The organism is Streptomyces sp. NPDC089799 (genome assembly GCF_040684755.1).
GTDB lineage: Bacteria > Actinomycetota > Actinomycetes > Streptomycetales > Streptomycetaceae > Streptomyces.
The window spans coordinates 1-57671 of the sequence record NZ_JBFBGR010000033.1 but is presented as its reverse complement, the minus strand read 5'-3'; the positions used below and the strand labels follow the sequence as shown (position 1 = coordinate 57671).

At 73.1% G+C, this 57671-nt stretch carries 45 protein-coding genes, 1 pseudogene and 1 riboswitch; of the genes and pseudogenes, 27 read left to right on the top strand and 19 right to left on the bottom strand.

The features are described 5' to 3' along the window. Window positions 1–10: 10 nt before the first annotated feature. Both AB0O36_RS29100 and AB0O36_RS29095 read left to right on the top strand, forming a co-directional pair. Window positions 11–784, top strand: a complete 774-nt coding sequence (locus AB0O36_RS29100) for a cobalt-precorrin-6A reductase (RefSeq protein WP_365115364.1) — start codon at window positions 11–13, stop codon at window positions 782–784. Between the two features lie 48 nt (window positions 785–832). Further along, window positions 833–1576 carry a hypothetical protein gene (locus AB0O36_RS29095; RefSeq protein WP_365115322.1) on the top strand — a complete coding sequence of 248 codons (744 nt, stop codon included), beginning with the start codon at window positions 833–835 and terminating at the stop codon, window positions 1574–1576. 203 nt (window positions 1577–1779) lie between these two features. On the opposite strand, the gene AB0O36_RS29090 is transcribed toward AB0O36_RS29095, so the two are convergent. The 3 genes from AB0O36_RS29090 to AB0O36_RS29080 are packed head-to-tail and all read right to left on the bottom strand — an operon-like array spanning window position 1780 to window position 5368. Continuing rightward, window positions 1780–3318 (bottom strand): precorrin-2 C(20)-methyltransferase, encoded by a 1539-nt coding sequence (locus AB0O36_RS29090; protein ID WP_365115321.1) that lies wholly within the window; start codon window positions 3316–3318, stop codon window positions 1780–1782. Next, window positions 3315–3962, bottom strand: a complete 648-nt coding sequence (locus tag AB0O36_RS29085) for a precorrin-8X methylmutase (protein WP_365115320.1) — start codon at window positions 3960–3962, stop codon at window positions 3315–3317. Before AB0O36_RS29085 ends, AB0O36_RS29090 begins: the two co-directional genes overlap by 4 nt. Continuing rightward, the gene (locus AB0O36_RS29080) at window positions 3959–5368 is read right to left on the bottom strand and encodes a cobalamin biosynthesis protein CobG (protein WP_365115319.1); all 1410 of its coding nucleotides are present in this window, start codon (window positions 5366–5368) and stop codon (window positions 3959–3961) included. Before AB0O36_RS29080 ends, AB0O36_RS29085 begins: the two co-directional genes overlap by 4 nt. Before the next feature lie 911 nt (window positions 5369–6279). Beyond that, window positions 6280–6354: riboswitch (cobalamin riboswitch) on the top strand. Between the two features lie 52 nt (window positions 6355–6406). Between AB0O36_RS29080 and cobN the strand changes: the two genes are divergently transcribed. Further along, window positions 6407–10054 (top strand): cobaltochelatase subunit CobN, encoded by a 3648-nt coding sequence (cobN, locus tag AB0O36_RS29075; RefSeq protein ID WP_365115318.1) that lies wholly within the window; start codon window positions 6407–6409, stop codon window positions 10052–10054. Between the two features lie 494 nt (window positions 10055–10548). Here the strand turns inward: cobN and nadE are convergent, their stop codons facing one another. Both nadE and AB0O36_RS29065 read right to left on the bottom strand, forming a co-directional pair. Next, window positions 10549–11379: an ammonia-dependent NAD(+) synthetase gene (nadE, locus tag AB0O36_RS29070; RefSeq protein ID WP_365115317.1), complete on the bottom strand. Its 831-nt coding sequence runs from the start codon at window positions 11377–11379 to the stop codon at window positions 10549–10551. Between the two features lie 146 nt (window positions 11380–11525). Next, window positions 11526–12716 (bottom strand): MFS transporter, encoded by a 1191-nt coding sequence (locus AB0O36_RS29065; protein WP_365115315.1) that lies wholly within the window; start codon window positions 12714–12716, stop codon window positions 11526–11528. 183 nt (window positions 12717–12899) lie between these two features. On the opposite strand from AB0O36_RS29065, the gene AB0O36_RS29060 reads away from it, so the two are divergent. Both AB0O36_RS29060 and AB0O36_RS29055 read left to right on the top strand, forming a co-directional pair. Continuing rightward, on the top strand, window positions 12900–15140 hold the full coding sequence (locus AB0O36_RS29060; RefSeq protein WP_365115313.1) for a terpene synthase family protein: 2241 nt from the start codon (window positions 12900–12902) through the stop codon (window positions 15138–15140). Window positions 15141–15243: 103 nt separating this feature from the next. After that, the gene (locus AB0O36_RS29055; protein ID WP_365115312.1) at window positions 15244–16686 is read left to right on the top strand and encodes a S28 family serine protease; all 1443 of its coding nucleotides are present in this window, start codon (window positions 15244–15246) and stop codon (window positions 16684–16686) included. 1 nt (window position 16687) lies between these two features. Here the strand turns inward: AB0O36_RS29055 and AB0O36_RS29050 are convergent, their stop codons facing one another. From AB0O36_RS29050 to AB0O36_RS29025, 6 genes and pseudogenes are all read right to left on the bottom strand, one after another. After that, window positions 16688–17965, bottom strand: coding sequence for a YncE family protein (locus AB0O36_RS29050; RefSeq protein WP_365115311.1), 1278 nt, complete (start codon window positions 17963–17965; stop codon window positions 16688–16690). Between the two features lie 130 nt (window positions 17966–18095). After that, window positions 18096–19256 carry an XdhC/CoxI family protein gene (locus tag AB0O36_RS29045; RefSeq protein ID WP_365115310.1) on the bottom strand — a complete coding sequence of 387 codons (1161 nt, stop codon included), beginning with the start codon at window positions 19254–19256 and terminating at the stop codon, window positions 18096–18098. A gap of 67 nt (window positions 19257–19323) precedes the next feature. After that, window positions 19324–20787: an NCS2 family permease gene (locus AB0O36_RS29040; protein ID WP_365115309.1), complete on the bottom strand. Its 1464-nt coding sequence runs from the start codon at window positions 20785–20787 to the stop codon at window positions 19324–19326. Window positions 20788–21060: 273 nt separating this feature from the next. After that, window positions 21061–23463: a molybdopterin cofactor-binding domain-containing protein gene (locus AB0O36_RS29035; protein WP_365115307.1), complete on the bottom strand. Its 2403-nt coding sequence runs from the start codon at window positions 23461–23463 to the stop codon at window positions 21061–21063. A gap of 2 nt (window positions 23464–23465) precedes the next feature. After that, window positions 23466–24065 carry a (2Fe-2S)-binding protein gene (locus tag AB0O36_RS29030; protein WP_365115362.1) on the bottom strand — a complete coding sequence of 200 codons (600 nt, stop codon included), beginning with the start codon at window positions 24063–24065 and terminating at the stop codon, window positions 23466–23468. A gap of 47 nt (window positions 24066–24112) precedes the next feature. Beyond that, a pseudogene (locus AB0O36_RS29025) lies at window positions 24113–24281 on the bottom strand (xanthine dehydrogenase family protein subunit M); the annotation flags it as partial. A gap of 261 nt (window positions 24282–24542) precedes the next feature. Here AB0O36_RS29025 and AB0O36_RS29020 point away from each other — a divergent pair. After that, the gene (locus AB0O36_RS29020) at window positions 24543–26222 is read left to right on the top strand and encodes a PucR family transcriptional regulator ligand-binding domain-containing protein (protein WP_365115305.1); all 1680 of its coding nucleotides are present in this window, start codon (window positions 24543–24545) and stop codon (window positions 26220–26222) included. Between the two features lie 178 nt (window positions 26223–26400). After that, complete coding sequence (locus tag AB0O36_RS29015; RefSeq protein WP_365115303.1) at window positions 26401–27177, top strand: hypothetical protein; 777 nt, start codon at window positions 26401–26403, stop codon at window positions 27175–27177. A 144-nt stretch (window positions 27178–27321) separates the two neighbouring features. Here the strand turns inward: AB0O36_RS29015 and AB0O36_RS29010 are convergent, their stop codons facing one another. Then, window positions 27322–27990 carry a GntR family transcriptional regulator gene (locus tag AB0O36_RS29010; protein WP_365115301.1) on the bottom strand — a complete coding sequence of 223 codons (669 nt, stop codon included), beginning with the start codon at window positions 27988–27990 and terminating at the stop codon, window positions 27322–27324. Window positions 27991–28550: 560 nt separating this feature from the next. Between AB0O36_RS29010 and AB0O36_RS29005 the strand changes: the two genes are divergently transcribed. Further along, on the top strand, window positions 28551–29603 hold the full coding sequence (locus tag AB0O36_RS29005; RefSeq protein ID WP_365115299.1) for a DUF2637 domain-containing protein: 1053 nt from the start codon (window positions 28551–28553) through the stop codon (window positions 29601–29603). Here the strand turns inward: AB0O36_RS29005 and AB0O36_RS29000 are convergent. The 3 genes from AB0O36_RS29000 to AB0O36_RS28990 form a co-directional block, all read right to left on the bottom strand. After that, the gene (locus AB0O36_RS29000) at window positions 29600–29971 is read right to left on the bottom strand and encodes an ATP-binding protein (RefSeq protein ID WP_365115297.1); all 372 of its coding nucleotides are present in this window, start codon (window positions 29969–29971) and stop codon (window positions 29600–29602) included. The genes AB0O36_RS29005 and AB0O36_RS29000 overlap by 4 nt on opposite strands. 631 nt (window positions 29972–30602) lie before the next feature. Beyond that, window positions 30603–31715, bottom strand: a complete 1113-nt coding sequence (locus tag AB0O36_RS28995) for an ABC transporter substrate-binding protein (RefSeq protein ID WP_365115296.1) — start codon at window positions 31713–31715, stop codon at window positions 30603–30605. A 159-nt stretch (window positions 31716–31874) separates the two neighbouring features. After that, window positions 31875–32753, bottom strand: coding sequence for a protein phosphatase 2C domain-containing protein (locus AB0O36_RS28990; RefSeq protein WP_365115294.1), 879 nt, complete (start codon window positions 32751–32753; stop codon window positions 31875–31877). 1754 nt (window positions 32754–34507) lie between these two features. On the opposite strand from AB0O36_RS28990, the gene AB0O36_RS28985 reads away from it, so the two are divergent. The 3 genes from AB0O36_RS28985 to AB0O36_RS28975 all read left to right on the top strand — a co-directional run bounded on the left by AB0O36_RS28985 (window position 34508) and on the right by AB0O36_RS28975 (window position 37824). Further along, window positions 34508–35491: a helix-turn-helix domain-containing protein gene (locus AB0O36_RS28985; protein WP_365115361.1), complete on the top strand. Its 984-nt coding sequence runs from the start codon at window positions 34508–34510 to the stop codon at window positions 35489–35491. Between the two features lie 399 nt (window positions 35492–35890). Then, a complete protein-coding gene (locus AB0O36_RS28980) occupies window positions 35891–36289 on the top strand; it encodes a PPOX class F420-dependent oxidoreductase (protein ID WP_365115292.1) in 399 nt (132 codons plus the stop codon). A gap of 140 nt (window positions 36290–36429) precedes the next feature. Beyond that, window positions 36430–37824 (top strand): DUF2252 domain-containing protein, encoded by a 1395-nt coding sequence (locus AB0O36_RS28975; RefSeq protein WP_365115290.1) that lies wholly within the window; start codon window positions 36430–36432, stop codon window positions 37822–37824. Window positions 37825–37903: 79 nt separating this feature from the next. On the opposite strand, the gene rsgA is transcribed toward AB0O36_RS28975, so the two are convergent. Beyond that, window positions 37904–39052 (bottom strand): ribosome small subunit-dependent GTPase A, encoded by a 1149-nt coding sequence (rsgA, locus tag AB0O36_RS28970; RefSeq protein ID WP_365115288.1) that lies wholly within the window; start codon window positions 39050–39052, stop codon window positions 37904–37906. Window positions 39053–39638: 586 nt separating this feature from the next. Here rsgA and AB0O36_RS28965 point away from each other — a divergent pair. The 5 genes from AB0O36_RS28965 (at window position 39639) to AB0O36_RS28945 (ending at window position 43956) form a co-directional block, all read left to right on the top strand. Then, window positions 39639–42080, top strand: coding sequence for a nitrate- and nitrite sensing domain-containing protein (locus AB0O36_RS28965; protein WP_365115287.1), 2442 nt, complete (start codon window positions 39639–39641; stop codon window positions 42078–42080). Next, complete coding sequence (locus AB0O36_RS28960) at window positions 42077–42502, top strand: roadblock/LC7 domain-containing protein (protein WP_365115285.1); 426 nt, start codon at window positions 42077–42079, stop codon at window positions 42500–42502. Before AB0O36_RS28965 ends, AB0O36_RS28960 begins: the two co-directional genes overlap by 4 nt. After that, window positions 42499–42840, top strand: a complete 342-nt coding sequence (locus tag AB0O36_RS28955; RefSeq protein WP_365115284.1) for a DUF742 domain-containing protein — start codon at window positions 42499–42501, stop codon at window positions 42838–42840. Before AB0O36_RS28960 ends, AB0O36_RS28955 begins: the two co-directional genes overlap by 4 nt. After that, window positions 42824–43426 (top strand): ATP/GTP-binding protein, encoded by a 603-nt coding sequence (locus AB0O36_RS28950; protein WP_365115282.1) that lies wholly within the window; start codon window positions 42824–42826, stop codon window positions 43424–43426. Before AB0O36_RS28955 ends, AB0O36_RS28950 begins: the two co-directional genes overlap by 17 nt. A 125-nt stretch (window positions 43427–43551) precedes the next feature. Continuing rightward, window positions 43552–43956, top strand: coding sequence for a VOC family protein (locus AB0O36_RS28945; RefSeq protein WP_365115280.1), 405 nt, complete (start codon window positions 43552–43554; stop codon window positions 43954–43956). On the opposite strand, the gene AB0O36_RS28940 is transcribed toward AB0O36_RS28945, so the two are convergent. The 3 genes from AB0O36_RS28940 to AB0O36_RS28930 all read right to left on the bottom strand — a co-directional run bounded on the left by AB0O36_RS28940 (window position 43884) and on the right by AB0O36_RS28930 (window position 47114). Continuing rightward, window positions 43884–44615, bottom strand: coding sequence for a helix-turn-helix domain-containing protein (locus AB0O36_RS28940; protein ID WP_365115279.1), 732 nt, complete (start codon window positions 44613–44615; stop codon window positions 43884–43886). The two genes, AB0O36_RS28945 and AB0O36_RS28940, sit on opposite strands and share 73 nt — an antisense overlap. A gap of 53 nt (window positions 44616–44668) precedes the next feature. Continuing rightward, the gene (locus AB0O36_RS28935) at window positions 44669–45958 is read right to left on the bottom strand and encodes a glycosyltransferase (RefSeq protein WP_365115277.1); all 1290 of its coding nucleotides are present in this window, start codon (window positions 45956–45958) and stop codon (window positions 44669–44671) included. A gap of 112 nt (window positions 45959–46070) precedes the next feature. Next, a complete protein-coding gene (locus tag AB0O36_RS28930) occupies window positions 46071–47114 on the bottom strand; it encodes a YihY/virulence factor BrkB family protein (RefSeq protein ID WP_365115275.1) in 1044 nt (347 codons plus the stop codon). 173 nt (window positions 47115–47287) lie between these two features. Between AB0O36_RS28930 and AB0O36_RS28925 the strand changes: the two genes are divergently transcribed. From AB0O36_RS28925 to AB0O36_RS28875, 11 genes are all read left to right on the top strand, one after another. Beyond that, complete coding sequence (locus AB0O36_RS28925) at window positions 47288–48934, top strand: acyl-CoA dehydrogenase family protein (RefSeq protein ID WP_365115273.1); 1647 nt, start codon at window positions 47288–47290, stop codon at window positions 48932–48934. Window positions 48935–49294: 360 nt separating this feature from the next. Further along, window positions 49295–50560: a GAF domain-containing protein gene (locus tag AB0O36_RS28920; protein ID WP_365115272.1), complete on the top strand. Its 1266-nt coding sequence runs from the start codon at window positions 49295–49297 to the stop codon at window positions 50558–50560. Between the two features lie 4 nt (window positions 50561–50564). Continuing rightward, window positions 50565–51137, top strand: a complete 573-nt coding sequence (locus tag AB0O36_RS28915; RefSeq protein ID WP_365115270.1) for a GNAT family N-acetyltransferase — start codon at window positions 50565–50567, stop codon at window positions 51135–51137. Window positions 51138–51309: 172 nt separating this feature from the next. Next, entirely contained in the window at window positions 51310–51441 is a 132-nt protein-coding gene (locus AB0O36_RS28910) for a putative leader peptide (protein ID WP_365115268.1), read from the top strand. Window positions 51442–51626: 185 nt separating this feature from the next. Continuing rightward, complete coding sequence (locus AB0O36_RS28905) at window positions 51627–53330, top strand: nitrite/sulfite reductase (RefSeq protein WP_365115267.1); 1704 nt, start codon at window positions 51627–51629, stop codon at window positions 53328–53330. Next, window positions 53327–53506, top strand: a complete 180-nt coding sequence (locus AB0O36_RS28900) for a hypothetical protein (RefSeq protein WP_365115266.1) — start codon at window positions 53327–53329, stop codon at window positions 53504–53506. Before AB0O36_RS28905 ends, AB0O36_RS28900 begins: the two co-directional genes overlap by 4 nt. Then, a complete protein-coding gene (locus AB0O36_RS28895; protein WP_365115264.1) occupies window positions 53503–54213 on the top strand; it encodes a phosphoadenylyl-sulfate reductase in 711 nt (236 codons plus the stop codon). Before AB0O36_RS28900 ends, AB0O36_RS28895 begins: the two co-directional genes overlap by 4 nt. A 68-nt stretch (window positions 54214–54281) precedes the next feature. Further along, entirely contained in the window at window positions 54282–54827 is a 546-nt protein-coding gene (gene cysC / locus AB0O36_RS28890; RefSeq protein WP_365115262.1) for an adenylyl-sulfate kinase, read from the top strand. Continuing rightward, window positions 54824–55768: a sulfate adenylyltransferase subunit CysD gene (cysD, locus tag AB0O36_RS28885; protein WP_365115261.1), complete on the top strand. Its 945-nt coding sequence runs from the start codon at window positions 54824–54826 to the stop codon at window positions 55766–55768. The genes cysC and cysD overlap by 4 nt, the downstream gene beginning before the upstream one ends. 2 nt (window positions 55769–55770) lie before the next feature. After that, entirely contained in the window at window positions 55771–57102 is a 1332-nt protein-coding gene (locus tag AB0O36_RS28880; RefSeq protein ID WP_365115260.1) for a GTP-binding protein, read from the top strand. 216 nt (window positions 57103–57318) lie between these two features. Beyond that, window positions 57319–57671: ABC transporter substrate-binding protein (locus tag AB0O36_RS28875; protein ID WP_365115259.1), on the top strand; the 353-nt coding region annotated here is incomplete at its 3' end.

Below are 57671 nucleotides of genomic sequence, written 5' to 3'. Positions count from 1 at the left end.
ACGGTCTGGACTGCCTCACGTCCTGATCCTGGGCGGTACGACCGAAGCCCGCGGCCTGGCGGAAGCGCTCGCCGGGGCGGGTACCGACCTTCCGTCCTCGGCGGCCCGTCCGCCCCACCGCGTCACGACCTCGCTGGCGGGCCGTGTGCAGAACCCGGTCCTGCCGCCCGGCGAGACCCGCATCGGCGGCTTCGGCGGGCCCCGGGGCCTCGCCGACTGGGTGCGCGACCACGGGGTGACCCACCTGGTCGACGCCACCCACCCGTTCGCGGAACGCATGAGCTTCCACGCAGCCGAAGCGTCCGTCGTGGCGGGCGTTCCGTTGCTGGCCCTGCGCCGCCCGGCCTGGCAGCCGGTCCCGGGCGACACATGGCACCGCGTACCCGACCTGCGGGCGGCCGCCGAGCTGCTGCCGGACCTGGGCAGCCGGGCGTTCCTGACCACCGGCCGGATGGGCCTGGCCGCCTTCGCCGGGCTGGACCGGATGTGGTTCCTGGTGCGGTCCGTGGACGCGCCGGAGCCGCCGATGCCGGTACGGACGGAAGTCCTCCTGGCCCGGGGCCCGTTCGGCCTGGAGGACGAACGGGAGCTGCTCCGTACGCACCGGATCGACGTGCTGGTCACCAAGGACAGCGGCGGCTCGGCCACGGCCCCCAAACTGACCGCGGCCCGCGAGTCCGGCATCCCGGTCCTCGTGATCGACCGCCCGGTGGTTCCGGAGGGCGTGCCGGAAGCGTCGTCGGTGCCGGAGGCGCTCAACTGGCTGGCCGGGGTTGCGTTCTAGCCGCCTCCGGCTGCGCCATTGTCCTGGTCGGCGGCTAGATTCGGCTGCATGAGCACCACGACCCTGATGATCCACGGCGGTTCCGCCGATCCCCACTCCCCCGTCACCCGCGTCGGCGGGCTGCCGCTGGCACCCGTCGGCACCAAGTGGCCGGTCTGCACGACCTGTTCGGGCCCGCTGCAGTTCATAGCGCAGATCTACCTCGGCGGCGGAGAAGGCGGCGTGCTGGCCGTTTTCATGTGCGCCAACGACCCCGGCAGCTGCGAGGAGTGGAGCGCCACGTCCGGCGGGAACCGGGCCTTCCTGTTCCCGGCCGAGGGACTTGTGCCGTTGGGTCTGCCGGAACTTGACGGGGAGGTGGCGGATTCGGGCTTGGACGCGGACTCGGGCGGGGACGCAGAAGCGGACTCGGACTCGGAAGGCGAAGAGGGCTACGAGGACGAGGACGACGAAGAGGACGAGGACGAGGACGAGGAATTCCTGCACCTGGGTGCCGTCCGGATCGTGGAGCTGCTGGAGACCGCCGACGCGGACTACCGGGAGGCGTACCTGGCCTGGTCGAAGCAGACGGGCCGCTCCACGGCCGAGGTACTCGGACAGCTGGGCGGCACGCCCGACTGGCTCCAGTACGAGCAGGTCCCCGACTGCCCCGGCTGCGCCCGGCCCATGGCCTTCGCCGCGCAGCTCAAGGAGGGTCCCGACCCCGTGACCGCGCCCAACTTCGGCTCCGGTCAGGCATACGCGTTCGCCTGCGAGCCCTGCGCGGAGGCCGCGTTCCTCTGGCAATGCTGAACGGAGCGGGGCTGGGCGGGGGCTCCCGGCGGGAGGCTCCGCCTGGACGGAATCGGGGAGGTGCCGTCCAGGCGAAGCACCGGCACACCACCCACCCCACCCGCCGGCCGCCAACGGCGTTCAACCACCCACAGGCGGCTCAACATCGCGACCCCTTGTACGGGTGGGCGGGTGGGCAACCCCCCGCGCGAAGCCCGGCAGCATCACCCCTCCGGGTACCGCCGCGGTGTCCAGGCGATGCGGGCGCCGTCGCCGCGTTCCGTGATCCGGGTCTGGGAGGAGCCGATCAGGAGGATCGTCCGCATGTCGACCTCGGACGGGTCCAGCGTGCCCAGGGTCAGGATGCGGACGGACTGGTCCGGGCCGCCGACGTCGCGGGCCACCACCACCGGGGTGTCCGGGCCGCGCAGTTCCGTCAGGAGGTCGCGGGTCTGTGCCACCTGCCAGGTGCGGCTCCGGGAGCCGGGGTTGTACAGGGCGAGGACCAGGTCCGCGGCGGAGGCGGCGCGGAGGCGTTCCGCGATCACCTCCCACGGCTTGAGGCGGTCGGAGAGGGAGATCGTCGCGTAGTCGTGGCCCAGCGGGGCTCCGGCTGCGGCGGCTGCCGCGTTCGCCGCCGTCACGCCCGGCAGGACGCGTACCGGCACGTCCTTGTACGCGTCCTGGCCGGCGACCTCCAGGACGGCCGTCGCCATGGCGAACACGCCCGGGTCGCCGCCCGAGACCACCGCGACGCGCTTGCCGCGGCGCGCCAGGTCGAGGGCGAACTCGGCGCGCTCCGACTCGACCTTGTTGTCCGAGCCGTGCCGGATCTGGCCGGGGCGGGCCGGAACGCGGTCCAGGTAGGTGGTGTAGCCGATGAGGACCTCGGCGTCGGCGAGCGCCCGCTTGGTTTCGGGGGTCAGCCACAGGGGGCCGGCCGGTCCGGTGCCGACGACCGTGACCTCGCCGGGGCCGGCGGGCTTGGCGCCCGGGTTGCCGATGCGGCTCGGTACGACGGCCACCGCGAAGTAGGGCACGGATTCCGGGTCGGTGTCGGCCAGTCGCCCGGTGCGCTCGCCCGCCATGGTCGCGCGTTCGACGTAGCGGGCCTCCGGCAGCCGGCCGGACGCCTCCATGGCGCGCCGTACGGCGGGGAAGGTGCGGCCGAGCTTCATCACCACGGCGGAGTCGGTGGCGGCGAGGCGCGCCGTGAGCTCCTCCTCGGGCAGGGTGCCGGGCAGGATGGTCAGCACCTCCTCGCCCTCGACGAGCGGGGTCTGCAGCCGGGCCGCGGCGGCGCTCACCGAGGTGACGCCGGGGATGACCTCGGTCTCGTAGCGGTCGGCGAGCCGCTTGTGCATGTGCATGTACGAGCCGTAGAAGAGCGGGTCGCCCTCGGCGAGGACGGCGACCGTACGGCCGGCGTCGAGGTGCACGGCGAGCCGGGCGGCGGACTCCTCGTAGAACTCCTCCATCGCGCCCTGGTACCCGCCGGGGTGGTCGGTGGTCTCCGTGGTGACCGGGTAGACCAGCTGCTCCTCGACGTGGTCGGCGCGCAGGTGGGCCTGGGCGATGGAGCGGGCGATGGAACGGCCGTGGCGGGCGCTGTGGTAGGCCACGACGTCGGCCTCGGCGATCACCTGGACGGCCCTGAGGGTCATCAGGTTCGGGTCGCCCGGGCCCAGGCCGACTCCGTACAGCTTGCCCGTGGTGGTGGGGCCGGTGCTGTTGCCCGTGCCGGTGGTGGCTGCCGTGCTCATTCTTCCTCGCTCGCTATCGCGTTGACCGCGGCGGCCGCGATGGCGCTGCCGCCCCGCCGTCCCCGCACGATCAAGTGGTCCAGGCCGGAGGGGTGTTCGGCCAGGGCGTCCTTGGACTCGGCGGCGCCGATGAACCCGACCGGAACGCCGATGACGGCAGCCGGGCGGGGGGCGCCCTCCTCGATCATCTCCAGGAGTCGGAAGAGAGCGGTGGGGGCGTTGCCGACGGCCACCACGGAACCCTCCAGAAGGCCGCGGTCGCGCCACAGTTCGAGGGCGGCGGCGCTGCGGGTCGTGCCCATGGTGCGGGCGAGTTCGGGCACGGCCGGGTCGGAGAGCATGCACAGCACGTCGTTGTCGGCGGGCAGCCGCTTGCGGGTGACCCCGCTGGCGACCATCTGTACGTCGCACAGGATCGGCGCGCCGGCGTGCAGGGCCGCCCGGGCGCGCAGCACGACCTCGTCCGTGTAGCCCAGATCCCGGGTCAGGTCGGTCATCCCGCAGGCGTGGATCATGCGGACGGCGACCTGGGCCACCGAGGCGGGCAGCCCGGACAGGTCCGCCTCGGCGCGGATCGTGGCAAAGGACTGGCGGTAGATCTCTGCGCCGTCCTTCTCGTACTCGAACACGGTGTAGTCGCTCATCTCTCTGCTGGGGTGTTCCGGGCGTGGGTGAGGGAGGCCGCAAGGTCGGGTCCGGAGGGCACCGGGCGTCCGTGGACCGACAGTTCGTAGCCGTGGCCGGTGGCGAGCACGTCCACCCAGGCGGTGCCGCGGGGGTGGCCGCAGCGTCGTGCGCAGCCGGAGAAGTGGACGGGCAGCGGGGCCGCCCGGCGCTCGGCTCCGGGCCCGGGCCCGGCGGGCCGGGCGAGGGCGGACAGGGCGTCGGCGCGGACGTCCGCGAGGGACTTCGCGCAGCCGGGCCGGCCCGCGCAGGCGGTGACGCCTTCCGAGGGGTGGCCGGGGTCGGTGACCAGTCCGGCGGCGGCCAGCGCGGTGGCGGCCGCCGGGACGGTACGCGCGACCGGACCGGGCAGCACGAAGCCGCGCCAGGGGGTGGCGCGGAGCCGGCCGCCTTCGCCGCCGCTCGCTTCGGCGAGTGCGCGGAGCTGGGCGGCCGTCAGACGGCCGAGGGGGACGCCCACGGCGAGGGCCCCGCCGACCGGGCCGGGGACCGGCGGCTCCGCGGCCGTCCCGGCCGGGGCCGGGACGGCTCGGGCTCCGGGGATGCCCTCGGCCCGCATCAGCGAGGCGAGGCGATCGGCGTCGAGGGCGTGCTCCGGCGGGAGTTCGCGGATCTGCCAGGCGCGGGTGCCCGCGAGCCGGGCGGCGTCCAGGAAGGCGCGCGCCACGACCAGCGCGGCGCGCGGGGCGTCGGCGTGCGCGACCTCGACGGCTTCGGCGGCGTCGCCGGCACGGACCAGGGCCAGGCCGCCGACGGCGCCCCCCGCCCCGGAGCCGTGCGCGAAGCCCTGCCGGGTGCCCGCGCCCGTGCCCGTGCCCGAGTCGGCGTCGGGGGCGACGGGTTGAGCGTCGGGCACGGCCTGGAGCAGGACGTCGGGGTCGAGCGCGGCGACGTCGCCGCGACCGTCGTCGCAGGCGAAGAGGAACCGGCCGGACAGTGCGGCCGCCCAGTCGGCGGAGCAGAGCAGGCGGTCGAGTTCGCGGACCCAGCCCTCCACGTCCGCTCTGCCGCCCGGACCGGTGCCGGTGAGCGGTGACATGACGACGTTACGGATCCGCTCGTGCGTGGGGGCGGGCAACAGGCCCGCGTCCGCGAGCAGTTGGCCGAGATCGCCGCCGCAGCTCGCACCCAGGCCGCGGAGCTGGATGTTGCCGCGCGAGGTCAGGTCGAGCCGGCCGTCGCCGAGCCGGTCGGCGGCGTCGGCGAGTGCACCGGCAGCCGCGCCGGTGAGGAGGCCGCCGGGGATCCGGACGCGCGCGAGGTGGCCGTCGTCCGCCGCGTGCAGGCGGAGCGCGCCCGGGCAGGCGTCACCGCGGTCCCGTATGACGGGTTCGTCCCGGGGGGCGGCGGAGGGATGCGGTGGCATGGCGGCGAGCATACCCACCCGTACGGCGGGTCCCACCTTTCCCCGCCCCGTCCCCGGCGGGGGCGCGCCACACCTCCCACCTGCGTCTCACCGGTCGCCGGCACCGGACCGGCGGGCCTCCGGGCGGGCAAGCGTCGTACGGCGGTGACGGGTGGGACGGGGCGCGGGCCCGCCGTCCGGGTCGCCCCCGGGCGCGTGGGGCGGGGCGGCCGGGTCGGGCGCGGGCAGGCCCCGCGGGGCGGGGTCGGCGGCCCGCGAACACCCCTTCCGGGTCGCTCCCCGGACGCATGGGGCGGAGCGCCCGGGTCGGGCGCGGGCAGGCCCCGCGGGGCGGGGTCGGCGACCCGCGAACACCCCTTCCGGGTCACTCCCCGGCGCATGGGGCGGAGCGCCCGGGTCGGGCGCGGGCAGGCCCCGCGGGGCGGGGTCGGCGGCCCGCGGACACCCCTTCCGGGCCACTCCCCGGAGGCATGGGGCGGAGCGCCCGGGTCGGGCGCGGGCAGGGCCGCGCGGGGCGGGCGGGGCGGGCCACCCCGCGGACACCCCCTCCGGGTCGGCCCCCAGGCGCATCGGCCGAGGCGGCCGGACCAGGCACGGGCACGTCCCACGAGCGGGTGGGGCGGCCCCCCGGCGCCCCCGGCGCCCCCTCCCGGCACTCCCCGCGTACGGGGGAAGGCGCACAAGTCGGCACCGGGCAAGCCCCGCGGGGCGGGCCGCCCGTGGGCGGCCCCTCGCGGTCACTCGCCGGGATGCGGGGCGGGGCGCTCGTGCGCCCCCCGAACACCCGCGCGCCGGGAGCGCTCCGGTGCCGTGCGGAGGTTCGCGGAGCCCCCCTGACCAGCGCCACCGGGCGCCGCTTAGGATGCTCCCGGCGGGTCGACTGGCCCGTCGTCGCCAGGACGGCGACATGGGAGGAAGCCCGGTGCGATTCCGGCGCGGTCCCGCCACTGTGAGCCAGGCCCCCGGGCCGGGCGAGTCAGGAACTCCCGCCGTCCGCACTGCCCGGGGCGCGGAAACCCCGAGGAAGGCTGCCCTCGCATGATCCTTCTGCTGTCGACCTCCGACACCGATCTGCTGAGCGCCCGCGCGGCCAACGCCGCGAGCGCCGCGAACGACGCGGAAGGGCCCGGGCCGTACCGGTTCGCGAACCCCTCCCGGCTGCCCCTCGACGACCTCCCCGCGCTGCTCGACGGCACCGACCTGGTCGTCGTACGCCTCCTCGGCGGTCTGCGGGCCTGGCAGGAGGGTCTGGACGTGCTGCTCGCCCCCGAGCAGACCCGGCCCGTGGTCGTGCTGACCGGCGAACAGGCCCCCGACGCCCAGCTGATGGAGGCGTCCACCGTTCCGATCGGCATCGCCGCCGAGGCGCACGCCTACCTCGCGCACGGCGGCCCGGCCAACCTCACGCAGCTGGCCCGCTTCCTCTCCGACACCGTGCTGCTCACCGGCCACGGCTTCGAGCCGCCGGCCGCCGCGCCGACCTGGGGCCGCCTGGAGCGCGAGACCGTGCCCGGGACCGGGACCGGGACCGGGCCGACGATCGCCGTCCTCTACTACCGCGCCCACCAGATGAGCGGCAACACCGCCTTCGTGCACGCCCTGTGCGACGCGATCACCGAGGCCGGCGGGATCCCGGCGCCGCTGTACGTCTCCTCGCTGCGCAGCCCCGAGCCGGAGCTGCTGGCCGAACTCGGGGGCGCCGACGCCATCGTGACGACCGTCCTGGCGGCCGGCGGCACCCGGCCGGCCGACGCCTCGGCCGGCGGGGACGACGAGTCCTGGGACGCGGGGGCGCTGGCCGCCCTGGACGTGCCGATCCTGCAGGCGCTGTGCCTCACCGGTTCGCGCAGCGCCTGGGAGGAGAACGACGAGGGCCTGTCGCCGCTGGACGCGGCCAGCCAGGTCGCCGTGCCCGAGTTCGACGGCCGGCTGATCACCGTGCCGTTCTCCTTCAAGGAGATCGACGCCGACGGCCTCCCGGCGTACGTCGCGGACGCCGAGCGGGCCGCCCGCGTCGCCGGCATCGCCATCCGGCACGCGAAGCTGCGCCACACCCCGAACGCCGAGAAGAAGATCGCGCTGGTGCTGTCGGCGTACCCGACCAAGCACTCCCGGATCGGCAACGCGGTCGGCCTGGACACCCCCGCCTCGGCCGTGGCGCTGCTGCGCCGGCTGATCGCCGAGGGCTACGACTTCGGCCCGGTGGAGGACATCCCGGGCCTGGTCTCCGGCGACGGCGACGAGATGATCCGGGCGCTGATCGAGGCCGGCGGCCACGACCAGGACTGGCTGACCGAGGAGCAGCTGGCGAAGAACCCGGTCCGCATCCCGGCCGCCGACTACAAGCGCTGGTACGCGCAGCTGCCCGCCGAGCTCCGCGAGGAGGTCGAGGAGCACTGGGGCGAGGCGCCCGGCGAGATGTTCCTGGACCGGACGCACAACCCGGAGGGCGACATCGTCCTGGCGGCGCTGCACCGCGGGAACCTGCTGATCCTCATCCAGCCGCCGCGCGGCTTCGGCGAGAACCCGATCGCGATCTACCACGACCCGGACCTGCCGCCCTCGCACCACTACCTGGCCGCCTACCGCTGGATCCAGGCCGCCGCCGCGGACAACGGCTTCGGCGCCGACGCGATGATCCACCTGGGCAAGCACGGCAACCTGGAGTGGCTGCCCGGCAAGAACGCCGGCCTGTCCGCGGCCTGTGCGCCCGACGCCGCGCTCGGCGACCTGCCGCTGGTCTACCCGTTCCTGGTCAACGACCCGGGCGAGGGCACCCAGGCCAAGCGCCGGGTGCACGCCACCCTGGTCGACCACCTGGTGCCGCCGATGGCCCGCGCCGACTCCTACGGGGACATCGCGCGCCTGGAGCAGCACTTGGACGAGTACGCCCAGATCTCCTCCATGGACCCGGCTAAGCTGCCCGCGATCCGCGCCCAGATCTGGACGCTGATCCAGGCCGCCAAGCTGGACCACGACCTGGGGCTGGCGGAGCGCCCGGACGACGACGGCTTCGACGACTTCCTGCTGCACGTCGACGGCTGGCTGTGCGAGGTCAAGGACGCGCAGATCCGCGACGGCCTGCACGTCCTGGGCGGTGCGCCGACCGGTACCGACCGGGTCAACCTGGTCCTGGCCATCCTGCGCGCCCGGCAGATCTGGGGCGGTACGACGGCCCTGCCCGGTCTGCGAGAGGCGCTCGGCCTGGACGAGTCCAAGGCCACCCGCACCTCCGCCGACGAGGCGGAGGAGCAGGCCCGCGCCCTGGTCGAGGCCATGGAGACGGCGGACTGGAACCCGGCGGCGGTGGCGGAGGTGGCGTCCGGCCACGGCCGGCCGGTGCACGACATCCTGCGGTTCGCCGCCACCGAGGTGGTGCCGCGGCTGGCGGCCACCACCGACGAGCTGGCGCACGCCGTGCACGCCCTCAACGGCGGCTTCGTCCCGGCCGGTCCGTCCGGTTCGCCGCTGCGCGGCCTGGTCAACGTCCTCCCCACGGGCCGCAACTTCTACTCCGTGGACCCCAAGGCGGTGCCCTCGCGCCTCGCCTGGGAGACCGGCCAGGCCCTGGCCGACTCCCTCCTGGAGCGCTACCGCACCGACAACGGCGAGTGGCCGGCCTCCGTCGGCCTGTCCCTGTGGGGCACCAGCGCGATGCGCACCGCCGGCGACGACGTCGCCGAGGCCCTCGCCCTGCTCGGCATCCGCCCGGTGTGGGACGAGGCCTCGCGCCGCGTCACCGGCCTGGAGCCGATCCCGCTCGACGAGCTGGGCCGTCCGCGCATCGACGTGACCCTGCGCATCTCGGGCTTCTTCCGGGACGCCTTCCCGCACGTGATCGGCCTGCTGGACGACGCCGTACGGCTGGCCGCCTCGCTGGACGAGCCGGCCGGGTCCAATTACGTACGGGCGCACGCGCAGGCGGACCTGGCCGAGCACGGTGACGAACGGCGCGCCACCACGCGCATCTTCGGCTCCCGGCCGGGCACGTACGGCGCGGGCATCCTGCAGCTGATCGACAGCCGGGACTGGCGCACCGACGCCGACCTGGCCGAGGTGTACACGGTGTGGGGCGGTTACGCGTACGGCCGCGGCCTGGAGGGCCGTCCGGCGCGTGCCGAGATGGAGTCGGCGTACAAGCGGATCACGGTGGCCGCGAAGAACACGGACACCCGCGAGCACGACATCGCCGACTCGGACGACTACTTCCAGTACCACGGCGGCATGGTGGCGACGGTCCGCGCGCTGCGCGGCACGGCGCCGGAGGCGTACATCGGCGACTCGACCCGTCCGGAGACGGTGCGCACCCGCACGCTGGTGGAGGAGACCAGCCGGGTCTTCCGGGCCCGGGTGGTGAACCCCAAGTGGATCGAGGCGATGCGCCGCCACGGCTACAAGGGCGCCTTCGAGCTGGCCGCCACGGTCGACTACCTGTTCGGCTACGACGCCACGACGGGCGTGATCGCGGACTGGATGTACGACAAGCTGACCGAGACGTACGTGCTGGACCCGGAGAACCAGGCGTTCCTGAAGGACGCCAACCCCTGGGCGCTGCACGGCATCGCGGAGCGGCTGCTGGAGGCGGAGTCGCGCGGTCTGTGGGAGAAGCCGGACCCGCAGGTCCTGGAGGCACTCCGCCAGGTCTACCTGGACACGGAGGGCAGCCTGGAGGGCGAGGCCGAGTAGCGGGTCCACCACGGCGGCATGTGCCACTACTGCGGATGCCGCCGGATTCCGCTGATCCGGGAGTTCATCGCCGGGCACGAGGCGGTGACGGACACGGCGGGTGACGCCCTGCGGGCCCTGGACCGGTGAGATCCGGCCGGGGCCCGCACGCTCGTCCACCGCATGCGCGGCGTCCTGTCGGCGCACTGGCGGGCAGCCGCCCGCCCCGGTGTGGGCAGGCGTCCCGCAGGGCGGGACGGGTGGGCACACCGGGACACCCCCGCCCGGCGGCCGCACCCCCGCCGGCCGAAACCCCGCACAAGTCGCGGGCTCAGCCCCGCAGGATGCCCGTGGCGCAGCCTCGCAAAGCGGCCGGGGCCGCAGCCCCCCGGAGGCCCGGGGCGCAGCCTCGCAAGGCGGTCGGGGGCGCAGCCCCCCGGAGGCCCGGGGCGCAGCCTCGCAAGGCGGTCGGGGGCGCAGCCCCGCTTCGGTTCGGGGGCCGCGCCGTGGCGGAGCTACGGCGCGATCGGCAGCTCGCGCTTGTGCGCCGTCGCCTCGTACCGCCCGGCGATGATCCCGAAGGCCCGCTCGTCGACCGGCTTCCCCTCCAGGAAGTCGTCGATCTCGTCGTACGTGACCCCCAGCGCGTCCTCGTCCGCCTTGCCCGGGTCGAGGTCCTCCAGGTCGGCCGTGGGGGTCTTCCACACCAGCTCGGCGGGCGCACCGAGCAGGTCCGCGACGGCACGCACCCGGCGCTTGGTCAGGCCGGTCAGCGGGACCAGGTCGGCGGCTCCGTCGCCGAACTTGGTGAAGAAGCCGGACACCGCCTCGGCCGCGTGGTCGGTGCCGACGACCAGGCCGCCGGTCGCGCCGGCCACCGCGTACTGGGCGATCATGCGCTGGCGGGCCTTGATGTTGCCGTGCACGAAGTCCCGGTGGTGGGCGTCCCGGAAGACGACCCCGGCGGCGAGCGACGCCTCCAGCGCGGCGTCGGAGGCCGGCTTGACGTCCACGGTCAGCACCTGGTCGGCGCGGATGAAGGCGAGCGCGAGCTGGGCGTCCCGCTCGTCGGCCTGGACGCCGTAGGGCAGCCGCATCGCGTGGAACTCGGCCTGGTGGCCGGCCTCCCGGGCCCGCTCCACGGCGAGCTGGCAGAGCCGGCCGGCGGTGGTGGAGTCCACGCCTCCGCTGATGCCGAGGACCAGCGACCGCAGACCGGTCGAGACGAGCCGCTCGGTGAGGAAGGCCACCCGGCGCTCGATCTCCCGCTCGGCGTCGAAGGTCTCGGCGACCTCCAGCTCCCGGGCGATCTGCTGCTGCAGGGCGATGGACGCCGACTGGCTCACGGCTGCTCCTCGTGTGGTCGTTCCTGGCGTGTGCGCACACACGTACGGCGTGCGCGCGTACGTGCCGCCACAGCCTACTGAGGTTTTCCCGCCACCGTCCCCGCCGTCCGCGCCGTCCCCGCCGTCCCCCGCCCTCCCCGCCCCCGTCAGTCCTCCGTCCGGATCGGCCGCCGGATCAGGTACGCGGCCGCCGAGCAGACCAGGACCGTCATGCAGGCGATGAACACCAGGCCCGCCCCCTCCAGGCCGAGCGGTCCGACCAGCAGGCCCACGCCGATCACCGGCACCGAGATGCCCGCGTAGGCCACCACGAACAGGGCGGAGATCACCGCGGCCCGCCGGTCCTCCGGCGCCGCCCGGGCGACCGCGGACAGTGCCGCGCGGAACGCCAGCCCCTGCCCCACCCCGCCCACCAGCGCGCTCAGCACCACCAGCGCCAGCTGCTCCCAGTAGAGCGCTCCGGCGAGCAGCGCCAGCCCGGCCACCAGGACGGCGCAGCCCACCTGCAGCGAGCGGGCCGTACCGATCGGGCCGACCGCGAGCTGCCCGGCCGTGGAGGCGAAGAAGGCCAGCGCGACCACCAGCCCGCTGACCGCGTGGTCCTCGACGTGCAGGGAACCGGCGAGGAAGGCCGGACTGACCGAGGTGAACACCCCGAAGAGGGCGAAGCCGGCGAAGGAGGCGGTCGCGGCCGGACCGAACACCGGCCGGACCGATGGCGGCAGCGCGGGCGCCTGCGGCCGTACGGCGCCGACCGGGCGCCGGTCCCGTACGGTCTCCGGCAACCGCCCCAGGACGGCGGCCGAGCCGGCGACCAGCACCAGGTGCACGACGAACGGCAGGGTCAGCGGCCCGGGGGCGTACTCCGCGAGCAGGCCGGCGAGCAGCGGCCCGCAGCCCAGGCCGCCCATGGTGGCGGCGGTCGCCACGAAGGTGGCGCGGGAGCCGCCGCCGGGCGGTGCGAGTTCCATCACGTACGCGGTGGCGGCCCCGGTGAACAGTCCGGCGGACAGGCCCGAGAGCAGCCGCCCGGCGTAGAGCCAGCCCAGGCCGGAGGCGAGCAGGAAGCAGACGGCGCTCGCAGCCGCGAAGCCCAGGCCGGTGAAGAGGACCGGGCGGCGGCCCACGAGGTCCGAGGCGTTGCCCGCGAGCAGCAGCGCAGCGATCACCGCGAAGGCGTAGACGGCGTAGACGACCGTGACGGTGAGCTCGGAGAAGCCGAACTCCTCCTGGTAGAGGGGGTAGAGCGGGGTCGGCAGGGTGGTGCCGGCCATGCACACCGCGAACACCGTGCCCGCGAGCAGGCACCGGCTCCAGCCGCGGCGATCACCGTTCATGGCGCAGACGCTTCCCCCGGTTCGAACATCCGTCACGCACCACGGCCGGTCGTCACCCGAACAGGTGAACTCCTCCTTGTCCCGGGGGAGCCGGGGGCAGTGCCCTGCTGATCTCTTGTGGGGGCCCGGTGTGTGCGCCGGTCCCCCACCCCCGCCGCCGTGCGACGAAAGGCATGCCCCGCCGTGACCCAGCCGTTCCGACTGCCGGACTTCTACGTGCCCTACCCGGCCCGACTGAACCCCCACCTCGACGGGGCGCGTACGCACACCAAGCGGTGGGCGCGGGACTTCGGGATGCTGGAAGGTTCCGGGGTGTGGGAGGAGAGCGACCTGGACTCGCACGACTACGCGCTGCTGTGCTCGTACACCCACCCCGACTGTGACGCCGAGGCGCTGTCCCTGGTCACCGACTGGTATGTGTGGGTGTTCTTCTTCGACGACCACTTCCTGGAGACCTTCAAGCGCACCCAGGACCGGGCCGGGGCCCGCAGGTACCTGGACCGGCTGGCCGCGTTCATGCCCATGGACCTGACCGCCGGGTTCCCCGAGCCCACCAACCCGGTGGAGGCGGGACTGGCGGACCTGTGGGCGAGGACCGTGCCGGCCATGTCCTCGGACTGGCGGGAACGATTCGCCGAGAGCACCCGGAACCTGCTCGACGAGTCCATGTGGGAGCTCGCCAACATCGACATCGGCCGGGTCGCGAACCCGCTGGAGTACATCGAGATGCGCCGCAAGGTGGGCGGCGCCCCCTGGTCGGCGGGTCTGGTCGAGTACGTGGCCGCGGAGGTGCCGGCCCGGGTCGCGCGCTCCCGGCCGCTGCGGGTGCTCCGGGACTCCTTCTCCGACGCCGTGCACATCCGCAACGACCTGTTCTCCTACCAGCGGGAGGTCGAGGACGAGGGCGAGCTGTCCAACGCCGTGCTGGTCCTGGAGACCTTCCTGGGCTGCTCCACCCAGGAGGCCGCCGAGCTCGCCAACGACCTGCTGACCTCCCGGCTGCACCAGTTCGAGCACACCGCGCTGACCGAGGTGCCGGCCCTCGCGCACGGGCACGGGCTCACCCCGGACGAGACCGCGGCCGTCCTGGCGTACACGAAGGGCCTGCAGGACTGGCAGTCCGGCGGCCACGAATGGCACACGGTGTCCAGCCGCTACATGAACGAGGGGGCCCGCACCACGGCACCGCTCAGCCTCCCGTTCATGCCGACCAGGCCCGGCACCACGGCGCTCGACCCGCGCTCGCTGTTCACCCCGCGGTCCGCGGCGCTGCGCCGGCGCAGCTTCACCCACGAGCCCTTCCGGAAGGTGGGCCCCTCGCTGCTGCCGGACTTCCACATGCCGTTCCCGCTGACCCTGAGCCCGCACCTGGACCGGGTCCGCCGCGAGCTCGCCGACTGGGCCCTGCGGGCCGGGCTGCTCGGACCGCAGCCCGGCGACCCCGGCTCGGACATCTGGAACGAGTCCCGGTTCAGGGGCTTCGACTTCGCGCTCTGCTCGGCGGGCTTCATGCCGGACGCCTCCCCCGGGGACCTCCTGCTGAACGCCCAGTGGCTGGCCTGGGGCACGTACGCCGACGACTACTACCAGAAGGCGTTCGGCAGCACCCGCTCCCCCGTGGCCGCGCGGGCCGCCACGGCCCGCCTGGCCGCCATGATGCCGCTCGGCCCCGGCGAGGGGACCGCACCGGTCACCGCGCTCGAACGAACCCTGAAGGAGCTCTGGACGCGGACCGGCTCCGGCCTGGCGGAAGGGCCCCGGGCGGCGCTCCGGGCCGGGTTCCGGGACGTCATGACCGAGATGCTGGACAGCTGGGTCTGGGAGATCGACAACGGCGCCGCCCACCGGATCCCCGACCCGGTCGACTACGCGGAGATGCGCCGGACCGGCTTCGGCTCGGACCTGATGCTGTTCCTGGTCCGGCACGGGCGCGGCAGCCGTGGGCTGCCGCCGGAACTCCACGGGAACGGCGTGATCCGCTCGATGGAGAACGCCGCCTCGGACACCGGCGCCATGATCAACGACCTGTTCTCGTACCAGAAGGAGATCGAGATCGAGGGCGAGGTGCACAACCACGTCCTGGTCACCCAGAACTTCTTCGACATCGACTACCCGGCGGCGTTCCGGATCGTGGCGGACCTGCTGAGGCGGCGCACCGAGGAGTTCGAGCACATCCGGGACCACCAGCTGCAGGTGCTGTGCGAGGACCTGGGACTGGACTCCGGTGCCCGCGCCGCGGTCGACGCCTGGGTCCGGGAGCTGGAGGACTGGCTCGCGGCGCTCCTGCACTGGCACCGCAGCGTCCGCCGCTACCGCGACGAGGACCTGTATCCGGGGCCCACCGGGCTGACCCCGGGCTCCTGGACGGCCGGTTTCGGCATGTCGGCGGCCAGGCTCGCCTTCACGGCGGGGCGCCCGTCCTGACCTCCCCGCACACCTTCGTCGCCGCTGTCTTCCCCCGTGCGGGGGAGCCGGTTTCCTCGCTCGGGGGATCCGCCGGGCCCCGTTGAGGCGGTTGCCTGGGTACATGAACCACACGTGGAAGCGCCTGCTGATCGTGCCGCTGCTGAGCGGCGTGCTGACGGTGACCGGGGTGTCCGGCCCGGCCGCGTCCCCGGCCGCGGCCGGCGGCCGCCCGGCCGCCGAGGACGTCCGCGCCCGGGAGGACACCGGTGCCGGGGAAGACACAGGTACCGGGGAAGACACAGGTACCGGGGAGGCCGGTGCCGGGGAGGACATCCGCGCCCGGCTCGCGGCCGTTCCCGGCATGCGCGTGCTGGGCGAGCGGCCGGCCGGCGCCCCGGGACAGACCGTCCTGGACCTCTCCTTCCGCCAGCCGGTCGACCACCACCACCCCGGCGGCGAGTCGTTCGAGCAGCGGCTGACGCTGGTGCACAAGTCCACGCGGCGGCCCATGGTGCTCTATTCCGGCGGGTACGACCTCGGGTCGGCGCCGCAGCGCCCGACCGAGCCGACCGAGCTGCTGGACGCCAACCAGATCACCGTGGAGCAGCGCTTCTTCGGCACCTCCCGGCCCGCGGTGACCGACTGGTCCAAGCTGACGATCCGCCAGGCGGCCGGCGACCACCACCGGATCGTCACCGCCCTGAAGCGGGTGTACGGGGGTGCGTGGATCTCCACCGGGGGCAGCAAGGGCGGCATGACGGCCGTCTACCACCGCCGCTTCCACCCGGACGACGTGGCCGGGACCGTCGCGTACGCCGCCCCGAACAACACGGACGACCGGGACGACAGCGCCTACGACGCCGCCCTGGAGCGGGTCGGGACCGCGGAGTGCCGTGCGGCCCTGAAGGCCGCGCAGCGCGAGGCCCTGCTCCGGCGGTCGGCGATGACCGAGCGGTACGCGCGGTGGGCCGAGGGCGAGAAGGCCGGCTTCGAGATCATCGGCAGCGTGGACCGCGCCTTCGAACTCGCGGTCCTGCGGCTGCCGTTGATGTTCTGGATGCACCAGCCCGCGGACGGCTGCGCGGCCGTGCCGACGGCCGCGTCCGACGACGACGCCCTGTACGCCTGGGTGGCCCGGGTGAGCGTCCTGCCCGTGTACGCCGACCGCACCCTGGCGGACTTCACCCCGTACTTCCACCAGCTGGGCACCGAGCTGGGGTACCCGCAGTTCGCCGCTCCGCACCTGGACGGGCTGCTGCGGTACCCGGGCATCCAGGAGGTCCGCTCCTACGTGCCGCGGGACGTCCCGCTGCGCTTCCGGCCCGGCGCGATGGCGGACGTGGACCGCTGGGTCCGCCACCGGGGCGGCTCGCTGATGTTCGTCAACGGCGAGAACGACGTGGCCGTCGCGGAGCCCTTCCGGCTGGGCCCCGGCACCCGTGACTCGTACGCCTTCACGGTGCCGGAGGCCAACCACCACCTCTCCATACGCAGCCTGCCGCCGGCCGACGCGGCCCGGGCCACCGAGGCCCTGCGCCGCTGGGCCGGCGAAGGACCGCGATAGCTCAGGACGCTCCCGCGTTCGGGCCGGCCCAGCCGGCCGGCACGTGGCCCAGCCGGACCCGCTGCGGGTGGTCGCCGACGGGGACGGAGACCCGCTTGGTGCCGGTGGCGAAGTCGATGGCCGTCACCCGGTCGGTGCCGCTCTCGGAGATCACGCAGGCGGTGCCGTCCCCGTTGACGGTGGCCCAGTACGGCTTGGAGGCCGGGACCAGCGGCCCCTCGGTCAGGGTGGCCCGGTCGACCACGGTGGCGTAGTCGTCCATGGTCCCGGCGATGCACAGTTTGGTGCCGTCGGGGCTCACGGACATGCCGTGGTGACGGGAATCGTTGACCCAGCTCGTGCGGTCACCGCTGGTGGCCGGGTTCTTCGGGAGGGTCTTGATGCGGGTGATGCGGTCCTCGGCCACGTCGTACTCCACGAAGCCGTTGAAGAACGACACCTGGAAGTACAGCTTGGACTCGTCGGGGCTGAAGGCGTTGGGGCGGATGGAGTCCGACAGGTCGGAGCGGCCGGCGGCGTCGAGGCGTTCGCGCATGTCGACGGTCTTGACGGTGCGGAAGGTCTGCGCGTCCACCACGGTGAACTTCCGGTCGCCCTTCGTCCAGTCCAGCCAGGGCGCGTCGAGGGCGGTGTTGACCTCGCCGATGGAGGCGTTCCAGATCAGCTTCCCGTCGCGGGAGAAGGAGTTCTCGTGCGGCTTGTCGCCGGTGGTGAAGGAGCCGGCCTCGCGGCCGGTGGTGATGTCCAGCACGTGCACGGTGTTGGCGGTGGACGCGGACACCGCGACCCGGGTGCCGTCCGGGGAGACCGCCATGTGGTCCGCGCGGTAGCCGGCGACCGGGAAGCGCCAGTTGATCCGGCCGGAGGCCAGGTCGATCGAGACGACGTCGGCGAAGGAGGGGCGGGAGACCACCACGGCGGAGCCGTCCGGGGTGGTGTACATGTCGTCGGCGAACTGGTCGTGGCCTTCGCCCGCGGTGGTGCGGATGCCCAGGAAGTAGGCGAGCCTGACGGGGTTGAGGTGGATCTCCCGGAGCCGCTCGGCCTTGTCGGGGATCACGTTGATCCGGCCGATGCGGTCCATGTCTCCGGTGGCGGCGAGGACGTCGGCGGTGCCGTCCCAGTTGTTGCCGACGAACAGCACCTGGCGGAGCCCGGCCCGCGCCGCGTCCGGGGCGGCGTCCGGCGGGGTGTCCGCCGCCGCCGGGGCGAGGGCGGTGAACAGGGCGGCCGCGGTCAGCGCGCACACGGCGCGCAGCGGGCGGGGGCGTTGCAGCATCCGGTCAACTCCGTTGGGGGGAAGGAGTGTTACCGGCGGGTAAAAGTAGACGGCATGCGAAAAGGGCGCAAGCCCTTCGGCTGCGCCCTTGGTTCGGTCCGGGGATCGCCCCCGCCCGCGGTGGTCTCCGTCATTCCCGCCAGGTGGGGACGCCCATGCGTCCGGGCGCCGGCTCGGGGAACTCGCGGTGGATCGGGGTGTGCGCGCCGGTGAGGGCGATCCCGCTGCCGCCGCGCCGGTTGGCGACGATCTCGGCGGCGATGGAGATCGCGGTCTCCTCGGAGGTACGGGCGCCCAGGTCCAGCCCTATCGGCGAGCGCAGCCGGCCGAGCTCCAGGTCGGTGACGCCGGCTTCGAGCAGCCGGCGGTTGCGGTCCTCGTGCGTCCGCCGTGAGCCCATGGCGCCGACATAGGCGACCGGGAGGCGGAGGGCGAGCCGGAGCAGCGGGACGTCGAACTTGGCGTCGTGGGTGAGCACGCAGAGCACGGTCCGGCCGTCCACCTCGGTGGACTCCAGGTAGCGGTGCGGCCAGTCCACGACGATCTCGTCGGCGTCGGGGAAGCGGGCCTTGGTGGCGAACACCGGGCGGGCGTCGCAGAGCGTGACGTGGTAGCCCAGGAACCTGCCGACCTTGACCAGGGCGGAGGCGAAGTCGATGGCGCCGAAGACGATCAGACGTGGGGCCGGGACGCTGGACTCGACCAGCACCTTGAGCGGTTCTCCGCAGAGCCCGCCGTCCGCGCCGATCTCCAGCACGCCGGTCCGGCCGGCGTCCAGCATGGCGCGGGCCTCGGCGGCGATGGAGCGGTCCAGCTCGGGGCTTCCGCCGGAGCCGCCCTCGTGGCCGCCTTCGGGGCGGACCAGGACCGGGCGGCCGACGAGCTCGGCCGGGCCGGACGCGACGCGCGCCACGGCGGCCGGCGAACCGGCCGCCGCGGCGGCTATCGCGGTCTCGAAGACGGCCCGCTGGGGGCCGTCCACGAGGACCGGGGTGATCAGGATGTCGATGATGCCGCCGCAGGTCAGGCCCACGGCGAAGGCATCGTCGTCGCTGTATCCGAAGCGCTCCAGGACGGACCTGCCGTCCTCGATCGCCTGCCGGCACAGCTCGTAGACCGCGCCCTCCACGCATCCGCCCGAAACCGAACCGATGGCCGTGCCGTCGACGTCGACGGCCAGTGCCGCTCCGGCCTCCCGGGGCGCGCTCCCGCTGACCGCCACCACGGTGGCGACCGCGAAGTCGCGTCCCTGCTCGACCCACCGGTTCAGCTCTTCGGCGATGTCCAGCATGTCGGCCTCCTCGGAGGTTCGGTTTCAGTATCGGACGCGCGGAGGGTACTCGCGCTCCGGATCAGGCTCAGGCGACGCCGAGCCAGTGCTCGATCGGGTTCAGGGCGAAGAAGACCACGAAGATCGCGGTCAGCGCCCACATGAAGGCACCGATCTCCCGAACCTTGCCCTGCGCCACCTTGATGGCGACCCAGGTGATCACACCGGCGGCGACGCCTGCCGTGATCGAGTAGGTGAAGGGCATGATCACGACGGTCAGGAAGACCGGGATCGCCGTCGCGCTGTCGGCCCAGTCCACGTGGCGGGCGGTCTGCATCATCATCGCGCCGATGACCACCAGGGCCGCGGAGGCGACCTCACCGGGGACCACCTGGGTGAGCGGGGTGAAGAAGAGGCAGGCGGCGAAGAACAGGCCGGTGACGACGGAGGCGAGACCGGTACGAGCACCCTCGCCGACACCCGTGGCCGACTCGACGAACACGGTCTGGCCGGAGCCACCCGCGACACCACCGATGGCACCGCCGGCGCCGTCGATGAACAGCGCCTTCGACAGACCGGGCATGCGGCCCTGGTCGTCGGCGAGCTTGGCCTCGGTACCGACACCGATGATGGTGGCCATCGCGTCGAAGAAGCCCGCGAGCACCAGGGTGAAGACGATCATGCCGACCGTCATGTAACCGACGTCGCCCCAGCCGCCGAAGCTGACGTCACCGAAGAGCGAGAAGTCGGGCAGCGAGATGGCGGAACCGGAGAGGACCGGCGGGCCGTTCTTCCACGCCTTCTCGTCGATGTCGACGACGGCGTTCAGGATGGCGGCAAGGATGGTTCCGCCGACGATGCCGATCAGGATCGCGCCGGGGATCTTGCGGGCCTGCAGCATGAAGATGGTGAGCAGGGTCACGCAGAAGAGCAGGACGGGCCAGCCGGACAGCTCACCGACGGCACCGAGCTGGAGCGGGGCACCGAACTCCGGGCCGCGGCCGACGAAGCCGCCCTTGACGAGGCCGATGATGGCGACGAACAGGCCGATGCCCATGGTGATGCCGTGCTTGAGCGCGAGGGGGATCGCGTTCATGATCATCTCACGGAGGCCGGTGACGACCAGGAGACAGATCACGACACCGTAGAGCACACACATGCCCATGGCCTGGGGCCAGGTCATCTGGGGGGCGACCTGCGAGGCCAGCACACCCGAGACCGAGAGGCCTGCGGCGAGGGCGAGCGGCACCTTGCCTACGAAGCCCATGAGGAGCGTGGTCACGGCGGCCGCGAAGGCGGTGGCCGTGATGAGAGCCTTCTGGCTCATGGTGTCTCCGGCGACGTCCTTGCCGGAGAGCAGGAGGGGGTTGAGCAGCAGGATGTACGCCATGGCCATGAAGGTCGTGATACCGCCACGAACCTCGTTGCCGACGTTGGATCCTCTGTGGGTGATGTGAAAGTACCGGTCGAGCCAAGACTTGCCGGCCGGCGGACGCGAGCCGTCGGCTGCATCTTCCGAGGTGGTCTTGGGCTCCACAGACGACTGGGTCATGGTGCCTAACTCCCAAGGTTCATAGGGGCACCCGCATAGGGGTTTCGAGTTACTGCGGGATTTGGGATGAAACGTTTGGCCGCACGACCCGGGGGACGGCCCGAGACGAAGCGTTCAGTTACTACTGGCACTGCTGGTGTTGCTGGCACTGCGGGTACTTCTGGTACTGCAGGGGGTGAAGCGGTCCGCGAGCGGGGCGGGACTTCGTACTCCGGGCGGTGTGACCGTGAAGTGTGACGTTCCCTGTCACACCGCCCGGAGAGCTCTTCGGTCCTAGAGGGTGCCGGTCAGGGCCTCCGGACGGATGGGCGTCTTGTCGATCTCCAGACCCGTCGCCTGCCGGATCGCCGCGAGGACGGCCGGTGTGGACGACAGGGTGGGCGCCTCACCGAGACCGCGCAGACCGTACGGCGCGTTCGGGTCGGCCAGTTCCAGGACGTCGACCGGGATGGTCGGGGTGTCGAGGATGGTCGGGATCAGGTAGTCCGTGAAGGAGGGGTTTCGCACCTTCGCGGTCCTGGGATCCACGATGATCTCTTCCATGACGGCCACACCAAGACCCTGGGTGGTACCACCCTGGATCTGGCCGACCACGGAAAGCATGTTGAGCGCCTTGCCGACGTCCTGGGCGGTGGCCAGTTCGACGACTTTGACGAGGCCGAGTTCGGTGTCCACTTCGACGACCGCTCGGTGCGCGGCGAAAGTGTACTGGACGTGGCCGTCGCCCTGGCCGGTGACCTGGTCGAACGGGACGGTCGGGCGGTGGCGGAACTCGAGTTCGAGGTCGATCGCCTCGTCCTCGAGGACGTCGGCGATGTCCGCGAGGACCTCGCCGCCGTCGGTGACGACCTTTCCGGCTTCGAGGAGCAGCTCCGCGTGGGCCCACGCCGGGTGGTGGGAGCCCATCTTGCGGCGCCCCATCTCCAGCAGCCTCTCGCGGACGGCCTCACAGGTGTTCTTCACCGCGCCACCGGTCATGTACGTCTGCCGGGAGGCGGACGTCGAACCGGCGGAGCCGACCCGGGTGTCGGCGGGGTGGATGGTCACCTGCTGGACGCCGAGCTCCGTACGGGCGATCTGGGCGTGCACGGTGACACCGCCCTGACCGACCTCCGCCATGGCCGTGTGGACCATCGCGACGGGCTCGCCGGCGATGACCTCCAGGCGCACGCGGGCGGTGGAGTAGTCGTCGAAGCCCTCGGAGAAACCGACGTTCTTGATGCCGACCGCGTAGCCGACGCCCCGGACGACGCCTTCGCCGTGGGTGGTGTTCGACAGACCTCCCGGCAGCGCGCGGACGTCCGCACCCTGTCCGGCGGTCTCCCACTGGCGCTCCGGCGGCAGCGGGCGGGCCTTGACCCGGCGCAGCAGTTCGGCGACCGGGGCCGGGGAGTCCACGACCTGGCCGGTGGGCATCCGCGTGCCCTGCTCCATGGCGTTCAGCCGGCGGAACTCGACCGGGTCCATGCCCAGTTCCGCGGCGAGCTTGTCCATCTGGGCCTCGTACGCGAAGCACGCCTGGACGGCGCCGAATCCGCGCATGGCGCCGCACGGCGGGTTGTTCGTGTAGAGGGCGAGGGCCTCGATGTCCACGTCGTCGATGACGTACGGGCCCACCGAGAGGGAGGCCGCGTTGCCGACGACGGCCGGGGATGCGGAGGCGTAGGCACCGCCGTCGAGCACGATCCGGCACTTCATGTGCGTGATCCTGCCGTCCTTGGTGGCGCCGTGCTCGTACCGCAGCTTCGCCGGGTGGCGGTGCACGTGGCCGAAGAACGACTCGAAGCGGTTGTAGACCATCTTGACCGGCTTGCCGGTGGCCAGGGCCAGGAGGCAGGCGTGGATCTGCATCGAGATGTCCTCGCGGCCGCCGAAGGCGCCGCCGACGCCGGACAGCGTCATACGGACCTTCTCCTCGGGCAGCCCGAGGACCGGGGCGATCTGCCGGAGGTCCGAGTGCAGCCACTGGGTGGCGACGTAGAGGTCGACGCCGCCGTCCTCGGCCGGCACGGCCAGGCCGGACTCCGGGCCGAGGAAGGCCTGGTCCTGCATGCCAAAGGTGTACTCGCCGGTGACGATGACGTCGGCCTTCCCGGCCGCTTCCGCCGCGTTGCCGCGGACGATCGGCTGGCGGTGCACGATGTTCGGGTGCGGCACGTGGCCGGCGTGGTGGTCGCGCCGGTCCGGGTGGATCAGGATCGCGTCCTCGGCCAGAGCGGTCGCCTCGTCGGTGACGAGCGGGAGCTCCTTGAAGTCGATCCTGATCTTGGCCGCGGCGCGGCGGGCGGTCTCCGGGTGGTCGGCCGCCACGAGGGCGATCGGCTCACCGTGGTGACGCACCCGGCCGTGGGCCAGGACGGGGGTGTCCCGGATCTCCAGGCCGTAGTTCTTCGTGTCGGTCGGCAGGTCCGCGTACGTGAGCACGGAGTACACGCCGGGCAGGGCGAGCGCCTCGGAGATGTCGATGTCCACGATCTCCGCGTGGGCGAGGGGGCTGCGCAGGGTCTGGCCCCACAGCATGTCCTCGTGCCACATGTCGGAGGAGTACGCGAATTCGCCGGTCACCTTGAGGGTGCCGTCGGGGCGGAGGGTGGACTCTCCGATGCCGCCCCGGGTCTGCTTCTGGGTGACCTCGGTCGGCGTGCCGGCGGGTGCGGGACGGGTGTTCTGCGCCATGGTCAGACCACCTCTCCCTGACGGGCGGCCGCCAGGCGGACCGCGTCGAGGATCTTCTCGTAGCCCGTGCAGCGGCACAGGTTGCCGGACAGGGCCTCGCGGATGTCCTGGTCGGACGGCGACGGGTTGCCCTCCAGCAGCGCGTCGGCCTGGACCAGCAGACCCGGGGTGCAGAAGCCGCACTGGACGGCGCCGGCGTCGATGAACGCCTGCTGGATGGTGGAGAGCTCCACGCCCTCGCCGGTCTGCGAGTCGGCGCCCTGGGCGGACCAGTGCCTGGCCTCGTCCATGGAGACGCCCCGGCCGCCGCCGCGCGCATCCGCACCGCCGGACCGGCCGTGCTGCTCGCGCTGCCTGGCGTAGTCGGCCAGACCCTCGACGGTCAGGACCTCGCGGCCCTCCGCCTGGCCTGCGGCGACCAGGCAGGAGCAGACCGGGACACCGTCGAGACGGACCGTGCAGGAACCGCATTCGCCCTGCTCACAGGCGTTCTTCGAGCCGGGCAGGCCCAGGCGCTCACGCAGGACGTAGAGGAGGGACTCGCCCTCCCAGACGTCGTCCGCTTCCTGCGGGCGGCCGTTCACAGTGAAATTCACGCGCATGGTCATGCAGCCCTTTCGAGCGGGCAGCCCGTGTGCGGGCCGCGATACCACTCCCGGAGAGGCGCGATGAGGTCGAGGTCGACCGGGGACCCCGGACGGGCGTGACCGAAGCCGATCTCCACCATGAGGTCCGCGCCACCCGCACGGCAGGGCGGCGGGACACTCGGCCTTGACGGCGAGTGCCTCCTCCCTGCGGGCGGGGCGAAGGAAGTCCATTTGCGGCTCTCTTCTGGCGTGGGTAGTACTTGGTGTCGATCACTTCAAGCCACGAGGCCCGGTGGTCTCTGCTCGTCGTTCACGTGGTGTTAACGCGGTGTGGAGCCAGTACACAAGCCGCGCGTCCCCCGGGTGCAGTCACCGAAACCATGAAGCAGTTGGCTGACGACCTCCTTCGTCTTGTAGATTCGTATGAAAGGCAGGATGCAACGACCTGCCCGATTTCCAACGGCAACATCGAGACAGATCGGCGGCGACATCATGCGGCTGCGCGCACTGCTGGAAACCGAGGCGCTGGGGCTGCGGCTGCTGGGCGGCGAGGAAGAACTCGACCGTACGGTCCGCGGAGTCATGACGACGGACCTGAGGGATCCCAGCCGATACCTCTCCGGAGGGGAACTTGTCCTGACCGGACTGGCCTGGAGACGAAATTCAGCCGACTCCGAGCCCTTCGTACGAATCCTCGCCGGCGCCGGGGTGGCCGGGCTCGCGGCGGGCGAGGCCGAACTCGCGGACATCCCCGACGATCTTGTTTCGGCCTGTGTGCGGAACCGGCTTCCGCTGTTCGCCGTCAACGAGAACGTTGCATTCGCCACCATCACCGAATACGTGGTGCGGCAGGTCTCGGGCGAGCGCGCGGGCGACCTCGCGGCCGTCGTGGACCGGCACCGCCGGCTCATGACCTCGGGCCCTGCGGGCGGTGGACCGGATGTGGTGCTGGATCTCCTCACCACCGACCTCGATCTGCGTGCCTGGGTGCTCTCCCCCACGGGCAGGCAGATCGCCGGGGCCGGGGAGCCGCTCACGCCGGGTGTCTGCGCGGCGCTGGCGAGCGAGCACATGGCGGCTGTCCGGACCGGCCGCCGCGGCCCGCACCGGATCTCCCTCCAGGGTATTACCTACTCCCTCTTCCCGATCAGGGGTGTGGGACGGGCCTCCGCGCCGGGCGCCCGGGACGTGCGCGAGAGCGTGCTCTCGGACTGGCTGCTGGCCGTCGAGGCCGACGCCGGCGACTGGCCGGCCGAGCGCCTCGACCTGCTGCAGGGCGTCACCCAGCTGATCGCGGTGGAACGGGACCGCCGGGACGCGGCCCGCACGGTGCGCCGCCGGCTGGCCCAGGAGGTGCTGGAGCTGGTCCAGACGGGCGCGCCGCCCGCCGAGATCGCCGCCCGCCTGCGGGTCGCGGCCCCGGTGCTGCTGCCCGGCCTGGGCACCGCCCCGCACTGGCAGGTCGTGGTGGCCCGGGTCGACTGGGAGGGCGGGGACATCCCCGGCGGCCCGGTCGCCCAGTCCCTGCTGGAGGAGATCCTGGTCGACCCGTCGGTGTCCGGCCCGGAGCCCTCCGACCGGATCGCCGTGGCCCACGCCGGCGACGAGGCCATCGCCCTGGTCCCGCTGCCCGCCCCGGCCGGCGACACCCTCGGCGAGGAGCGCGGCCCGGACAACGCCCTGCACGCCGACGCCCTGCTGGCCGCCGTACGGGAGCCGCTGGCCGCCGGTCTGGCCGACGACGGGCGGCTCACGCTCGGCGTCAGCGCGGCCGTGCACTCCGCGGAGGGTCTGCGCGGGGCGCTGGAGGAGGCCCGGCACGCCCGCCGGGTCGCCGCGGCCCGTCCCGGGCGGGTCTGCGCCGCCGGACACCACGAGCTGGCCTCGCACGTCCTGCTGCTCCCGTTCGTGCCGGACGACGTACGCCGCGCCTTCACGGCCCGCCTGCTGGACCCGCTGCGGGACTACGACCGGCGCCACCGCGCCGAGCTCATCCCGACGCTGGAGGCGTTCCTGGACTGCGACGGGTCGTGGACCCGCTGTGCGACCCGGCTGCACCTGCACGTCAACACGCTGCGGTACCGGGTCGGGCGAATCGAGCAGTTGACGGCCCGGGACCTTTCCCGGCTGGAGGACAAGCTGGACTTCTTCCTCGCACTGCGGATGAGCTGAGGCGATGCCCCCGGGGTCCGCCCCTCCCCCGCGGGCCCCCGCCTGATGAGGTGTCCGAACTTTGTGAAAGAGTTCACCCGACCCCTTGGCCGATCACGCAGATTCGTGCTGTCATTTCGCCCCAGGGCTCAATGACGACGTGATGACACATGCTGCTCGGTTGCTTGGGGAGGGCAATGTGGCGGACACCGCCATGTCGGGTGCAGGGTCCACCGGGGGCGACGACCCCCTCCAGCGGGCGATATGGCGGTTGCGGTCGCGCGGCTGCTGGACCGACGCGGCGGCGCTGCTGACCGCCCGCACGGACGACGCCGGCGCCGCGGTGCAGCGCACCGCGCTGCTGGTGGAACGCTGTCTGTTCACCGGGGTGGGCTGGGCCGAGGCGGAGGACGCCCTGCGCACGGCGGAGGCCGTCGCCTCGGACGACGACCAGCGGGGAGCGGCCGCGTGCGAGCGCGGGCAGCTGGCGTACGCGGCCACGGTGCTGGGCGTACGGGACCGGTCGGACGAGGCCCGCTCGGCACTCGGGCGGGCGGCGGCACTGCTGTCGCCCTCGTCCCGTACGCGGCCGCTGCTGGACTTCCGGCGCGGGCTGGTGGCCGAGCACCTCGCGGACTCGCCGCAGGCCGCACGGCCCGCGTACCGGCGCGCCCACACGGCCGCCGCGGCGGCCGGGGACACCCTGCTGCTGTCGTTCACCTGGCGGCAGCTCGCCGGGCTGGCCCTGCGGGACGGGGAGCTGGCGGAGGCCAGGCACGGCTTCGCCGAATCGCTCCGCATCCGGGAGGAGCTGGGCTTCCTGGTCGGCACGGCGCCGGCACTGGCGGCGCTGGCGGAGGCGGAGCCGGAGCCGGAGGCATCCCGGCTGCGGGCGGAGGCCCGGCGCCTGTTCCACCTCCTGGGCGGCATCCCGACCTGGCTGGCCGACCACCTGCACCCGTCCGCCGCCACCTGACCCCGCAGGGCTGCGCCCCCGCTGTCCTGTGCGGCACCGCCGCCGGGGTGGGGGCGCGGCTCCGCCGGGGCGCCGGCTCGGCCGAGGTGCGGGCAGGCGCTACGCAGGGCGAGATGGGAACCATCGCCCTGCGGGGCGATGGGGTCAGGCGCCGGTGAAGTGTTCGCGGACCAGCGCTTCGACCGTGCCGACCTCGCCCGCGATCAGCGCCTCCAGCAACGCCGCGTGCTCGGCCGCGTCCGCCACCAGATCCGCCCGCCGCCGCCGTGGCACCCCCGCCGACGGCCACTGCGCCCGCCGGTGCAGGTCCTCCGTGACCCGGAGCAGCTGCCCGTTCCCCGACAGCGACAGCACCGCCCGGTGGAACGCCCGGTCCGCCTCCGCGTAATCCGCGAGATCGCCCGACGCCGCCGCCTCACCCGTCACGGCCGCCGCGGGCCGCAGGGACTCCCACGCCTCCGGCGGCACCGTACGGGCCAGCCGCAGCATCACCGGAACCTCCAGCATCGCCCGCACCTCGGCCAGCTCCGCCAGCTCCCGCGGGGTCCGTACGAGCACCCGGAAGCCGCGGTTCGGCAGGCATTCCACCGCCCCCTCCAGCGCCAGCTGCTGCATCGCCTCCCGGACCGGCGTCGCCGAGACCCCGAACCGCTCGCCCAGGGCCGGCCCCGAGTAGATCTCCCCGGGCACCAGCTCGCCCTCCAGCAGGGCCGTGCGCAGCGCGTCGAGGACCTGTTCCCGGACGAAATGCCGCGCCACCTTGCGGCCGGACTGCCGTGGCCGGGGCAGCCGCGCCTGAGCCGCGTCGTGCATCCGGTCCTCCTGGCTGGTCTGGGGTCCGTCAGAGGATAGGCGCAGCGGTGGCGGCAGAAAAAGCAGGCCAGGCGGGTGCACGGGGTCCAGCGGCAGGTCAGGTGACCCTTACTTCAGCACTTCCGGGCCTGTGCACTTCCGGGCTTACGGGCTTCCGGACTCCGGACTCCGGGGCTTCGGGGCTTCGGGGCTTACGGGCTTACGGGCTTCCGGGCTTCCGGGCTACCTCGTGGTGTGCGCACTTCCTCGTGGTGTGCGCGGTCCCCCGGACCGGCGGCGCGCCCGCGTCGTCCCCACGCCGCCCCGGCGTCTCCCCCGCGTACCGCTCCACGCCGTGTTCGGCCGGGAGGCGCGCCCGCCCCAATCCGCCCGTTCGGGTGCCTTCGATTCGAACCCGTACTCCATTGCCCGTGCACGAGTTCGAGCGACAACACCCTATCCGGAGGGCGCCAGACCTCATCAGTGTCCTCTTGCCCCGAAACCCGCGTGCGCCCCGGCCCGCTTCCGCCACTATGGCGCGCGGAAAGCCGATGGGCGCGACGCGACTGTAGGGACACCGGATGAGACTGACCGACATATCGCTGGACTGGCTGCTTCCCGGCAGCCTGCTGATCCTGGGCGTTCTTGCGGCAGTGGCGGTCGTGGCCCGGGGCAAGCGCGAAGGCGACAAGGCGGCGGACGACAGCTGGGAACGGAGCGAGGAGCGCCGGCGGCGTAAGGAGGCCGTCTACGGCACCGCCTCGTACCTCCTGCTCTTCTGCTGTGCGGCCGTGGCCGCCGCGCTCTCCTTCCACGGACTGGTCGGCTTCGGCCGGCAGAACCTGAACCTGTCCGGGGGCTGGGAGTACCTGGTTCCCTTCGGGCTCGACGGCGCCGCCATGTTCTGCTCCGTGCTCGCCGTACGGGAGGCCAGTCACGGCGACGCCGCCCTCGGCTCCCGCCTGCTGGTCTGGATGTTCGCGGGCGCGGCGGCCTGGTTCAACTGGGTGCACGCACCGCGCGGCCTCGGCCACGACGGGGCGCCGCAGTTCTTCGCGGGTATGTCGCTCTCCGCGGCCGTCCTGTTCGACCGGGCGCTCAAGCAGACCCGCCGGGCCGCGCTGCGCGAACAGGGCCTGGTGCCCCGTCCGTTGCCGCAGATCCGGATCGTCCGCTGGCTGCGCGCACCCCGGGAGACCTTCGGCGCCTGGTCGCTGATGCTGCTGGAAGGCGTACGCACGCTGGACGAGGCGGTCGACGAGGTGAGGGAGGACAAGCGGGAGAAGGAGCAGGAGCGGATCCGCAGGCGCGAACAGCAGCGCCGGGAACGTGCCCACATCAGGGCACTGGGCCGCCAGAACCGGGCCTTCGGCCTGCCGCGTGCACGCGGACGGCAGGTGGAGGTTCCGGGACTGGCCTCGGGGTCGGGCTCCGCGCCGGTCGGCGCGGAGCCCGCCATACCGGAAGCGGAGCAACTGCCCGTTCTCCGCAGGCCCTCCCTGCAGGCCGTGCACGGCCACGAGGCGGGTGAGGGCCGCACCGTGGACCTCACCGCCGAGGACGACACCCAGACGATCCCCCGGCTCGACTCCCTGGAGCGGAAACTGAAGGACCTGGAGCAGCAGTTCGGCTAGACCGTTCCGGGGTCACCCGGGTCCAGTTCGAACCAGACCACCTTGCCGCCGTGCACCGGGTCGACGCCCCAGGCGTCGGCCAGTGCCTGCACCAGCATCAGGCCCCGGCCGTGCGTACCGTCGTCGGCGATCGGTACGTACGGCCGGGGTTTGCGCGCGGTGCCGTCCCGGACCTCCACCCGTATCCGGGTGGCGGCGAGCCGGAGGCTGACCTCGGCTCCGTGGTCCGTGTGGACCAGGGCGTTGGTCACCAGCTCCGTCGCCAGCAGCTCCGCCACGTCCGCGGTGTCCGCCCGGCAGCGGTACCGCAACATCTCCCGAAGGTCCCTGCGGACCTCACCCACCGCCTTCAGATCCGCCCGGCGCACCGTCCGAGTGATCTCGGTCCTCGCCCCCGCCCGCACGGCGATGTACCTCCCGTGTCGCGTCGCACCCGTATCGCTTCGAACTGGTCTACGGGATGCATGCCCGCCGGGCGTGACCGCACTCCTCCGGGCCTGTAACAGAGTTACGGAGGCGGGCCGGCCGCACAGGCAGGATCAGGCCATCCGGAGCGTCCGGACCGCCCCTCCGGCCGACCCGGTCCCTCGGCGGAAAGCGCGAAGACGACGGCCGTTTCGGCGCCGGTCCTCGGTGGAATGGACAGTCCACCGGTTCCGGCGACCGCTCCGCCGGAACCGCCCCGGGGGCCGGAATCCGCCCTCCGCCGCCCTGTTGAGCTGCCCGCGCCCGTCCACTCGGACTCGGGGGGAAGCGGCTGCGCGGGCGGCCGCCGCCCCGTCGCGGCCGCGGTATGTGCTTCCGTACGAAGGACGGCCGGAAAGCGCGTCTCCCACTCGCCCGCGCCCGCCGGGGAATTGCCGAAGAGGAGCACTTTGACGGGAACGCCGTACTGCAGCAGGGCGAGGCGAACTCCCACCGGCGGCGAGATCCCGCCGTCACCGGGCACCGGCGCCCTTGACGTTCCGTTCCGGCGGCGGGGCGGTGGGGGGCGATTCCTCAGCCGGTGTGCAGGATCCGGAAGCGATCGGGGTCCGCCGGGTCCCGGTCGGCGACCTGCACCGGCGGCCACGCCCATTGCCATACGCCGATGCCCGGAGCGCGGGAGAACCGGATCCGGCCGCGGGTGCCCTCGACGTCGACGAGCGGCCAGGAAGCGGCAGTGCGATCCCGGTCCGTGCCGTGGGAACGCAGCAGGTCGGCCAGGACGGCGACGGTGTCGTAGCCCTCGAAGGCGACGAAGGAGGGCGCTTCCCCCAGCCGTTCGCGGAGGGCCGTCCCGACCCGCGCGCCGAGCGGGCCGAGTTCTTCCGGCAGATAGCGCAGGAACGGGACCGCAGCACCCTCGCCGCCCGGCCGGCTCCCCCATGCGGCGAATTCCGGCTGACCGGCCGGAGCGCCGATCAGCAGGCCGGGGAGCCGCCGGTCGCGGCGGACGGACCGGACGATCGACAGCGCCGGCTCCGGGTGGCCCACCAGCAGGAGCAGCGCCGTGGCGCGCCGGGCGGCCAGTTCGTCACACACGGCCTCGGGGGTGAGCGCGCTCATGTCGAGTTCGATGACCGTGCCGCCGCGCTGAGCGAGGTGCTCCCGCAGGATGCGGGTCCCGGACTCCCAGTAGACGCTCGGATCGGCCGCCACGGCGATCCTTCCGTGGCCCGCGCCGAGGAGGAAGTCCGCGTAGATCCGCCAGCCGTGGGACTGCGCCGGGGCCAGGCGCGCGACCCATTCCGTCGGCCGTTCGGTGAGCGCGTCGAGCACCGCGGACGAGCAGAGGAAGGGCAGGCCGAGTGCGTCGGCCCGGGCGGCGGCGGTACGCGCGACGACGCTGTGGTACTCCCCCGCCAGGGCCGCCACGCCCAGCCCGGCCAGCTCGTCCACGGCCGCCTCGGCCCGCCGCGGATCGGCCGCGGTGTCCCGGACCACGAGTTCGAGCGGCCTGCCGAGGATCCCACCGCCGTCATTGACCTCGCGAACGGCCAGCTCCAGCCCTGCGAGCAGGTGCCGGCCCGCATCGGTCCAGCCAGGCCTGGACAGCGGAACGAGAGCACCGATCCGGACGGAAGCCCCGTCAGCCGATTCCGTACCGGTGTGCAGTTGTGGCGTGTTCATGCGCTGGCGTCTCCCGGCTGACGGTTCGGTTGCGGGCCATTGCAACCACCCGGCCGGGCAACGGGCAACCGATTATTCACCCACGCCTTCCGGCTCTCTCCCCTCCCCGCCTCTCCCCTCCCCGCCTCTCTCCTCTTCCACTTCTCTCCCCGTCCACCGTTACGCCTCCCAGAGCGCGGCGGCGGTCCGGTCGTCGGCGTAGCCCTTGAGCCGGAGTTGGGTGTCGGCGAGGAAGGCGGCGAGGCCGGGCGGCTCGGTGCCGGTCCAGCGCACCGCGAGCTCCGCCGGGAGGAGGGGTTCCTCGCGCATCGGCGCGGCCAGGCCGCCCGAGCAGAGCAGCAGGGCGTCGCCCGGCCGCGCCACGGCGGCCCGGAACCGGAACCCGCCTTCGGCGGCCGGGCCGGGCGGCTCCAGGTCCTCCCACCCCCCTGCCCGGAGCCGGAACAGCCCGCCCGGTCCGCTGCCGAAGCTCACCCGGGTCCGGCACTCGGGGTCGATGGGCAGCAGCAGGCAGCGCAACCCGGCCGTGTACGCGGCCTCGTCGAGCCCCAGCTCGGCGGCACGGGCCCGCAGCCGGCCGAAGCCGCGGTCGGTGAGCCGCTGAAGGCCGGAACGCAACGCGTCCCGGCGGCCGGAACGGATGTCGTCGCCGAGGCGGCCCTGGCTGCGGCCGACGGCACCGGCGACCCAGCGGCACAGCTCGGCGGCGGCCTCCTGGGCGCCTTCGGCGGCCCGGTCCCCGCCGGCAATGGCCACCAGCACCAGCGAGTCGTCCCCGGTCCCGAAGCGCGCGGTGAGCAGGAAGTCCCGGCGCGCCTCCCCCCGGTACCGGGCGGAGTCGCCGCGCACGGAACCGGCCCGCAGGGTGCTCCCCCCGTAACGCGCGCCCTCCAGCACGGTGTCCGGCACGAGCGCGTCCAGCGCGGCGGGGTCGGTGACGGGCAGGGCCCCCGGCTCCGCGGCGTAGGTGGGAGCCCGGTCCCCGAGGTGCCGTACCGCGGGCCGGGCCGCCCCTGCCGCCCCGAACGGGTCCTGCACGGGCGGCACCGTGACCGCCCCGAGCGCATATCCGGTGGCCCCGGGCTCACCCCGGGGATCGACCGCTTCCCGCCGCCCCCGCCCCCGCTCCGGCGCGGCCACGGCTCCGCCCGCACCCTCGCCCGGCGGCTCCGCCGCGGGCGGGCGGGGGGACGAGGGCTGCCGGGGGGACACGGGCCGCCCTGCCGGCTCCCGTACGGGAACGGCCGCCGTCGCCGCGAAGGGCCCCGGCACGGCGGGCTTCCGCACGGAGGGGGTTGGGTCGGCGGAAGTCCGGTCGGCGGAGGTCCGGTCGGCGAGGGTTCCGCCGGCGGGGGCCCCGTTGGCTGGTGTCCCGTCGGCGGGGGCGTCCGCCGGTGCCGGCAGGAGACCGGCCGAGGGGGGATCGACGGACGGGAGACCGGCGGACGAGGGACCGGCCGACGAGGGACCGGCCGACCGGGGATCCACTGCCCTGGGATCGGCCGGGTCGGGACCGGCCGGACCGGGACCGAGTGCACCGGGATCGGCTGGAACGCGATCGGCTGGACCACGATCGACCTGGCCCCTACCCGCAGGGCTCGGACCGGCAGAGCTCGGACCGGCAGAGCTCGGACCCGCAGGGCTCGGACCCGCAGGGCTCGGACCGGCAGAGCTGGGACTGGCAAAGCTGGGACCGGACTGACCTGAATCGGCGGGACCGGGCCGAGCAGTACCGGAATGGGCAGAGCTCTCACCTGTCGCACCGCTCGCGCCCGTCGCACCGCTCACACCCGAGGCACCGCTTTCGCCCGCGGCACCGCATTCGCCCGCGGCACCGCATTCGCCCGACGCATCGCTCTCGGCGGACTCCGTTCCGGTTTCTCGTCCGGTGGAGCCCGGGACCGGGCCGGGTCCGGCCTCAGCCGTGCGTGCCGCGGGAGCCTCCGGACCCGGCGTGCCGGCCGCGCCGGAACCGAAGGCCGGGGACGCCGGAGCGGCATCGGGCTCCGCCGGAACGGAGCCGGGAGGCCGTGTTCCCGGAGCAGGAGCGCCGTAGAGCATGGACCAGGCCGAGCCGAAGCGGGTCTCCAGGGTGTCCGCCGGGTCGTCGTCGGCGGCGGGTCTGGGGCCCGGGAGCAGGGGGAGGCCCGACGGGGCGGCCCACCCGGGTGCCGCACGCGGGTCCGCCGGACCCTGCGCGCCGCCGGGTGCGCCCGGCGGATCCGCGCCGAATGCCTCCGGCGGTCCCTCGCCGGGCTCGCTCGCCCCTCCGGGCCTTCCGGGCCTTCCGGGACCGTCGTGCCGTTCCTCGACGGGTCCTCCCGAGCGGTCCGCGCCGGATGCCTCCGCCGGGTCCTCGTAGAGCTTGTGCCACCAGTCCTGTGGGTCCGCGTCCCCCTGCTGACTCATGCCCCTCAGTGTCGGCCGTCCGGGGGGTCCGGCACACCGGAACGGCGGAAAGGGGTCCCGATGGGCGAACGTCCGTCGGGACCCCTCCCCGCCGTGCCGAACGCATCACCGGACGTAGCACATCCACACGATCGGCGATATCGGACACATCGCCCTACCCGGCCGAAAGCGGCCAACAGTCGTACCGAGCCGCAAAGTTGCCGCACAAATGGCTCACGAACGGCTCATGGATGGCTCATGGACGGCTCGCGCCCGGCAGATGTTCGGTGTTGCGGTGGCAAGACCTTGTCGGAGGGGCGGGGGGTGCGGTGATGATGTCCGCGGCGGGTTTGCGCCGTGGCCTCTTCCCGCCATCAGAGCGGGCCGGATGTGGGGTGGACGGGTTGCTGGGTGCGATAGGTCTGGACGAGGGCCAGGAGTCGGCTTACCGGGCGCTGGTGGCGCTGGGTGCTGCGGAGGTGCCGGACCTGGCACACCGACTGACCCTGCCCGTGCCACAGACGGAACGGGCCTTGCGGCACCTGGAGCGGCACGGCCTGGCAGCGCAGTCCTCGGCACGGCCGGGCCGTTGGGTGGCGGCCCCGCCGGGGGTGGCCCTGGGCGCGCTCCTCACCCGGCAACGGCACGATCTGGAGCAGGCGGAAGCGGCGGCGGCGCTGCTGGCCGAGGAGTACCGCGCGGAGGCGACGGAGCCGGCCGTGCACGACCTGGTGGAGGTGGTGACGGGCGCGAGCGCGATCGCGCACCGCTTCGTACAGCTCCAGCGGGGGGCGGTGGAGGAGGTGCGCGCACTGGTGACCGGCCGCCCCCAGGTGCCGACGGGCCCGGACGACGACACGGAGGACCGGGCTGCGGGCAGTGGGGTCCACTACCGGGTGGTGATCGAACGCGACGTCCTGACCGATCCGGACGGCCTGCGCGAAGCGCAGGTGGCCCTGGCCCGCGGCGAGCAGCTCCGGGTGGTCCCGGAAGTCCCCACGAGACTGGTGATCGCGGACCGCGCCCTGGCCATGGTCCCGCTGACCGGCCGCGGCACGGAACCCGCGGCACTGGTGGTGCACGCATCGGGGTTGCTGGAGTCCCTGCTCGGGCTGTTCGAGGCGGTATGGCGGGACGCGCTGCCGCTCCGGTTGGGGGGCGCTGACGGAACGGTCGCGGAATCCCCGGCCTGCCCGGACGGCACGGACCTGGTGATCCTCTCCTTGCTGCTGGCGGGCATGACGGACGCGAGCGTGGCCAAGCACCTGGAACTGGGCCTGCGGACAGTACAACGCCGGGTCAAGGGCCTGATGGAACTGGCCGGAGTGACGACCCGCCTCCAACTGGGCTGGCACGCGTACGAACGCGGCTGGGTGGCCCGCCATTGAGAACCGGAGGAGGAGAAGGAGAAGGGAGAAAGGAGAAGGAGGAAGGAGAGTGAGAGGGCGGGTGCAGCAACGGGACTCCGCCTGAACGGGACGGGAGAGCGAGGCGGCGTCGGGGCACCGACCCCACTCCCCTGGACGGAACCGGTCGGCGGGTGGGGTCGGGGGTGTGCCGCGGCTCCGCCTGGACGGCATCAGGTGGTGCCCGGGGGCTGCCCGTCAGTCCAGGCAAAGCCCCGGCACACCCACACCCCCGCTCAGGGGAAGAGCGGGCCGTGGCATGGGGGCCGTACCCCCCTCCCCCCTTCCCCCGTCCCCGCCCCGCCTCCGACCTTCGGCGTAGGGCCCGGCTCCGACCGCGGACCGATGGAAAAGAGGCGTGGGGACGGTGAGGCTGTTCCCATGAGGGATTTCGACGGATTCAGCGCAGCCGAGCTCGACTACTTGCGGTCCCAGCACCTCGGGCGGCTCGCCACCGTGGACGCTGCCGGGCAGCCCCAGGTGAATCCGGTGGGTTTCTTCCCACAGGAAGACGGCACGGTCCTGGTGGGCGGGATGGCCATGGGCAAGACGAAGAAATGGCGCAATCTGCAGGACAACCCGCGCCTGGCCCTGGTCGTGGACGACCTGGTCAGCACCCGGCCGTGGCGGGTGCGGGGCATCGAGATCCGCGGTACGGCCACGCTGGAGACCGGCCCGCACTCCCTCGGACCCCACTTCAGCCCCGAGGTGATCCGGATCCGTCCGGATCGGGTCCACGCCTGGGGGCTGGAGACCGGGCAGGGGGAGGAAGGCAGCTGACCTCGGCCCCCGCGCCGCCCTGACCCGGCACCCGACTCCCGGCACCCGCCACCCCCCACCCGCCACCCCGCCGAGGTGCGCTCTCACCGCCCTCCGCACACGCTGGGAACGTGGACGCGGCGGGAGGAGACGGCATGGCCATGGCCAGTCCAGCGGAGCGGGCGCAGCGGGGCCGGGCGACCCGCAAGCGGGTCAGTCGGCGCGCGCACGGGCAGTGGTCCCCGGCGTCGGACCGGCCCGATCCGATCGGCGTGCTGGTGGAGCAGGGCACGGACCGGGTGCAGGAGCTGCTGCCCATCAGGTACGGACGGATGTCGGCCTCGCCGTTCGCCTACCTGCGCGGTTCGGCCGCGGTGATGACCGGGGACCTGGCCTCCACCCCGCACACCGGGTTGATCGTCCAGCTGTGCGGTGACGCGCACCTGCTGAATTTCGGCGTGTTCGCCTCACCCGAGCGGGCCATGCTCTTCGACCTCAACGACTTCGACGAAACGCTGCCCGGGCCGTTCGAGTGGGATGTGAAGCGGCTCGCCGCGAGCGTCGCCGTGGCCGCCCGGGAGAACGGGCACGGCGACGAGGCGGCCCGGGGTTCCGCCCTCGAAGCGGTCCAGGCCTACCGGCTCTCCATGCGGCGTCTGGCCGGCCAGGGTGAACTCGACGTCTGGTACGAGCGCATCGGTACGGACGAGGTCTTCGCGCTCGCCCAGGGCATCGCCCGCGAGCGGGTCGAGGCGAACCTGAGCCGGGCCCGGCGGCGCACCAGCCTGCAGGCCCTCGCCAAGCTGACCGAGAAGCGGGACGGCCGGATCCGCATCATCGACGATCCGCCGCTGCTGCAACCGGTGACCGAGGACGAGGCCAAGATCGTGGGCACGACGTTCCGGCAGTACCGCGACACGCTCCCCGAGGAGCGGCGGATGCTGCTCGACCGCTACCACTTCGTCGACGCGGCGCGGAAGGTCGTCGGGGTGGGGAGCGTCGGGACCCGCTGCTTCATCGTGCTGATGAGCGGCCGCGACGACGCCGACCCGCTCTTCCTGCAGATCAAGGAGGCCGTCCCCTCCGTTCTCGAGGCCCATCTGCCCGTTCCCACCGTGCAGGAGCAGGAGCAGGGAGGGGACCAGGGGGACCTCGGGTACCGGCACCCCCGGTACGACCATCACGGCCACCGGGTCGTCGCAGGTCAGCGGCTGCTGCAGGCCGCCGGCGACATCTTCCTCGGCTGGGTGACCGGGCCGGCCGGACGGCACTTCTACAACCGGCAGCTGCGTGACATGAAGGGGGCAGCGGTCGTGGAAGCCATGGCGCCGACAGGGCTGCGCCGGTACGCCGCCCTGTGCGGTACGGCGCTGGCCCGGGCGCACGCCCGGTCCGGCGACCGGATCGCCATCGCCGGCTACCTCGGTGCGTCGGACGTCTTCGACCGTTCCGTCGCCGACTTCGCCCTGGCGTACGCCGACCTCACCCGCGCCGACCACGCCCTGCTCGCGAAGGCCATCGCCGACGGGACGGTCCCCGCCACCCCGGGCGTCTGACCGGGGCGGCGGGGAAGGCCGCGGGGAAGGCGGCAAGGCTGGCCGCGAGGATTGCGGCGGGGGTTGCGGCGGTGACCGGTCAGCCCCGGCCGCCGCGCTTCGCCTCGTAATTGGCGCGGCCCTCGGCGCCGCGGAGGCGCCATTCGCGGCGGATCTCCGCCCGGAGGCGGGCGTCCGTCTTCGCCACGATCCACTGGTTCTCGCGCTGCAGCTTGCGGTAGCTGTCCAGGCGCCGCTCCGCCAGTTCGCCGCGGTCCACCGCGTCGCGCACCGCGCAGCCCGGCTCCGCCTCGTGGGCGCAGTCGTGGAAGCGGCACTGCCGGGCGTAGTCCTCGATCTCCGAGAACACCTGGCCGACCCCGGTCTCCGCGTCGTACAGGCCGACGCCGCGCAGTCCGGGGGTGTCGATCAGCACGCCGCCGCCGGGCAGGAGCAGCAGGTTGCGGGTGGTGGTGGTGTGGCGGCCCTTGCCGTCGATGTCGCGCGTGGCCTGCACCTCCATCACGTCCGCGCCGAGCATGGCGTTGGCGAGGGTGGACTTGCCCGCGCCCGAGATGCCGAGCAGCACGCTGGTGCCGCCCGCCACCACCGCGCCGAGCACGTCCATGCCCTCGCCGGTGAGCGAGGACACCGTCAGCACCTGCACCCCGGGTGCCGTGCCTTCCACGTCCTGGACGAGGTGCGCGAGCGTGACCGGGTCCGGTACGAGGTCCGCCTTGGTGAGTACGACCAGCGGCTGGGCGCCCGATTCCCAGGCCAGGGCCAGGAACCGTTCGATCCGGCCGAGGTCCAGCTCCACCGCGAGCGAGACGGCGACGATGGCGTGGTCGACGTTCGCGGCGAGGATCTGGCCGTCGGACCGCTTGGAGGAGGTGGACCGGACGAACGAGGTCCGGCGCGGCAGGTACGTCCGTACGTACCGGGGGTCGCCGGCGCCGTCGGGGTCGACGGCGGCCCAGTCACCGGTGCAGATGACCCGGAGCGGGTCGTGCGGGGTGACGAACGACGTGTCCGCGCGGACGATGCCGTCCGCCGTCATGACGTCGCACTGCCCGCGGTCGACCCGTACGACCCGGCCGGGGAGCAGGCCCTGGGCGGTGTAGGGGGCGAACTCGGCCGCCCAGCCTTCGTCCCAGCCGCAGTCGGTGAGGGCGTGCTCGGTGCCGGGAGTGGACGCGTGGGAGGTGAACGCGTCGGGGGTGGACGTGTTGGGGGAAGCGTTGAACAAGGGGAACCCTTCGAAGGGTGGCCCCGGCGGCGCGCTCTGCGCGCGGAAGTCGAGTGGGTGTCAGCCGGAGACCACGGGGGTGGAAGCGATGAACTCCTGAATGCGGGCAGTGCCCGTCACCACGACAGTCATCAATGTCCTCACCTCCGGCTTCTTCTCCACGAACCAACACCGTGCGGACCGACATGGCACGGACCGACACCTTGCGGACCGACACCGTGCAGATCAAGACCGCACGAACACCGCTCGCTCGGGAGCGGATGTGCAGGACCCTAGCCCGGCGCGGGGCGGGGCACCACCGATTTAATCCGCGGCTGCCCGGCCGCGCGGATCCGACGCGATGTCCACATCGTGGACAACCGGTCTCCCGTCGGGCCGTACGGTGAGTCGCGCCCGGACCTGCGGGAACGCCCGGCGGCCGGCCTCCGTCGTCAATCCCACAACCACATGATCACGTGACCGGGCGTCCTGAGCCTCGTTGGGATTGACGCTGGCTGATCCAGCGTCAGAGCCATCCCCTTCCGAAAGCTCAGCAATGGACACAGAGAACCCGTCCACGCGGCCCGGCCGCTTAAGGGGCGCCGTCTTGACGACGGTCGCCCCACGGACGATCCGCGCCAAACTCGTCCGCATCCTCGTCGTGGCCGTCGTCCTGCTGCTCACCCTGCTCGGCCTCTCGGCCGCCCAGCAGGTGGGCGACTACCGCAACGCGGCCAGGACCGCGTCGAACGCCGAACTCGCCATCGAGGTACAGGACTTCATCCACGAACTCCAGAAGGAACGCGGCATCACCGTCGGACGCGTCGCCGGCGTCGACCGCTTCCGCGCCATGCTGCCGGCCCAGCGCGCCGCCACCGACGCCGCCCGGCGCGGCCTCGCCGACCACGAGCGCCACGGCGACAGCGGCTCCGCCGCGTCCGTGCGCACGGCACTGAAGCGACTCGACGGGCTGGCCGCCGTACGCGCCTCCGCCGACCGGGGCACCGCCGACGTCAACGGGACCATCGGCTGGTTCACGGACGCCATCACCTCCCTCAACCAGCTCGGACTGGGCCTCCACGAGGTCCGCGACGACAAGCTCCGCTCCGCCTTCCAGACCCTCCAGGTGCTCGGACTCGCCAAGGAGTACACCGGTGAGGAGCGGGCGATCGTCCTCGGTTCGGTGCGCGCCGGCCGATTCCGCGGCGACGCCTACCCCCGTTTCCTGGCCGCCCGCGCCGCCCGCCTCGACGAACTGCTCGTCTACCCCCAGTGGGCCACTCCCGAGGAGGAGCGCCGCCTCGACGAGGCCCTGCGCACGCCGCAGGCGCTCGCCTTCCTCGCGCTGGAGAAGACCGTCGCCGACGGCGTCGGCCAGCTGCCGGCGGAGAAGATCACGCCCACGGCGTGGTGGGACGCCTCGACGGCCACCATCGACGGCCTGCGCACCGTGCAGAGCACGCTCGGTGCCGACATCCAGGCCCGCGCCGACAGCACGGAGCAGGACGCCACCCGCGCCCTCGCCCTGTTCGCGCTGCTCGCCCTCGGCTCGATCGCCCTCCTCGGCGGCCTCGCCGTCGGCTGCGCCCGCGCCGTGTCCCGGCCGCTCGCCAGCCTCACCCGCCAGGCGCGCGACATCGCCGAGAACCGGCTGCCCGCCGCCGTCGCACGCGTACAGGCTTCCTCCGGGCACCGGCCGGAGCCGCTCGGCTCGCTGGACCTGCCGCCGGACACCGGCACCGAGATCGCCCTGGTGGCCGATGCCTTCGAGCATTTGCAGCAGGCGGCCTACGACCTCGCGACCGAGCAGGCGGTGCTGCGCCGCAACGCCACGGAGTCGCTGGTCAACCTCGGCCGCCGCAACCAGAACCTCGTACGGCGCCAGATCAGCTTCATCAACAAGCTGGAGCACGAGGACGCCGACCCGGCCACGCTGGGCAACCTCTTCGAGCTCGACCAGCTCGCCACCCGGATGCGCCGCAACGCGGAGAGCCTGCTGATCCTGGCCGGCGAGGCCAGCCCGCGCCCGTGGTCCACGCCGCTGTCGGTCACCGACGTCATCCGCGCCGCGCTGTCCGAGGTCGAGGAGTACCGGCGGGTGACGCTGCGCCGGGTGGACTCCGCGTACATCAGCGGCAGTGTGGTCGCCGAGGTGGCCCACCTGCTCGCCGAGCTGGTCGAGAACGCGCTCAGCTACTCGCCGCCGGTGACCGACGTGGAGATCGAGGGCCGCCGTACCAGTGCCGGCTATCTGGTGGCCATCGTCGACCACGGCACGGGCATGGAGCCCCGCGCCATTGCCGAGGCCAACGTCCGGCTCTCCGGTTCCGCCACCTTCATGGCCGAACCGACCCGCTTCCTCGGCCACTTCGTGGTCGGTGCGCTGGCCCGCAAGTGCGGCATCGAGGTCCGGCTCGGCGAGGCCCCCGCGGCCGGAACCGTGGCCCGCGTGCTGCTGCCCCACGGCCTGCTGACGGATCCGGCGTCGCCGGGCGCCCCGAAGCCGGACGCGAAGGCCGACGAGAAGGCGGACGTGCAGCCGGCAGCGCAGCCGTCTCAGGGGGCGAAGGGGAGGAAGGGGGCCGCCCCCGTGCCGGACGGGCCGGACGGAGCCGCGTCCCTGCCCTCGCCCCGCTCCGCCCCCGACGCCGCACCGGCCGCCGGCCGGCCCGTGGCTGGCTCCGTGGACGACGCCCCGGCGGAACCGGACGCGGCGGAGTCCGCCACGGCACCGGTCCGGGCCGTCCCGGCCGTCCCCGAACCCGGCCCCGCCGCCGACCCCGGCCCGCGCGGCACGTGCGCGGCGCGCACCCGCAACGGCCTGGTCAAGCGGCCCAAGCGCAGCGCCATCCCCTCCGCCGTCAGCGAGACGGCACAGCCGCGCTGGCAGCAGGAGTCCGAGCCGAACCCGGACCGCACGCCCGACCAGGTGTCCGGGATGCTCTCGACGCTCCGCAGCGCCCACATGCGGGGGGCGATCAGCGTCGAGAAGGAGAAGCAGACCGCGCAGAAGCCGCAGCAGCGCGCCGGGAAGGGTGATGAGAAGTGACCGTCGACCTGCACAACGACACGCAGACCTTCAACTGGCTGCTGGCGAACTTCGTCCGCAAGACGGACGGGGTCCGCGACGCGGTCGCGGTCTCGTCCGACGGCCTCCTGATCGCCGTCTCGGACGGTCTGGGCCGTACGGACGCCGACCATCTCGCGGCGGTCGTCTCGGGCCTGTCGAGCCTCGCGCGCAGTGCGTCCCGGCGCTACGACTTCGACCGGTTCAAGCTCATCATGATCGAGATGGGTCGGGGCTTCCTGCTCGTCTCGGCGATCCGCGACGGCAGCTGCCTGGGCGTGCTCGCCGACAGCAGCGGTGAACTCGGCCTGGTCGGCTACGAGATGGCCGTGCTCGCGGAGCGGACCGGGGACCTGCTCAACCCGGCCCTCATCGCCGACCTGCGCCAGGGCCTGCCGCGATGAGCGAGGAAGCCGACGACGACGCGCTCTTCGTGCGGCCGTTCATCATGACCGGCGGCCGGGTGGAGCCGCTGCACGACGGGCTGCGGCTGGAGACGCTCGTCGTCGCCGCGGCCGGCGCGCAGACGGAGACGCTGGAGTTCGAGCGCCGGCGGATCGTGGCGCTGTGCGCCGAGCCGGCGACGGTGGCCGAGGTGGCCACCCGGATCGGCGTACCGCTGGGCGTGGCGAAGGTGCTCATCGCCGACCTGGTGGTCGGCGGGCTGCTGGTCTGCCAACAACCCAAGGAGCTACCGCTCCACGTCCTGGAGAGGATCAGGGACCATGTTCGGGCGCTCTGACAAGGCCGTGCCCCTCGCTGTGAAGATCGTGGTCAGCGGCGGACTCGGCGTCGGGAAGACCACGTTCATCGGCGCGATCTCGGAGATCGAGCCGCTGGACACGGAAGCCGCGATCACCCAGGTGTCGGTGGGGGTCGACTCCCTCGTCGGGGTGGAGAACAAGACCACGACGACCGTCGCCCTGGACTTCGGGCGGATCACCCTCGACCCGTCGATCGTGCTGTACCTCTTCGGCACGCCCGGGCAGGACCGCTTCTCCTTCCTGTGGGACGACCTCGTCGAGGGCGCCCTGGGCACGATCGTCATCGCCGACACCCGCCGCATCGAGGACTCCTTCCCCGCGCTCGACTTCTTCGAGGAGCGCGGCACTCCGTTCGTGCTGGCCGTCAACCACTTCGACGGCGCGCACCACTTCGACCTGGAAGAGGTGCGCGAGGCCCTCGACCTGGGCGACGAGGTGCCGGTGCTCCTGCTGGACGCCCGCAACCGCGGCTCGGTGCGGGACGTCCTGGTGGCCCTGATGGACCTCGTCGTGCAGAGGCATGCGGCGGGCACCCCGCGCAGATCGTGGGAGCTCGCCCGCTGAGTGGCGACACCACCGGTGTGACGACGCCGGCCCGGGAAACCTCCCCGGGCCGGCGTCGTCGCGTGCGCGTCTCCGTGTCCGATTCCTTCAAGACCGGAGCGGCGGGACCGGCCTAGCCTGCCCCCATGACTCCTCGACTCGACATGATCGGCCTGGTCACCGGTGACATGGCCGCCTCGCTCGCCTTCTACCGCCGGCTCGGCCTGGAGATCCCGGAGGGGTCGGACGACCAGCCCCACGTGGAGGCCGCGCTGCCCGGCGGGATGCGGATCGCCTGGGACACCGAGGACGTGGTCCGCTCGCTGGATCCGGAGTGGACGCGCCCGACCGGGGGTCAGCGCCGCGAGCTGGCGTTCCTGTGCGACTCGCCCGCCGAGGTCGACGCCCTCCACGACGAGCTGACTGCGGCCGGGTACCAGGGGCACCTCAAGCCCTGGGACGCGTTCTGGGGGCAGCGCTACGCCGTCGTCCTCGACCCGGACGGCTGCGGGGTGTCGCTGTTCGCCCCGTCCGGGCCGGACGCGACGTAGCCGGTGAGGGTGGTGCCCGTGAGGGCGCGCACCTCGCGGGCCAGGTGGGCCTGGTCGGCGTAGCCGGTGCCGTGGGCCACCTCGGCGTACGGTACGCCCGCCCGGACCCGGGCCAGGGCCCGCTGCATGCGGAGCACCCGGCCGAGGGTCTTCGCGCCGTAGCCGAACGCCGCCAGGGAGCGGCGGTGCAGCTGCCGCGGGCCCAGGCCCAGCGTGTCCGCGATGCGGGCGACCGTCTGGCCGGCCCGCAGGCGGAGCACCACGTCGGCGATCAGCGGGTCCGGAACCACGTCCCGGCTCCGGGCGAGCGCGTCGAGACCGGCGAGGGGGTCGGCGTACGAGGCGATCCGGCCGGTCAGGGCCCGGACCTCCCGGGCGGGCCACAGTTCGGCCAGTTCGACGCGCCGGTCGCGCAGCTCGTACGCCGGTACGCCGAGCAGCGCGGGCGCGGCCCCGGGCGCGAAGCGGATCCCGGCGAAGCCGGAACCGGGCACCTCCCGCGCCGGGTGCGCCCGGGTGTCGGGGCCCGCCACCAGCAGCCGCCCCTCCACCCACAACAGGTCCATGCACCCGTCGGGCAGCACCGTCCCGGCGGGGCCGTCGGCCCGCCACAGCACCGCGCCGGGGACGAGCCCGGAGGGCCGTTCGGTGTACGCCACCCTCCCAGCCTAGGCGGGCTCGGAGCGGGGGGCCGCGGCGGTCGGCCGCGGCCTCACTCCAGCCGTGCGAGCGCTTCCGCGACCCGTGCCGCGCCGTCCTCGGCGGCCAGGGCGGCCGCCACCCGGCGGGGCCCTTGGGGCGGGATCGCCAGCGCGCCGCGGATCGCGGCGGCCAGGGACTCGGCGGTGAGGCGCTGGTGGCGCAGCGGGCGGGGCGCGGTGCCCAGCCGGTGCAGCCGGGCGGCCCAGAAGTGCTGGTCGAGCTGGACCGGCACGGGGACGCCGGGCACGCCGGCCCGCAGTCCGGCCGCGCTGGTGCCCGCGCCCGCGTGGTGGATCACGGCGGCGGTGCGCGGGAACAGCCAGTCGTGCGGGGTGTCGCCGATGGTCAGCAGGTCGTCGCCGGTGACGTGCAGGCCGGTCCAGCCGGACTGGACCAGGCCGCGGACGCCGGCCAGCCGGAAGGCCCGTACGAGGAGCGCGGAGAGGCGTTCCGGGTCGGGGGCGACGAAGCTGCCGAAGCCGGCGAGGACCGGGGGCGGGCCGGCGGCGAGGAAGTCCAGGAGCCGGGGTTCGGGCTGCCAGCCGGGCGGTGCGGCGGGCCACCAGTAGCCGGTCACCCGGTGGCCGGCGGGCCAGTCCGAGGGGCGGGGCACCACGGAGGGGCTGTAGCCGTGCAGCACGGTGCGGTCGCGGGCCGGGCCGAGGGGGCCGGTGAAGCGGCGGGCGGGCAGGCCCAGTTCGCGGCGCAGGGTGCCCACGGCGGGGGCGAACAGGCGGTCGGCGCCGGCCCACAGGGCGTATCCGGCGAGCCGGTTGAGGGTGCGGCCGTATGAGTGCGCGCCGGTGATCAGGGGCGGGAACTCGGCGGTGGGGAGGATCGGTTGGAGGTACACCCCGAGGCAGGGGATGCCGAGGGCCTCGCCGAGCGCCGAGCACATCGGGTCGGTGAGCGTGGAGGCGAGGAGGACGTCGGCGCCGTCCGCACCTCCCGTGCCCGCCGTGCCGTCGGTGCCGTCGGTGCCGTCCGTGCCGCCCCGGACGGCCGCGGTGATGCCCTCGGCGAGCCGGGGCATGAAGGTGCGGGCCATCCGCACGGCGTGCGCCATGGCGACGGGCGGGGCGGCCGCGCGGGCGAGGGAGCGGCCGCGGGCGGAGGCCAGTTCCTCGCGCGGGTCGACCGGCAGCGGACGGAAGCCGAGGCCGTGGGAGGCGATCTGTCCGGCGAACCGGGCGTGGGTGGCCACGGACACCCGGTGCCCGGCGGCGGCGAGCCGCACGCCGAGCCCGGTGTAGGGGGCGACGTCACCCCACGAGCCTACGGTCACGATCAGTACGTGCACGGTGGCATGGTGTCAGGTGCGCGCCTCGGTGACCACGGGCCCGAGCCGGACGCCGGACCCGGGCGCCGACTACCGACCACCGCGCGCCGACCGCCGCATCCGCTCCGCACCCTCAGGGATGCGGGTGCCGCTCCCGGTGGAGCCGCGAGCGGTAGTCCTCGGGAGGCAGGAAGTTGGACCAGCGCTCCGGGAACTCGGAGGGCATGCCGGAGTCCTCGTCGTCCTCGGACTCGCCCTCGGCCAGGGCCCGCCAGGCCGCCGCGCGGGCGATCAGCTGGGCGGCCTCTGCCTCCCGGGCCCGTTCGTTGGCCTCGCGGGCCGCGGCGGTGGCCACGGACGGCCAGACGCGGTCGATGGCGGCGTTGACGGCGGCTCCGACCAGCACCGCGAAGGCCGAGATGCCGATCCACAGCAGCACCGCGACGGGCGCGGCGAGGGAACCGTAGATGGTGGGGCCCTCGACGGTGCTGGTCAGGTAGATGCGGAGCAGGAACGATCCGAGCACCCACATCGCGAGGGCCACCAGCGCGCCCGGTACGTCCTCGATCCACGGCGACCGCACGGGGACGGACACGTGGTACAGGGTGGTCAGGAAGGCGATGGAGAGCAGGGTGACGGTCGGCCAGTAGAGCACCGCGATCACGCTGGTTCCCCAGGGCACCAGGCGGACGACGGCGTCCGGGCCGACCACCATCAGCGGCAGCACGATGGCGCCGATCAGCAGGGCGACCACGTACAGCAGGAAGGCGAGCAGGCGGGTCTTGACGATGCCGCGCCGCCCGTCGAGGCCGTACATCACCGTGATGGTGTCGATGAAGACGTTGACCGCGCGGGAGCCGGACCACAGGGCGAAGGCGAAGCCCAGGGAGATGATGTCGGGCCGGCCGCGGCTGGTGACGTCGTCGAGCAGGGGTCTGGCGATCTCGTTGACGCCGCGGTCGGAGAGGACCGTGCCGACCGCCGTCAGGATGTTGTCCTTGATGCTGGCGACGGTGGTGGTGTCGGTCCAGTCGTCCACGTATCCGAGGAGGCCGATCAGGCCGAGGAAGAGCGGCGGCATGGACAGCAGGGTGAAGAACGCCGCCTCGGCCGCGAGCCCCAGGATGCGGTACTCGATGCAGGAATTGACGGTGTCCTTGAGCAGCAGCCACGCCATCTTGCGCTTGGAGACGTTGCGGTAGAGGGCGCGTGCCCGGTGGAGCCGCCCGTGGGGATGTCCGTGACGTGCGTGACGTCCGCGTCCTCCGGCGGGTCCGGGGGGCCCGGGAGGCCCGGGGGGCTGCCCGGGGGGTGTTTCTTTTGCTGGCTGCACGTCCTTACGGTATCCGCATGGCAGCCACCACCCACACAGTGAGCAACCAGGCCCCACCCCTTGTGGGGTACGACGTCTACGGCGGTGACCGCGCCCTGACCGAGGGCGTGGAACGGCACCTCGCTCCGGAACTCCTGGAGCAGGCACGGCAGGAGCTCGGTGATCTCGGGCGTGCCGCGGGGTCGGCCCAGGCCCAGGACTGGGGCGCGCAGGCCAACGGGAATCCGCCGGTACTGCGGACGCACGACCGATACGGACACAGGATCGACGAGGTGGAATTCCACCCGGCGTACCACCGGGTGCTCGGCAAGGCGGTGACGTCGGGTCTGACGGACGCCTGGGGGCGTCCGGGCGGGCATGTGCGGCGCGCGGCCGGGTTCTTCGTCTGGTCGCAGGCGGAGGCGGGGCACGCGTGCCCGGTGTCGATGACCCATGCGGCGGTGCCGGCGCTGCGCGTGGACCCGGAGCTGGCCGCCGAGTGGGAGCCGCGGCTCACCTCGCACGTGTACGAGGTGGGGCTGCGGCCGGCCGCCGAGAAGGCCGGCGTGCTGTTCGGCATGGGGATGACCGAGAAGCAGGGCGGCAGCGACGTACGGGCGAACACGACGGCCGCGAAGCCGCTGGACGCGGCCGGGGAGTACCTGCTCACCGGGCACAAGTGGTTCTGTTCCGCGCCGATGTCGGACGGTTTCCTGGTGCTGGCGCAGGCGCCGGGAGGTCTGAGCTGCTTCCTCCTGCCGCGGGTGCTGCCGGACGGCACGCGCAACGCGTTCGCGGTCCAGCGGTTGAAGGACAAGCTGGGCAACAAGTCGAACGCCTCCGCGGAGGTCGAGTTCGACGGGACGTGGGCGCGGCTGGTCGGTGAGGAGGGGCGCGGCGTCCGGACCATCATCGAAATGGTCGCGGCGACCCGCCTCGACTGTGTGATCGGGTCGGCGGCGCTGGTCCGGCAGGCGCTGACGCAGGCCGTGCACCACGCAGAGCACCGCTCCGCTTTCGGAGCGAAGCTCATCGACCAGCCGCTGATGCGCAACGTGCTCGCCGATCTGGCGCTGGAGTCGGAGGCCGCGACCGTCCTGATGCTCAGGCTGGCGGCCGCGTACGACGCCGTGCAGGACTCGGGCGACGAGCAGGAGCGGGCCTTCCTCCGGCTGGCCGTGCCGGCCGCGAAGTACTGGGTGACGAAACGTTGCACGCCGGCCGTCGTGGAGGCCCTGGAGTGCCTGGGCGGCAACGGCTACGTCGAGGAGTCCGGGCTTCCCCGGCTGCTGCGCGAGTCCCCGCTGAACTCCATCTGGGAGGGCTCGGGCAACGTACAGGCACTGGACGTGCTGCGGGCACTGCAGCGCGAGCCCCAGGCGCTCAACGCGTTCCTGCAGGAGATCGGCCGGGCCCGCGGCGCGGACCACCGGCTGGACGCGGCGATCAAGGACCTGTTCACCGAACTCGCGGACCTGACCGGCCTGGAGGCCCGGGCCCGCCGCGTCGTGGAACGCATGGCCCTGGTGCTGCAGGGTTCGCTGCTGGTCCGCTGGGCCCCGGCGCAGGTCGCGGACGCGTTCTGCGCCTCCCGCCTGGGCGGTGACTGGGGTACGGCCTTCGGCACGCTGCCGCACACCCTGGACCTGCGATCGGTGGTGGAGCGCGCCCGCATCGTGAACTGACGGCCGGCGCGGGCCGGGATCGCGGGCAGGGGAGGTCCCCAAACCCCACCGAACCCGGATCCGGCCCGTCGCAGGACGGGGTGGCGCCGCGCCGACTCGGCGCCACCCCTGTTTTTCCGAGAAAGCCCCGAGGAGGAGCCGGACACCGTCACGGGGGGCGGCGTCGTGCACAGTTTCGGTCGCAGGAACGGCACTTGGCGAGAGTTGCATACCGTTGCAACCTAGGGTCCTGGATCCCGCCGCGCACCCGTGTGCAGCAGGGGTGAGCCGTGGGGGAAGCGGCGGACCCGGTGGTAGGTCCTGTTCTACGGGGAGGCTCCGGTGGCCCACACCGCAGTTGATTTGGCCCGGCTTTCGGCCATGGACGCGCGCGATGCCTCGCGCCTGCTGAAGGGGGTACGGGCGGCCACGCTGGCCGGGGACCGGCCACCGGCCGCCCCGCGGCCGGAGATCGCCGCGTCCTGGCGCCGCATGCTGGACGGCGGGGTCCACCCCGACCGCGACAGCCGCTCGCGGCTCCTCACACCGGCGGAGACCGAGGAGCGGCGGCACGTCACACCACTCCGGCAGATCCTGCCGGTCCTCCGCGAGGGCCTGCTCCCGGCCCTGGACGGCGCCCTCCACATCATGGTGGTCGCGGACGCGGACGGCCGCCTGCTCTGGCGGGAAGGGGCGTCCTCGATCCTCCGCAAGGCGGACCGCCTGGGCTTTGGCGTGGGCGCCCACTGGGACGAATCGGTGGTGGGCACCAACGGCGTGGGCACGGCCCTGGTGACCGGCCGGCCGGTGCAGGTGTTCTCGGCGGAGCACTTCGTCTCCTCGCACCACGACTGGACGTGCGCGGGCGCCCCCGTCCACGACCCCCGGGACGGCCGGCTGCTCGGCGTGGTGGACGTCAGCGGCCCCCTGGCCACCATGCACCCGGCCACCCTCGCCTGGGTGAGCTCGGTGGCCCGCCTCGCCGAGCGCGAGCTGCAGATCCGCCACCTGGAATCGCTCGAACGCCTCCGCTCGATCTCGGCACCGCTCCTCGCCCGCCTGCCGGCCGGAGAGCGGGCCCTCACCGTGGACCCGCAGGGCTGGCCGGCCGCGGTCACCGGTCTGGCACCCCCCGGCCGCATCCCCCTCCCCCCGTCCTTCGGCCCCGGCAGACAGTGGCTTCCCCAGCTCGGCGACTGCGCGGTGGAGCCCCTCCCCGGCGGCTGGCTGCTGCGGGCCGGCGGCGCCGGTACGAACACCGCGGTCAGCCGGACCGTCCTGGACCTCAGCCGGCGCTCCTGCACGGCCACGGTGTACGGGGCCGCCGGCAGCTGGTCCCTGGAGCTGAGCCCGCGCCACGCGGAGCTCCTCTTCCTCCTCGCCGAACGCCCCCGGGGCTGGTCCGCCGCGGAACTGGCCGCAGAGGTCTTCGGCGACGCGACCCGCACGGTCACGGTCCGCGCCGAGCTGTCACGGATCCGCCGCAACCTGGCGGGCGTACTCGCGCACCGCCCGTACCGCTTCGGGGACGGCGTGGAGATCGAACTGATCCGCCCGGCCGTCGACGGAGACCTGCTGCCGCACTCCACGGCCCCCACGGTGATCAGGGCCCGGCTGGGCCGACCGGGTGACGGCGTGCTTCCCTGAACGCATGAGCGACCCCACCATCACCCTCACGACCTGGTCCCTGGAGATGACCTCTCCGGAGGACCTGGTCCCCGCCTCCCGCCGACCGGGCCCCGAGGCCACGATCATGCGGGCGGAGGTCCCGTCCCCCGAGTTCAGCCGCTTCCTCTACGCCTCCGTCGGCGGCGACATCCACTGGACGGACCGCCTCACGCTGACCCGTGCGGAATGGGTGGACCAGCTGGACCGGCCCGGGGTCGAGACCTGGGTCGCGTACGACCGCGGCACCCCGGCGGGGTACGTGGAGCTGGACCCGCAGCCGGACGGCGTGGTGGAAATCATCTACTTCGGCCTGATCCCCGCCTTCCGCGGGCGCGGCATCGGCGGCTGGCTGCTCACGGAGGGCATCCGCCGCGCCTGGGACCTCTCCTCCCGCTGGCCCGACCGCGAGCCCACCCGCCGCGTCTGGCTCCACACCTGCAGCCAGGACGGCCCCACGGCGATGGACAACTACCTCAGCCGCGGCTTCAAGCTCTTCCACACCGAAACGGAAGAGAAGTCCCTGGCCCCGACCCCGGGCCCCTGGCCGGGCGCGTAGGCGACCACCGGTGGGACGGACCCCCTCAGGGCTCCGTCCCACCCCCACCGGCGGCCGGTGACGCACCGCATCCGCCCCCACACCCAACCCCCCGGAACACCCTGTTCCAGGGGCGGCCGCAAGGTGAGCCGGACCACACGGTCCCACGATTCGGGACGGATCTGTCCGGATTATGGACAGTAGTGGACTCCTCCAAGACCCGCATGCCACGCTTCCCCCCATGAATGGAGCTGGAATTGCCTTGGTGAGTCGGCGGCACGTCGACCTCGGCCGCATGTCCAGCGCCATCTGTCCGGCGAGCTGACGGAACCAGCACCGCCGCACACACCTCGCTCGCCCCCTCCCGCAGCGTCGCGGCGGACCGAGTCGAACCCGATGGCCGAACCGGTCCGTCCCCACCGCACGACGGGCCCCCAGCCTCGCTCGCCTGCCCCTGATTGCGCAGGTCACCCGCCCATGCCTTGAGCCGCCGAAGAAGGACGTACCGCCATGGCCGCCACCCCCGAAAAGCCCGCAGCCGCTCCCGCTGCCGCGCGCCGCAAGACCGGCCGTCACCGCGGTGAAGGCCAGTGGGCCGTCGGCCACCACACGCCCCTCAACGGCAACGAGCAGTTCAAGAAGGACGACGACGGTCTCAACGTGCGGACGCGCATTGAGACGATCTACTCCAAGAGCGGGTTCGACTCCATAGACCCCAACGACCTCCGCGGCCGTATGCGCTGGTGGGGCCTCTACACCCAGCGCAAGCCCGGTATCGACGGCGGCAAGACCGCGATCCTGGAGCCGGAGGAGCTGGACGACAAGTACTTCATGCTGCGCGTCCGCATCGACGGCGGCCGGCTGACCACCGAGCAGCTCCGCGTGATCGGCGAGATCTCCGAGGAGTTCGCCCGCGGCACCGCGGACATCACCGACCGCCAGAACGTGCAGTACCACTGGATCCGCATCGAGGACGTCCCGGAGATCTGGAACCGCCTGGAGGCCGTCGGCCTGTCGACGACCGAGGCCTGCGGTGACACCCCGCGCGTCATCCTCGGCTCCCCCGTCGCCGGCATCGCCGAGGAAGAGATCATCGACGGCACCCCCGCCATCGACGAGATCTACCGCCGGATCGTCGGCAACAAGGACTTCTCCAACCTGCCCCGCAAGTTCAAGTCCGCGATCTCCGGCTCGCCGCTGCTCGACGTGGCGCACGAGATCAACGACATCGCCTTCGTCGGCGTGAACCACCCGGAGCACGGCCCCGGCTTCGACGTCTGGGTCGGCGGCGGCCTGTCCACCAACCCCAAGCTGGGCGTCCGCCTGGGCACCTGGGTCTCCCTCGACGAGGTCCCGGACGTCTACGAGGGCGTCATCTCGATCTTCCGCGACTACGGCTACCGCCGGCTGCGCACCCGCGCCCGCCTGAAGTTCCTCGTCGCCGACTGGGGCGCGGAGAAGTTCCGCCAGGTCCTGGAGGACGAGTACCTCAACCGGAAGCTCACCGACGGCCCGGCCCCGCAGGAGCCCGCCGGCCAGTGGCGCGACCACATGGGCGTGCACCGCCAGACGGACGGCCGCTTCTACATCGGCTTCGCCCCGCGCGTGGGCCGGGTCGACGGCGCCACCCTGAACAAGATCGCCGACGTGGCCGAGCAGCACGGCTCCGGCCGGCTGCGCACCACCGCCGACCAGAAGATGATCCTGCTGGACATCGAGGAGGCTCAGGTCGACTCCGCGGTCGCCGCCCTGGAGGCGCTCGACCTGCGGGTCAACCCGTCCCCGTTCCGGCGCGGCACGATGGCCTGCACCGGCATCGAGTTCTGCAAGCTGGCCATCGTCGAGACCAAGGCGCGCGGCGCCTCGCTGATCGACGAGCTGGAGCGCCGCCTGCCGGAGTTCGAAGAGCCGCTCACCATCAACATCAACGGCTGCCCGAACGCCTGCGCCCGCATCCAGGTGGCGGACATCGGTCTCAAGGGCCAGCTCGTGCTGGACGACGACGGCAACCAGGTGGAGGGCTACCAGGTCCACCTGGGCGGCGCCCTCGGCCTGGAGGCCGGCTTCGGCCGCAAGGTCCGCGGCCTGAAGGTCACCAAGGACGGGCTGCCCGACTACGTGGAGCGGGTCGTCAAGCGCTTCGAGGAGGAGCGCGAGGACGGCGAGCGCTTCGCCGCCTGGGTCGGCCGTGCCAGCGACGCGAGCCTCTCATGAGCGAGCGCGCCGCACCGTTCTACTGCCCGTACTGCGGCGACGAGGACCTGTTCCCCAACGAGCAGGGCCACGGCGCCTGGGAATGCAGGTCGTGCAACCGAGCCTTCCAGCTGAAGTACCTCGGGCTGCTGTCCCGCGGACTTCAGTCCAACACCGTTGGAGGGGAAGACATATGACCACCACTCAGAACGCTCCGGGCGGCACCGCCCTGAAGGCGCTCGCCGAGCAGGCCGGCCGCGACCTGGAGGACGCCTCCCCGCTGGAGATCCTCACCTGGGCGGCCGAGACCTTCGGCGGGAAGTTCTGCGTGACCTCCTCCATGGAGGACGCGGTCGTGGCACACCTCGCGTCCCGCGCCTTCCCCGGCGTGGACGTGGTCTTCCTCGACACGGGCTACCACTTCGAGGAGACCATCGGCACCCGCGACGCGGTCGAGGCCGTGATGGACGTCAACGTCATCACCCTCACCCCGCGCCAGACGGTGGCCGAGCAGGACGCCCAGTACGGCCCGAAGCTGCACGACCGCGACCCGGACCTGTGCTGCTCGCTGCGCAAGGTCAAGCCGCTGGAAGAAGGCCTGACCGCGTACGACGCGTGGGCGACCGGCCTGCGCCGCGACGAGTCCCCGACCCGGGCGAACACCCCGGTGGTCGGCTGGGACGAGAAGCGGCAGAAGGTCAAGGTCTCCCCCATCGCCCGCTGGACCCAGGACGACGTGGACGCCTACGTCGCCGAGCACGGTGTCCTCACCAACCCGCTGCTGATGGACGGCTACGCCTCCGTCGGCTGCGCCCCCTGCACCCGCCGCGTGGCGGAGGGCGAGGACGCGCGGGCCGGCCGGTGGGCCGGCCGGGCGAAGACCGAGTGCGGACTGCACGGCTGATGGCGAACACCGCGTCGGCGAACACGGCATCGACGAACACGACGGAACAGAACGGGAAAGAGAAGCGGATGAGCGTGACCGGCCAGGGAGCCACGGTGTGGCTGACCGGTCTGCCCAGCGCGGGCAAGACCACCATCGCGTACGCGCTGGCCGAGCGGCTGCGTGCCGAGGGCCACAAGGTGGAGGTCCTCGACGGCGACGAGATCCGCGAGTTCCTCTCCGCCGGCCTGGGCTTCGGCCGCGAGGACCGCCACACCAACGTGCAGCGGATCGGCTTCGTCGCCGAGCTGCTCGCCAGCAACGGCGTCAAGGCCCTCGTCCCGGTGATCGCCCCGTTCGCCGACAGCCGCGAGGCCGTCCGCGAGCGGCACGCCGCCGCGGCGACGGACTACCTGGAGGTGCACGTGGCCACTCCGGTCGACGTGTGCTCCGAGCGGGACGTGAAGGGCCTGTACGCCAAGCAGGCCGCGGGCGAGATCTCCGGGCTGACCGGGGTCGACGACCCGTACGAGGCGCCGGAGTCCCCGGACCTCCGTATCGAGTCGCACACCCAGTCCGTGCAGGAGTCGGCCGACTCCCTGTACGCGCTGCTCACCGAGAGGGGTCTGGCATGACCACCGCCGCCACGCACCTGCACTCCGACGCGGGTGCCGACGCTCCGTACGCGCTGTCGCACCTGGACTCCCTGGAGTCCGAGGCCGTGCACATCTTCCGTGAGGTGGCGGGCGAGTTCGAGAAGCCGGTGATCCTCTTCTCCGGCGGCAAGGACTCGATCGTCATGCTGCACCTGGCGCTCAAGGCGTTCGCGCCGGCGCCGGTGCCGTTCTCCCTCCTGCACGTCGACACCGGGCACAACTTCCCCGAGGTCATCGAGTACCGCGACCGCACCGTCGCCGAGCACGGCCTGCGCCTGCACGTGGCCTCCGTCCAGGAGTACATCGACGCCGGCAAGCTGCGCGAGCGCCCGGACGGCACCCGCAACCCGCTGCAGACCGTCCCGCTGACCGAGGCGATCCAGCAGCACAAGTTCGACGCCGTGTTCGGCGGCGGCCGCCGCGACGAGGAGAAGGCCCGCGCCAAGGAGCGCGTGTTCTCCCTGCGCGACGAGTTCTCCCAGTGGGACCCGCGCCGGCAGCGCCCCGAGCTGTGGCAGCTCTACAACGGCCGTCACGCGGCCGGCGAGCACGTCCGCGTCTTCCCGCTGTCCAACTGGACCGAGCTCGACGTGTGGCAGTACATCGACCGCGAGGGCATCGAACTCCCCGAGATCTACTTCGCCCACGAGCGGGACGTGTTCCTGCGCAACGGCATGTGGCTGACCGCCGGCGAGTGGGGCGGCCCCAAGGACACCGAGACGGTGGAGAAGCGGCTCATCCGCTACCGCACCGTCGGCGACATGTCCTGCACCGGTGCCGTCGACTCCGACGCCACCACGCTGGACGCCGTGATCGCCGAGATCGCCGTCTCCCGCCTCACCGAGCGGGGTGCCACCCGCGCCGACGACAAGCTGTCCGAGGCCGCGATGGAAGACCGCAAGCGCGAAGGGTACTTCTAGAGATGACCAGCACCACCGAGCAGCTCAGCGCCACGACGCTGCTGCGCTTCGCGACCGCCGGCTCCGTCGACGACGGCAAGTCCACCCTGGTCGGCCGTCTGCTGCACGACTCCAAGTCGGTCCTGGAGGACCAGCTGGAGGCCGTGGAGCGGGTGTCCGCCGACCGCGGCCAGGACGCCCCGGACCTGGCCCTCCTCACCGACGGCCTGCGGGCCGAGCGGGAGCAGGGCATCACCATCGACGTGGCCTACCGCTACTTCGCGACCGCCCGCCGCCGGTTCATCCTGGCCGACACCCCCGGGCACGTGCAGTACACCCGGAACATGGTCACCGGTGCCTCCACCGCCGAGCTGGCCGTGGTCCTGGTCGACGCCCGCAACGGCGTGGTCGAGCAGACCCGTCGGCACGCGGCGGTCGCCGCCCTGCTGCGCGTCCCGCACGTGGTCCTGGCCGTCAACAAGATGGACCTCGTCGACTACCAGGAGTCCGTCTTCGCGGCGATCGCCGAGGAGTTCACCACGTACGCCTCCGAGCTGGGCGTCCCGGAGATCACCGCGATCCCGATCTCGGCGCTGGCCGGCGACAACGTGGTGGAGCCCTCCGCCAACATGGACTGGTACGGCGGCCCGACGGTGCTGGAGCACCTGGAGACCGTCCCGGTCAGCCACGACCTGACCGCCTGCCCGGCGCGTTTCCCGGTGCAGTACGTGATCCGGCCGCAGACCGCCGAGCACCCGGACTACCGGGGCTACGCCGGCCAGATCGCGTCCGGTGTGCTGCGGGTCGGCGAGGCCGTGACCGTGCTGCCGTCCGGGAAGAGCTCGGTGATCGAGGGCATCGACGCGCTCGGCGAGCCGGTGGACATCGCGTGGGCCCCGCAGTCGGTGACGCTCCGCCTCGCGGACGACATCGACATCTCCCGCGGCGACCTGATCGTGCCGGCCGGCAGCGCTCCGGCCGTCACCCAGGACGTCGAGGCGACGGTCTGCCACGTGGCCGACCAGCCGCTGGCGGTGGGTGCCCGGGTGCTGCTGAAGCACACCACGCGCACGGTCAAGGCGATCGTCAAGGACATCCCGTCCAAGCTGACGCTCGACGACCTCTCCCAGCACCCCGACCCGGGGCAGCTGGTGGCCAACGACATCGGCCGCGTCGTCGTCCGTACCGCCGAGCCGCTCGCGCTCGACGCGTACGCCGACTCGCGCCGCACCGGTTCCTTCCTGCTGATCGACCCGGCGGACGGCACCACCCTGGCGGCCGGCATGGCGGGCGAGTCCTTCGCCTCCAAGGCCGAGACCGCCTCCGTGCAGGACGAGGAAGGCTGGGACTTCTGACGATGTCGACGGACATCTTCTCCACCTTCGCCAAGGAGGGCGGCCGCGTCGGCAGCGGCGCCCTCGGCAGCGGCCAGGGAGGAGTGGCGCGATGTGTGCGATGACGTACGCGCACCGCTTGCGCGCCCTCACCCCCCACGAGCTGTACCTGCCCCTGCTCCACAGACGTAGACGCGTCGCATGAATTGACGGCGCGTCACGAGAGGAAGCCCTCCCGTGCCTGCCAACGTTTCCACCAGCAAGACCGCCCTGCGCCGCGGCCTGTCCGCTGCCGCCGCCCTGCCGCTGCTGATCGGCGTCCTCGCCTCCTGCGGCTACGGCTCCGACGCGAAGAAGGACGAGTCCGCGGACAAGGCCAACGTGGCGGCCGACGCCAAGAAGCTCTCCGCCTCCGAGGTCCGGATCGGCTACTTCCCGAACCTGACCCACGCCACCGCCCTGGTCGGCATCCAGGAGGGCCTGATCGCCAAGGAGCTCGGCGGCACCAGGATCAAGCCGCAGACCTTCAACGCCGGCCCCTCCGAGATCGAGGCCCTCAACGGCGGCTCCCTCGACATCGGCTTCATCGG

Coding starts and splice junctions, on each gene's coding strand:
- AB0O36_RS29095 (WP_365115322.1), top strand. CDS start 833: ATGAGCACCACGACCCTGATGATCCACGGCGGTTCCGCCGATCCCCAC.
- AB0O36_RS29090 (WP_365115321.1), bottom strand. CDS start 3,318: ATGAGCACGGCAGCCACCACCGGCACGGGCAACAGCACCGGCCCCACC.
- AB0O36_RS29085 (WP_365115320.1), bottom strand. CDS start 3,962: ATGAGCGACTACACCGTGTTCGAGTACGAGAAGGACGGCGCAGAGATC.
- AB0O36_RS29080 (WP_365115319.1), bottom strand. CDS start 5,368: ATGCCACCGCATCCCTCCGCCGCCCCCCGGGACGAACCCGTCATACGG.
- cobN (WP_365115318.1), top strand. CDS start 6,407: ATGATCCTTCTGCTGTCGACCTCCGACACCGATCTGCTGAGCGCCCGC.
- AB0O36_RS29065 (WP_365115315.1), bottom strand. CDS start 12,716: ATGAACGGTGATCGCCGCGGCTGGAGCCGGTGCCTGCTCGCGGGCACG.
- AB0O36_RS29055 (WP_365115312.1), top strand. CDS start 15,244: ATGAACCACACGTGGAAGCGCCTGCTGATCGTGCCGCTGCTGAGCGGC.
- AB0O36_RS29050 (WP_365115311.1), bottom strand. CDS start 17,965: ATGCTGCAACGCCCCCGCCCGCTGCGCGCCGTGTGCGCGCTGACCGCG.
- AB0O36_RS29045 (WP_365115310.1), bottom strand. CDS start 19,256: ATGCTGGACATCGCCGAAGAGCTGAACCGGTGGGTCGAGCAGGGACGC.
- AB0O36_RS29040 (WP_365115309.1), bottom strand. CDS start 20,787: ATGACCCAGTCGTCTGTGGAGCCCAAGACCACCTCGGAAGATGCAGCC.
- AB0O36_RS29035 (WP_365115307.1), bottom strand. CDS start 23,463: ATGGCGCAGAACACCCGTCCCGCACCCGCCGGCACGCCGACCGAGGTC.
- AB0O36_RS29030 (WP_365115362.1), bottom strand. CDS start 24,065: ATGCGCGTGAATTTCACTGTGAACGGCCGCCCGCAGGAAGCGGACGAC.
- AB0O36_RS29020 (WP_365115305.1), top strand. CDS start 24,543: ATGCGGCTGCGCGCACTGCTGGAAACCGAGGCGCTGGGGCTGCGGCTG.
- AB0O36_RS29010 (WP_365115301.1), bottom strand. CDS start 27,990: ATGCACGACGCGGCTCAGGCGCGGCTGCCCCGGCCACGGCAGTCCGGC.
- AB0O36_RS29005 (WP_365115299.1), top strand. CDS start 28,551: ATGAGACTGACCGACATATCGCTGGACTGGCTGCTTCCCGGCAGCCTG.
- AB0O36_RS28995 (WP_365115296.1), bottom strand. CDS start 31,715: ATGAACACGCCACAACTGCACACCGGTACGGAATCGGCTGACGGGGCT.
- AB0O36_RS28980 (WP_365115292.1), top strand. CDS start 35,891: ATGAGGGATTTCGACGGATTCAGCGCAGCCGAGCTCGACTACTTGCGG.
- AB0O36_RS28975 (WP_365115290.1), top strand. CDS start 36,430: ATGGCCAGTCCAGCGGAGCGGGCGCAGCGGGGCCGGGCGACCCGCAAG.
- AB0O36_RS28955 (WP_365115284.1), top strand. CDS start 42,499: ATGAGCGAGGAAGCCGACGACGACGCGCTCTTCGTGCGGCCGTTCATC.
- AB0O36_RS28950 (WP_365115282.1), top strand. CDS start 42,824: ATGTTCGGGCGCTCTGACAAGGCCGTGCCCCTCGCTGTGAAGATCGTG.
- AB0O36_RS28945 (WP_365115280.1), top strand. CDS start 43,552: ATGACTCCTCGACTCGACATGATCGGCCTGGTCACCGGTGACATGGCC.
- AB0O36_RS28930 (WP_365115275.1), bottom strand. CDS start 47,114: ATGGCGTGGCTGCTGCTCAAGGACACCGTCAATTCCTGCATCGAGTAC.
- AB0O36_RS28925 (WP_365115273.1), top strand. CDS start 47,288: ATGGCAGCCACCACCCACACAGTGAGCAACCAGGCCCCACCCCTTGTG.
- AB0O36_RS28920 (WP_365115272.1), top strand. CDS start 49,295: ATGGACGCGCGCGATGCCTCGCGCCTGCTGAAGGGGGTACGGGCGGCC.
- AB0O36_RS28915 (WP_365115270.1), top strand. CDS start 50,565: ATGAGCGACCCCACCATCACCCTCACGACCTGGTCCCTGGAGATGACC.
- AB0O36_RS28910 (WP_365115268.1), top strand. CDS start 51,310: ATGGACAGTAGTGGACTCCTCCAAGACCCGCATGCCACGCTTCCCCCC.
- AB0O36_RS28905 (WP_365115267.1), top strand. CDS start 51,627: ATGGCCGCCACCCCCGAAAAGCCCGCAGCCGCTCCCGCTGCCGCGCGC.
- AB0O36_RS28900 (WP_365115266.1), top strand. CDS start 53,327: ATGAGCGAGCGCGCCGCACCGTTCTACTGCCCGTACTGCGGCGACGAG.
- AB0O36_RS28895 (WP_365115264.1), top strand. CDS start 53,503: ATGACCACCACTCAGAACGCTCCGGGCGGCACCGCCCTGAAGGCGCTC.
- cysC (WP_365115262.1), top strand. CDS start 54,282: ATGAGCGTGACCGGCCAGGGAGCCACGGTGTGGCTGACCGGTCTGCCC.
- cysD (WP_365115261.1), top strand. CDS start 54,824: ATGACCACCGCCGCCACGCACCTGCACTCCGACGCGGGTGCCGACGCT.
- AB0O36_RS28880 (WP_365115260.1), top strand. CDS start 55,771: ATGACCAGCACCACCGAGCAGCTCAGCGCCACGACGCTGCTGCGCTTC.